Raw genomic sequence first — 55,897 nt, forward strand, 5'->3', positions numbered from 1 at the left:
CATTCTGCATCTCGTTTCTGAGGATCAGTGATTGGCGGCCAAGCTTGATCCAGCTTGATCTGTAATTGACCCAAAGAAGACCACAGATGATGGTCATGATGGTGGTGTACGGGACAATCTGTCCCAGTTCAAGAGCAGGGGGAACATCACCATCGATATAACTCCATATCGTATACACAGCCTTGAAGATTCCAAAACAAAGCACGCCCACCATTACCAGGCATCGGAACATCACATAATCGGCCTCTTGCCCCCCGTAGCCATAGGGGTAGCTGCGGTCTCGAGGCCGACTGGCATTGCGGCTGATGCTCTTTCCGACCAGGATGGAACCAAGCATCACTGTTGAATAAAGAGAATCAAACTGCACAACAGATGAATTGGAGGCCACGCTTGCCCAGAGGCCATAGGCAGCCATGAATGCATTGGCGGCAATTCCGTATTGGAGAGCCTGTTGCTCAAGCTTTTCTTGGCCTTTGGTTGACATGACCTGATTAATCAATGCTTTTGATCGATGATGATGTAGACAATTGATTGGTTCAGATGCGATTGCCCTCTAGTTCGGGAATCAGGCTTCTCAGTGTGTCGTGGTGTTCGCGAAGAGCTTTTTCTGAATCACCGAAATAGCCATGATTCCAGTATTTGGAGGCTGTTGCTTGATAGTGCAGCGCACAAATGTGTTTGTCTTCTTTCATCACGATGTCGTTGATTTTAGTGGCAACATTTCTTGCCTGCTCCAAGCTTTCACTCTCGTTGTCGTAGCTGTAATCAGCACCATTCATGACGGACTGGGTGGTGTTGAGAGGAATCGAGCGGTAGAAGCCCGCGGATTCCGGGTAGAACACCAACACTGAGCTTGGGAACAAGCCGATGTACAACCAGGCCTGCGGCAGGGTGCTGAACGGTGAAGGGTGCTGGTCCACGAGCACGCGATAGCGCTGATTCAGTTCCTGACGCGACGGTGTCTGGTTGAACGGGCCCCGAATCCGGTGAGTGCCATCGACCCAAGGCCCTTCTTCGTATCCCCGGCCATAGAGATCAGTCAGTCCAGGGTGTGCCGAGGGGCAGTGGTAACACTCGTTGTCGACATCGACCATGGCTTTCCAGTTCACCTCCTGGATAGGACTGGTATAAAAGCCACTCGCTGGTTGCAGTGTTTCCAGGGGGTAGATCTCCAGTTCCTTTTGATGACGTCCCATCAGGGAGGCCACGGATCCTTGGGGGCCCGGTTCAAACCGAAGAAACAGGAAGCCTCTCCATTCTTCAAGATCCAGCGCCTGCAAGCTCCACTCGCTTGGATCAAGGGCTGGAAGCTTGTCGGGTTGGGAAGGGGTTTTCAGTTGTCGATCGAGCGTGTACACCCAGGCATGAAAGGGGCAGAGCAAGGCACCGCGACAATGCCCCTTGTCTCCTTCAACGAGGCGTGATCCCCGATGGCGGCAGGTGTTTTGAAAGGCACGGATGGTTCCATCCTTGCCACGAATCACCAGTGCTCTTTCCCCGAGGAGATCGAAGCCGAGCCAATCCCCTGGTTCGGGTATGTCATTGGCATGCCCGACAACATGTCAATGGGTCAGACACACACGGTCTTTTTCTAGTTCAAGGATTCGTTCGCTTCGATAAGACCAACCAGGAAGCCCTTCTCTACTCCAGGATTCGCTTGAAGGCATGGACGGGATGACGCTGCCATATCTCTAGCCAGATTGATGTGATGTGGCAGTGGCTTGGGAATCCATCACCAAATCCAAGGGATTAAGCGTGTGGAGTGTTGACGGTAAGACGCGAAATCCGGGTATTTATCAGACAATGATTTCTCTTTCTCGCCAATGCGTTGAAGGTAAAGGGCGGTAATCGCCAGAGGGACAAGAAAAGCCCAAGCTGAACCTGCGATGATTGCAAAACTTAAGTAGCGCATCAGATCTCCGCTGTAGTTCACATGACGAACATGGCTCCAGATTCCATCACTGACTAGATCACGACCCAATGTTTTGGCCGTCATTTTCTGCACGTCGGCAGACGTGTTGATCAAACTACCGAAGTAAAACAGGGGGAGTGCTGCTGCTGTGGCGGCAATTGTGAGCGGGTCGGGATTGAAGAAAGCGAGAAAAGCTGGGAGTGAATAAAACACGCCAATGATCAGGATGGCGCTAATCAGGCCAACAGGCCCAACCTTTTCCTGAAATAAAAACGTTCTTCGTTCTGGATAGATCCGTTGTTCAAGCAGCCACCACACGCAGTAGCTGATGTGCATGCATGCGTAAAGAATCTGTCGTTGATCTGCGATGCCGACTAATGCAATCAAGCCGATCACAATCGCGATCGTGATCATCTTGGCAATATTGATTGCCGTGAGCTGGCTGACCATGGCGACGTATCAATTCGTGGAACTTTCCAATGAACCCTGATCGGGAAAACGCACAACAAGAAGATCGTCTTTGGTGAGCTCGCCTTGTTCGTTGAGCAATTCAGGGTGAGTTGTGAGCAGCCCGGTGCGATCACTGCGTTGCATGGCGCGGGTCAGAACAGCCTTCCCCGGACGCATCATTCTGAACGCTTGGAGAAGCAGAAAGACCAGGCAGCCTGCGTAGACAAGAGGAAACAATGAACCAGCCATCAGATCAATCCTTTTTCTTTAATGAGGGCAGGTCTGTTGGCTGAGAGAGCACATACACGACAGCAGCAGTGATGACCACTCCAAACACCACCATGCCGATAATGAACGGGGTGTAATCGGTCATGGTTGACTCCGCAAGAAACAAACCTTAACAATGCTCAACGCTGTTCGCGTGCTTAGCGTCAGAGCGGATGCCTGAAGAACGGATGCGCTGGGGTCAGGCTCTGAATCAACGCGATCGTCAGCCCGAGGTGATGGATCAGCCAGGGCTGGATTCCGCAGAGCACGCGCATGCCCTTCGCGGTCTGCGCCGGATCAATGCGATCAGCCGCAGCTCCTTGGGTTTGCTGCGTTCGCTGCAGGCGCTTCATTCAACGGCTTCAAAACCGATCAGCGTTCTGGAGCTGGCCTGCGGCGGTGGTGACATCGCCATCGATCTTGATCGGATGGCCAGACGCTCAGGGCTGGCGCTTGAGATCCGCGCCTGTGATCTCAATCCCGAGGCAATCCGCCTGGCACGCGCCAATGCCCAATGCAGGGGAGGACAGGTGGAGTTCAGCGTGGCTGATGCTCTCGCGGAGCCAGGTCAGGATCGAGTTGATGTTGTGTATTGCACGCTGTTCGCTCACCATCTCCCTGATGACGCGGTTGTCTCACTGTTTCGGGTGATGGCTGCGCGCGCCAAACATCTGGTGATCGTCGACGATCTAATCCGCAGTCGGCTCGGCTACGCCCTGGCCTGGGCAGGTACACGCCTGCTGAGCCGTTCATGGGTGGTGCATACCGATGGCCCTCTGTCGGTTCGTGCGGCATTCACTCCCCAGGAACTTCTCAAGCTGGCCGAGCGGGCGGGGCTCTCTGGAGCAGAGCTTCAGCGCTTCTGGCCTGAGCGCCAGCGGCTGATCTGGAGTCCACCGTTGTGATGGGCCGGACCTGGGATGTGGTGGTGATCGGAGGTGGTGTCGCTGGCGGGCTCGCTGCTCTCGACTGCGCCAGAAGGGGACTCTCCGTGCTTGTGGTGGAAAAGCGCGCCTTTCCCCGTTGGAAGGTGTGCGGGTGTTGTTTCAACGCGCAGGCCCAAGGTGTGCTGGAGGCTGTGGGCCAGGGTGATCTGATGGCCCGTTGCGGAGCTCAGCCGCTGCAGCAGTTGCGCATCGGCCTCCAAGGCCAGACCGCGGTCCTCTCCCTGCCGGGTGGGTGGGTGCTCTCCCGGGAACGTTTTGATCAGGCCCTGCTGGAGGCTGCCGCTGCCGCTGGTGCCACGGTTCGCTTTCAGACGCGTGGGCAGCTCGGTCCGGCATGTTCCGAGTCGCGGAACGTGCGGCTTACATCATCTTCCGGCGGGCCACAGGAGGATGTGCAAGCCAGGGTTGTGCTCGTGGCGGCAGGTCTGGTGAACCACTGCAGCCCCGATCACACCAGCATTGAAACCGTCGTCACATCCAGGGTGGGGGCTGGCTGTGTGTTGCCGCCCATGTCCCATGGTTACGCCAGCAACGTCATCCATATGGCCCTGGGGAACGGGGGGTATGTGGGATTGGTGCAACGGGAGGATGGAGCGTTGAACCTGGCGGCGGCTTTTGATCGTTCCTGTGTTGCTGCTGCAGGAGGTGCTGCGGGAGCAGCACGATCCGTTCTTATGTCGGCGGGATTCGACCTGCCTGCCGATCTCATGGCCGGGCAGTGGCAGTTGACTCCAGCCTTGACGCGCCGTCCTCCAGCGGTTGCCGGCAGCCGCTGTCTGCTGATTGGGGATGCAGCCGGTTACGTGGAACCGTTCACCGGCGAGGGGATGGCCTGGGCGCTGACTGCGGGAGGTGCTGCTGCTCCGTTTGTGGTCGAGGGGTTGGCTGACTGGAGCCCAAGCCTGGAACGTCGCTGGCTGCAGACCTTGAAGTCCCTGGTCGTGCGGCGTCAGAGGGTTTGCCGGGCTCTGGCCACAGTGCTGCAGCGTCCGCTGCTCACCTCCGGCCTGTTCAGCATCTGCAGGGTCTGGCCGCGACTTCCGGAGCGGATCGTGTGCCGTGTGAACCGCGTGCAGGTGCCCCCAGCGGAGATCTGTTGATGGCCCTCACGCTGCACGGCATCGGCACGGCCGTTCCCCAGGGTTCTATCACCCGAGATGAGGCGGTTGCCCTAGCGGAGCATGTCAGCGGTGGCGACGGCCGGCAGACAGCGCTGCTACAGCGCATCCATCAGCGCAGCGGCGTGAGTCGTCGGGGCAGTGTGCTGATCACTGATCACGCCAACGACGGTTCATTTCTCGCACGGGTGCCCTTCTACGGCAGCACCAACCCCTCCACGGGGGAGCGGATGACTGAATTTCAGCGCCATGCCGCTGAGCTGGCGTTCGAAGCCAGCGCCACAGCCCTTTCTGAGTCTGGAGTTGCCGTTGAGGCGATCACCCACCTGATCACGGTCTGCTGCACCGGCTTCGAGGCTCCGGGGGTGGATCTGGCTCTGATCGAACGGCTTGGGTTGCGTTCCGATGTCCAGCGAACCCATGTGGGCTTCATGGGCTGCCATGCAGCGCTCAATGGCCTGCGGGTGGCCCGGGCGTTTGCAGAAGCCGATGTCGACGCCGTGGTTCTGATCTGCTCCGTGGAACTTTGCAGCCTGCATCTCCAGTACGGCGGGGATCCTGAGCAGGTGGTGGCCAATGCCTTGTTCGCTGATGGTGCCGCTGCCGTGGTGGCGTCGGCGCAACGCCCGATCTCGTTTCCGGCTCTTGTGCTGGAGGCCAATGGATCCACCGTGATCCCAGGATCCGCTGGCTTGATGCACTGGAGAATCGCTGATCACGGGTTTTCCATGGGCCTGTCGCCTCAGGTGCCGCAGACCGTGGCGCAGGCCTTGCGCCCCTGGTTGGACGATTGGTTAGGCGGTTGGGATCTCACTCCTGCATCCATCAGCAGCTGGGCAATGCATCCCGGCGGGCCCAGGATTCTTTCGGCTTGCGGTGAGGTGCTGGAACTGAGCCCTGAGCAATTGCAAACATCACGGGCTGTGCTGCACGATCACGGCAACATGTCCAGCGCCACAGTGCTGTTCATCCTTCAGCGGTTGCGCCGCTCAGCCATCCCTGGCCCCTGCCTGGCCCTGGCCTTCGGCCCCGGCCTTTGCGCAGAGGTGGCCTTGTTTCGGCTTATGGATGGCTGACGGGCGGCCCCCCGCAGTTGCCTCTCTTTTTCGACAGGATTGAGTTTTGTTGCAGAGCCCGTGATCGCACTCGTCCGTCGCCTGGCCGGGCCTGCCGCCGCCGCCACTGGTGTTCTGGGCCTTGCTGTTTCCGGCACAGTTTGGAACTTCTACGGACGCCTGCCCGGCCTGATCGGAACCATTGCTTCACTGCTTGTTCTGGCGGTGGGCCTCGTGCTTCTGCGGCCACTTCCTGCGCCGGCGCTGCCCGATCCCTCCACTTCTGAGGAGCCTGCCGTTCCGTCCGAGGAGGCCATCGCTGCAGATCCAGTGGTCTCCGGTGAGTCACTTACCACCGCTGAGGCCATCGCCCGTGAACTGGCTGCCGAAGAGAGCCGCAAGCCTGAGGTGGTTCTGGTGACCTATGCACCCAAGAATCTTCTCCCCGGAACCAGCCTTCCGGCTCGCAAACGCCGCCCCGGAGCGTCGTTCAAGCCTTTTCGGGAGATGACCGACGAACTGTTCAAGAGTTGACGACCCCTGATTGATTCATGACAGGCAATCTGCAGGCCATTGGGTTTCTCTTCACCTGGGTTCTTGGCTGGGGTGTCGGAGGATCGTTGATCGATGCCGGATTGATTGAGTTCGGCGTTTATTCACTGGAAACAGGCCAGCTCGGCACCGCGATCACTTTTATTCTTTGGTCTCTGTTGTGGGGCTGGGGTGGATTCAGGCTCTACCAGATCCTTACCGACTCCGGGGCGTCACAGGATGATCACTAAGCGGGCTCCTTTTGGTTCACCGCGACGTGTCGCGGGCCGATGCTCTCACCAGCAACCCTTCCCGAGGTGAGGGACTGGGGATCTGCTGAAGCGTCAGGTCTTGATCCGGCGTTAACTCCAGCCGCACGCGCTGCAGCAGCCCAACCGCCATCAGACGGATCTCCAGCTCCGCCAACGCCTTGCCCAGGCAAACTCGCTCCCCGCCGCCGAAGGGCAAGAGGGTTGGCGTGAATGAACCATCCAGGTGGCGTTGCGACCTGATGTCTGCCAGGTCGCAGGACCCATCGCCAAGGTCTGGTGAAAGTGCCACCTGAATCACTCGATTCGGTGGTATCTCCACACCACCGAGCTGAACGGTGTCCTTGGTTCTGCGGAAGAACCCTCCCACTGGCGGCGTCAGGCGCATCACCTCCAGCACGGTGGCGTCGAGACGAGGGCAGCTTCGGGCATCCAAGTTGGGCCAGGACTGATCCAGCAGTTCTGGCAACAACCACTGCTCAACCTCGGGGTTGAGCAATAGGGCGCGCATCAGACAGCTCAAGGACGACGCGGTGGTTTCGTAGCCGGCGAACAGCAGCAGAAGCAGTTGTTCCACCAGATCATCATCGGTGAGAGGAATCCCAGCCTCATCCAGGCCGCCGCTGAGCAGGTCCAGGCCTCCCCGCTTCGTTGATGTCTGGGCCAGAACCTGTTGCAGGCGGAGCAGCAGGCGCTTCTTGGCCTCCAGGGCCTTGGCGAAGGGAGTGCCAGGAATGGCGACGGGAATCGAGAACAGGGCCCGGGTCCAGATCTCGAAGTCGGTGAACAGGGCCTGCCGGTCACTGGCATCCAGACCCAGCACGGTGGTGGCGATCACGGCAAAGGCGAAGCGACGCATGCAGGGCACGAGCTGAACTGGGGCCCTGGCCTGGATCAGCTCCTCTGCCAGCTCCTCCACCAGAGCGGCGATCGAAGGGGTGTAGCGGCTCAGAGCCGCTGCGGAAAACAGCTGTTCGACCACCCGGCGGCGCGCCTTGTGACCTTCTCCGCTGCGATTGGCCAACGAGCGGTTGCCGAGAAGCTGGCGCACGCTCTCCGGTCACCAACCCTCGAGGGCGTCCCCCTGGGCGAACAGATCGGCAATCGGCTGTTCCCCTCGGATGAATACCAGGCGCTGGTTGAGCAGTCGCGTTTCAAACACTTCGCCATAGGCCGTGAACCGCTTCTGCGCGAACTGCGGGTCGCGGAAAAGTCGAGGGTTTCCTTCAGGCCGGTCACGGCCCCCGTGCTCGGAAGTGACCTGGCCGTCATGGCACTCGGGAGAGAGGAGGCCACACGCTATCGAGCAGCGGGAGGTGCTTTGATCGCCCTGTTGGTGTGACATTTACGATGGCTGGATCCGACATGCACGACGCGCTGGCAGCGCTGGTTGCCGATGTGGGGATGGGCAATGTGATTGATGCAGAACTGCTCGAGGGCTGCCCTGTGGCGGCCCACGAACTTGATGACATGGATGCCGATCAGGCGGCGCGAGTGGCGGCGCATTGTTTCCAGACGCTCTTTGATCACAGCGTTAAAGCACCGGTGGGGTTGGAGGCGGATGCCTCCGCGGGGGTGTGGAGCGGCACGCTTGATGGCTTCCGCTTCAGCATCAGCCGTGACGATCTCGGCGATCTGGTGTTGGATTTCAGCAGTGCCCAGGCATGACCATCGAGGAGCTCCGCGGAGACCTTGGTCAACGGATCGGCAAGAGAGTGGAGATGCTGTTCACCCGCGACGGAGAGCCTGCGCTGGAGATCAGCGATCTCTATCAGCCATCTCCCGCGGGCTTTGGCGGGCAACTGCAGCTTCGCGATGGATCCCGTCTGGCCTGGGAGCTTTGGCTTGAAGATGGGGAGCGCTGGAACTTCCAGGCTTCACCCATTCACTGATGAATGGCCTGGATTCAATCTGGTTGGTGCGTCGGTTTCAGGCAAACCCTTGTCCTCTGGCGTGCGTTGCGGTGTTCCGCTCACCAATGGTTCGGAATTCCAGATGATCGTTGGCTGGGGTGTAGATCGTGTAGCTAGCACCTTTGCCGATTCCGATCACACTGCGTTTTGGGACGGTGTGCTCCTGTTGGTGCTCACCTGAAAGATCTTGCACACGTGATGCCATCGATCCTCCCGTGAGCTCAATGCGAAATTGCTCGCCGCAGCGGGCCGTAAACAGACGGTTCACTTTCAGGCGTGTGAGACGGTCGAGGAGAATGAGGGGAGATCGCGTTGGGGTGAGTTGATCAGCCACATCGGCCGAACTCCCGTGCATCAGGGCACAATCCAGTTCGATGAAGCCGAACTGAAGGGACGCCAACCATTCGGCATGTCCTGGATCCACGGCAGTGAGCAGTGCCTGGATGGCGTCTTCCCCACGCTCGAGTCGAAGTGCCTCAGCGTTGCGCTCCCCTCGGTAGCCGCATTCGGCCAGCAACTGCTCCTCCCACCATCCGTAGATGCAATCGGGCTTGAGATCGTTGCGTTTTGGCTTACGTAATCGACTGAGCAAGGCATCACAATTGCGCTCTGAACTGATCAGATCGCCGAGAACGAAGAGGCTTTCAATCCCCCGTTGGGTGGACAGGTCGCGTTGAATCTGTTCGTAGAGATCAAGATCTCCGTACAGACCACTGATGAGTGCCCAGCGTTCCATCAGCGCTCACACACGTGGCTGGCATCATCGGCCCGCTCGGCGTATTCAAATCCGTGGCTTAATCGCCAGGCAAACACTTCGGGTAGGCCAGCATTCACAATGGCCTGGCAGGTTGCAGCAACGTCATACTCAACTTCGTGAATCGTGATCTCCTGGGTGTTGTCGTCATGAATCACATACGTCGCTTTGGTTCCCCCATGGCGGGGTTCTCCAACCGAACCTGCATTCACAATGCGTCGCACGGGCAGCTTCAGTTCGTGCTCAACAGGAGCTTCTTTGTTGCCCTGAACTTTCACTTGGATCGAACCCTCGCTCAGTTCTCGGACATAAGGCTGATGGGTATGACCGCAGAACAGAATCTCGGCCCCAGCTGAATCAACCCTCTCCAGGGCTGCGAATGCACTCATATCAGGCAAGAGATATTCATGTTGGCTGTTGGGACTGCCATGCACAAACAGATGAGAGTTTCGTCGCAAGGTCATCGGCAATGTGGCCAGAAAAGCTTTGTTGTCTTCTGTGAGCTGTTGCTCTGTCCAATGGTGCGCTCTGTGACCGCGCCGTTCCGCCAGTTGCGAGGGGTAGCTGCATTCGCAGGCATTGAGGCCGTCAATGATGTCCTCATCCCAACAGCCCTGGCAGGTTGGAATGTTGCGCTGGCGGATGAGATTCACCACTTCATTGGGCTGCGGGCCGTAACCGACAAGATCACCGAGGCAGGTGATGGTGTTGATGCCCTGTTGATCAATATCCGCAAGGACAGCCTCAACCGCAGCGAGGTTGGCGTGGAGGCAGGAAATAACGGCCTGTTTCATGGTGATCACACAAGCGAAGGGATGGTTTGTTGTTGGTTGAATTGCTCCCTCAAAGGTGCCTGATGCAGTTCCAGTGCTTCATCACTGAGAAGGCAATCGTGAATGGTTGATTCAATTCCAGGGTTGTTGAGGGCTTTGCCTTGCACCACCAGCTCCGATGTGCGCTGTGGTCGACCCAGGGGTGGTAAAACATTCCTCAGCGGAAGAAACTGGGATGACGGCTGACTCACCATCCAGTTGCAGAGAAAAGCCCGGCCATCGGGAAGATTCATCAATGCTTTTGCCCGGTAGACGTCCCCATAGGCGCCATTGACCAGCTCAAACCAGAAACTGCTGAGGCTGTTGGGATCCCAAACCTGGCCATGAAGTTTGAGAGACCATGATTCAAGTCGGGTAAATCTGAGGGTGTTCTGATCGGGAAGTTCGGCATCACACCCGAAGTTCAGCACGCGTTGTGGGCTGAGATTCATCCCCCTCAAAGCGTTCAGCAGTGAGGGATCAGCTCCCTCGATCCCAAAGGTCTTGGGTGGATGGAACTGCGGCCATTCGATCAGGGTGAGTTGATCTTTCTGTGGCTCTTGAACAAGCTCAGCGTTGACTTCCGCATGTTGCAAATCAGGAATTTGATCTGTCAACCAAGCCCTGTCGATGCCAACGTTACTGGCCTGTTCCAGCTCGTTTGATGAGTGGCCGGGCAGCTGCAGATAGGCCTTGGGCCCAGAATGGTTTTGAAGAGTGTTGAGGATCCAGTTGGTTTTCCCGCAGCCGGGAGGCCCTGTGATCAGCCAAATGTTCCCCATGGCAGTCAGTCGGTTGGCCAGCCACCGCCGATGGCTGGAAATGGGAATCATTCTTACTTTGGCAGCGTTGGCCTCGCCTGTCCACGCTTGATACCAGAAAACACGTTGAAGCTGCTCCTGCGCGGCTGCTGGCAACTTTCTGTTTTTCGGAGCGCTTCACGGGTTGCCTCTATGCCTTTGATCAGGCGCTGCTGCAATCAGCGCGAGTTTTTGGCAGCGGCACTGGGATTCGCAGTAATGGCGGTGGTGGCTGTTTGGACTTGAGTTCAGAGAAGGTTCTGTGCCTGTGATTGCGACACAGATTTTTAGAATGAATTAATCATGTTCAATCCAAATGCTTACCAAACAGGAAACGTCTCTGATAGTGGGTCTGTAAAGACCAAATCTGCCTGAATATCAAACACTGCGCTCGTAGTGGCAATTAGATCTCCACCCAGTAAAATAATTTTATTGCTTACAAATGTATACTCCTCAACAGAGCCATTGAGTTGAATTTTGTCAGCTCCAGACTCGAAATCTAAGATCGTTGCAAACCCATCACCCTGATAGAATTTTTCTTCAGCTGTTCCCAGAATGAATATGTCAGCATTAGAGCCTCCAAAGAGTTGATCAAAATCACTTGTACCTAATTTAGAACCCGTTCCATTAATGATATCTTGACCCTGCCCACCCTGAAGAACATCATCACCGTTACCTCCAACCAGACTGTCGGATCCGCGATTCCCCCAAAGGGTGTCTTTTCCATTCCCCCAAACAGGCGATCGCTTCCCATGCCTCCGGTCAAAGTGTCACGTCCCTTGCCTCCTTGAAGGAAATCATCTCCTCTTTCACCACTCAAATCGTTGGCAAAGGCATTGCCTTGAATGACATCATCTAAGTTGGTTCCGATTGCATTGTTGAAATTAACAACCTGGATGTCAAACGGGCCAATGTTAGATGAGGCGATATTGACGGTCAATCTTTCAGCACTGAGATCAATATTAAATGATGCATTGTTGTCATTGTCGAAGAATGCTCCATCGGAGACCCCATCAATGCTATTGGATTGACTTGCATCTCCGATCACGGTTTCGATCGACAGAAGAATGTCGGTTCCGAAATCGAGCTTGAAGATTTGCCCCATCTCCAAAAGTGTAATAGGTGCGCCCAGACTGCTGTAGTCCGCTACATCAGCAGATCCACTCCCTCCATCAATAATGTCATCTCCTCTGTCTCCAATAATGGTGTCATTACCCTTCCCTGCTTTGGCTATATCGTTTCCCGGCCCCCCGTTGATGACATCATCCCCGGCGCCTCCTTCAACACGATCGTCGCCTGCCTCTCCCAGTAAAAGATCATCACCTCGCAAACCATTAATTGTGTCGTTTAAGTCTCGACCAAAAATTTGATCGCTACCACGCGACCCATTGATGATATTGCTTTGTGCAAGAGGGTCGATAATTAGCAAAACGGTAACCCAGAGCAATAATATTTATTTTACCCAGACCCGACTCACCGTACTGGGGTACCACGCACTGAAAGTGCTGCTGCCTCAGGAGTGTGACCGCCTGTTGGCACCTTTCTGTTGTTCGCAACCCTTCACGCGGGGGGGGGGTGCTCTCCACGCCTTTGATCTGGCGCTGCTGCAACCACTGGAGTTTCTGGCAGGGGCACTGGGATTCGCGGTGATGGCGGTGGTGGTTGTCTGAACTTGAGTTCAGAGCAGGCTCTATTCCTGTGCCGTTGATATGAAGTTGTGTTTTGATGATTATCCCAAGGTCAATATGGCTTGATACACATTAATCACTGTCTTGGATCGGATGCCAGTCTGATGTTCTGATTCCGAACTGATCCTGTAGTTCTTGATCCGTGCTTGGCCGCATTGGTTATGGTTTGATGATGAGTATCGATTTGCAATTAGTTGTCTCCCGAGGCACTGCACGTGGCCTTATTAATGGCTCTTCCGCTGCTGATTATGGAGAGGTGATTTTACTTTGCAAAGCGCTTTATCTTGAGGGGGATTACCAGCTGGCAGCTGATCTTCTTGAGTTGGCCAAGTCTTTGCAGCCAACTTCATTAGAACTTGCGGAATTCGGCTCCATTGATGAGTCTTCTCTAAGGATGAAGGGTGCTTGGGAGGGCATAACCAGTCATTCCCCCCCGGTTGTCAATCCTAGGTTTAAGGGTTGAGTCGCTTGCCCTGCTGACCGTTGCGGTCACTTGGTTCCTTGTTGCATGCACAGGTCTGAGGGGCCCGTCCTTCAGTTGTTCCTGGATTTTGGTAGTAGTGAGCAATGGTGGGCAACGGAGGCTGTTTGTTAAGGCCCCTTCGCCGGCTCTCAAGGTTGAATTTGCTTCTTTGTTTAAGCAGTTCGTGTGACTCTGAAATTTTCACGACAATGGGTGTGACATTGCCCTAACAACGTGCGCGCACTGTTTCTCTGCTGTGCTGTTTTTTGCGTGAGTGCTCAGGGGCTTGTCACCCCAGCTGCTTTGGCCCACTCCGGTCATGGCGATGAGTTTGTCCAGAACGGTGAGGTTGATCAGGTGAAGGCATCGCCTGATCAGGATCACCTCCTTGGGATCATCACGGATGCTCCCCAGAGCGGGCCTGATGGGCAATTGACGGTGCCGAGCGTTGCTGTTGTTGATGCTGCTGGCAAACCTCTGGTGTTTGTACGCAGCGGAAGCACGTACGACCCGGTGTTCGTACGTCTCGGGGCGGCAACGAATGACCGCACGGTTGTTCTGGAGGGTGTGACTTCCGATGAACAGGTGGTTGTTTCAGGAGCTCTTTCGCTTTACGCCGAGTCTCAGAAGCAGGATCGTGTTCCGGTTGAAAAGAGTTCAACAAGCACCGCAGTGGCCGAATCGGGCCAGGCTGCAGTTGAGCCTGTACAAAACAGTGCCCCTGCATGGATTCTCCCCGGAGGCATCGTTGTTGCTGTGTTGTTCATTCTCGGAGTGGTGGTCGGAGTTCGCAGTCGTGGTTCTGGATCCAAGCAAGGTTGATCGGATGCATCAATGTTGAACAAGCTTCTCAATGCCATCCTGCGTGGTTCGATTGCACGCCGTTGTCTCGTTGTTGTTTGCTCGATTCTGATCAGTGTTTGGGGCGTTCTGAATGTTGTTCAGATGCCTCTGGATGTGTTTCCCCCCTTTGCGCCTCCGCAGGTGGAGATTCAAACGGCTGCTCCCGGTCTTGCACCGGAGCAGATTGAGCTCCAGATCAGTGCGCCCATCGAAGCTGCTGTGAATGGTTTGCCTGGGGTGGATGTGGTGCGTTCCGCATCCAAACCTGGTCTTTCGATGGTGCAGGTGGTGTTTCGTGACGCATCGCAGTTGCAGAACGTCCGGCAGTTGGTGTCGGAACGTTTGCAGCAGCTCCGCGCCCAGTTGCCGGCGTCGGCCGGTTCGCCTGACATTTCCCCACCCCTTTCGCCCCTCGGCACGGTTCTCCAATACGCCTTCACGCTGCCTGATTCGGCGACGGCAGATGAGCAATTGCGATTGCGCTCGTTGGTTCAAACCACGTATGAGAATTCGTTGCTCGCCATCTCTGGCGTTGCCCAGGTGACCATCTACGGCGGTGACCTGCCGCAGACACAAGTGCAGCTGAATCTGGAGGCTCTGCAGCAGCGCAATCTTGCTCTCACTGATGTCGTTGAGGCAGCTCGCGCATCGCAGTTCAACGGCCGCGGTGGTGTTCAGATTGCTGGCGGGCAAGAACGTTTAATCCTTCCTCCCCCCATTAGCACGGCCAGTGCTGATCTGGAAAAGGCACCGTTGCGTTCAGCCACAGATCAGATCATCGCTTTGGGCGATGTCGCTGAGATCCGCCCCGGTGCTGCCTTGCGGCGTGGCGAAGCCACCTTCAATGCCAAGCCCGCTGTGGTGTTGATGATCAACAAGCAGCCCGATGTGGACACCCCGCAGCTGACGAAAGCTGTGGAACAACGGGTTGAACAGCTGAATGACTCCCTGCCGAAGGATGTGGTGGTGAGCCAGACGTTTCGTCAGGCCCAGTTCATCGATAGTGCGATCCGCAATGTGAGCGAATCACTGGTGCTGGGCGTTGTGATTGTGGCGGCTGTGCTTGTGCTTTTTCTCATGAACTGGCGCACCGCTGTGATCACCCTCAGTGCCATCCCGTTGTCGTTGTTGGTTGGCCTGTTGTTGATGCGGGGGCTTGGGCTTCAGCTCAACACCATGACCCTTGGTGGTTTGGTGGTGGCCATTGGATCGGTGGTCGACGATGATCGTCCATCGTTGACATGGAGAACTGCTACCGGGGGCTGCGCCGTAATCGGCAGATGCCGTTGCCCCAAGACCCTTTGGAGGTGGTGTTTTGTACCTCGGTGGAAGTCCGTCAGCCGGTGTTGTTTTCCACCTTGATCATCGTTGTGGTGTTTGCTCCAATCTTCACGCTCACGGGCGTGGAAGGACGCATTTTTATGCCGATGGGCATCGCCTACGTGATGTCGATCCTGGCATCGACGCTCGTCGCATTCACCCTTTCACCGGCCCTCTGTGCTCTGTTGCTGAGTCGGGCGCCACTGCCGGCTGAAAGCTCCTGGGTTGAGCGGACTGCGGTACGGCTCTACAGCCCCATTCTGAATCTTGCTTTGATCACCCCACGCCGCGTCTTGGCGCTTGCCCTGGCAACGGTTGTGGCGGCTGTGTTGATTCTTCCAGGGCTTGGACGGGTGTTCTTGCCGGAGTTTCGCGAGCAATCGCTGGTGAATTCGATGGTTCTTTACCCCGGTGTGTCTCTCGAGATGACGAGCCGCGCAGGCACGGTTCTCTCCGAACGTCTCCAGTCCAGCGACGACGTCGACTGGATTCAGGTGCGCGCCGGGCGTGCCCCAGGGGATGCCGATGGCGCGGGAGCGAATATCGCTCACGTCGATCTGGAATTAAGTGATCAGGCCATGGCTGATCGCTCCGCTGCCATCGCTCGTCTCCGTGAGGCCTTTCGCGCCCTTCCTGGTGTGGCCCCCAACATCGGCGGTTTCATCTCCCATCGGATGGATGAAGTGCTCTCTGGCGTACGCAGTGCCATCGCCATCAAGATTTCTGGCCCTGATCTGAATGAACTGAGCCGTCTTGGTGAGCAGGTTCGTGATGCGGTGGGTGAGGTGCCAGGTGTGGTGGATCTTCAGCTTGAGCCTCTGCTGCCAGTGCCCCAGATCCAACTGACGATTGATCGTGACCGGGCGCTTCAGGACGGGGTGATGGTTGGAGCGCTGGCAGAAGCTATCGACGTCGCTCTCCATGGTGCACTCATTACCCCGGCTGAGCCCGCCAGTGGCCGTGATCCCTTGATCGTGACTCTGAGACCGGAACTACGTAGTGACCTCGATGCGTTGCGTCGCGTGCCGATTCGAACCGCTTCGGGACTGCTCAAACCCTTAGGGGACTTTGTGTTGCTCACCTCGACCCGTGGCCCGAACGAGATCAACCGTGAGGATGTGGCTCGCCGGATTGTGGTGTCAGCCAATGTTTCCGGTCGCCCTTTGGGGCCGGTGGTGAATGACATTCGCAGCCAGGTGGCGACGTTGGTCCGGCTGCCTGATGGCTACAACATCCGCGCACCCGTGGCCAGCCACAGTGGCGATCCTGATCAACCTGCCCCTGGCCCTGGTTGGTGGTCTGGTGGCTGTTCTGATCAGTGGTGGGGTGCTGTCGGTGGCGTCATTGATCGGTTTCATCACCTTGTTTGGAGTCGCCATTCGCAATGGCCTGTTGCTGGTGGACAACTTCAATCGGCGCCATCAAGGCGGTGAGCCACTGATGGAGTTGATCCGAAACGGCAGCCTGGAGAGGCTCAACGCGATTTTGATGACGGCACTGACATCGTCCCTTGGGATGTTGCCGTTGGCCCTTGCTTTTGGCGCTGGCAATGAAATCCTTCAGCCCCTCGCCATCGTCGTGCTCGGCGGGCTCATCACCTCCACCCTGCTCACCTTGGTGGTGATTCCTGCGTTGTATGCCTGCTATGGGCGCTGGCTTCTTCCGTCCGCGTCTCGCTTGACTTGAAAGGCTCGTCTCTTGATTGGATTTGAAAGTTTGTTCAATTCGGTTTGATTGCCACCAACCAGCGTCCCGCCAGGGTGAGACCAAGGGCGAATCCTGAGGCTCCAAGCCAGGCCATCCGATCGGTCGCCAGCTGTCGTCGCAGCAGAACCACACTCGCCCCCCAACCAACTAGCACCACCGTGCTTTGACAGAATGCGATCACGTGGACGTCCGCTCGCCATGCGGGTAATGACTGCGTCCAGGTCCAGTTCATGGCTTCCAGGCTGACGGGCAGCAGCTGCCCTGCTTCGCTCAGTCCCGTGGGTAGATGTCGAGCAAGCAGGAGTGCCCAGATGAGGGGCAACAGGCCATAAAGGGTGCGTCGGATTCGCTTGTTGCTGAAGCGCAACCCAGCCAAGCCGTACAACAACCCTGGGATCGAGAGGGCCAGGATTGCAAGGCCCAGGCGGGGTAGGAGTGGGCCGTCCACCAGGTTGCTTGGAGTTCCGGGGATCCATCCCAGCAACCGATCGGCCTTGTGGAGACAGACGTCGCCCGCAAGGATGAGCAGCAACGCTGGTTCTCCTCGAGGGAACTCCATCTCCCGCTGGATATCAGCGGCAGGCGGCCTCAGTGCTAGCTGAACAGAACGGTGGGGCCAGGCCTGGGCGCAGGTCAGACACAACACGCAATTGCGGTTGTCCTTTAAGTGGGCGGATCAGTTCCCAGCGGACACCCGTCAGTGGCCAGTCCCTCGCCATCAGCCGGTCCTCCTTTGAAGCAGGCATAGCTGTTGCAGCTGCCGCTGCAGGTGCCGACCTCAGCGCGAAGCTCCAGTACTGACAACTTCGCGAACAGACCGTTCATGCCTCCGACTGGACAGAGATAGCGACACCAAAAGCGCTTTTCAAAGCACAGCGAGCCAATTACTGCTCCTGCGGTGATCACCAGCAGCAGACAACTGCTCAGCCAGGCGGTGTCCTGAAGGTTCCAGACCTCTTCCCAGAGCAGGATCAGGGCAAATCCTGCCGCCAGCAGGATTGAACTCCATTGATCATTCGCTCCGCGGGGCCAGCGCGCGGGTTGCCAGCCCAGGGATCGTGCCAGTCGTTGGCTGATCTCCCCCCAGACCATGAAGGGGCAAAAGGAACACCACAGCCGACCAACCAGTGGGAAGCCCAGAAGGATCAAGGGCCACCACCAGGCCCAGAAGAGGTTCAAGGCACCGCTATGCGCTCGATCCTGTGGCCCAAGCCAGAGTCAGATGTTCACCAGCACGAACAGCCAGCTGACCAGTCCGAACAGCAGGGTGTTCCAGAACACTGGAGTCCGCATCCACTCCCTCAGTTGAGGTTTCCAGCGCCAGACGTCGAAGCGATAGCGCTGTTGGCGAGGCGGCGTCCAAAACACGTCTTCAGGAATCAGTGTCGGCATCGCACTGCTGTCCTGCTGACGAATTTGTCGCAGCGCTCGATCGATCAACTTGTCGAGTTCACGGATGTTGCTGGGGAAGTCGTAAGCCTGTAGGCGCTTGATCACCGCCTCAGAGACAGCTGGAGCTTTCAGCCATCCGAGTGTTCGGCTGCGCAGACGGACTCCATACCGAAGCCACTCCCCGAGATCCTGCCGACGTACACGAAGCGGGGGCACCCGGATCAGGTTGCAGCGCCGCTCAATGTCAGGGCAGACGGTCTCGGAGGTGAAAAACAGGCGGCCCTTGAAGCCGTGCTGTCCTTCGAGAAGCTCCAGTAGGAAGGGTTTGAGTGCCTTGGGAGCAAGGTCGAGCTGATCGATCAGCAGTGACCCATCACCCACCAGTTCGAGCAGGGACTGACCATCCGAGGACGACAACGGCTCGATCAGATCACTGCCATCAGCCTTGATGAAGGCCGCATCCACACGGACCATCAGTTCCTTGCGCTGGGTGGATCCGAAGTGGATCAACGCCGCCAGATTGTCCTTCTCAAGGCCAGGTTCGCCAAGAATGAAAACCGGCTGCCTTCTCGGATCTGTTGCTGCCTTTCGCACTTTCTCACGAAGTGTTCTGGCGTAGCGGCTGCTGCCGACCACACCCCGACGGGCACGGCCCACCAGGAAAGGTGCCAGGCTCAGAAGTTCAGGGGGGGCAGCCATGGCCATGCCAGCGCCATTCACTTCAGTCTGAAACCCTTTGGCGACACTGCCCGCGTTTCAGACATTCAACCCAATGCCTTTTGGGCGATGTGCTGGTTCTTGATCTGTGAACAAGAACTCAATGTTGTCGGTACTGTCACATTGTTTTTCACCTCAGCGCGTTGGACTTTGACGTGCAGTGAACGGTTCCGCCTGTTACTGCCAATCGAAACTGTTGCCTTCATCTGGCTGTGAACAAGTGATTCGCATGCAACCGCGTCATCCAGTCCAGCAGGATCAACCGAGACGTATCAGGAGTGGGCAGAGCGCCAACGTCTTGTGACCATTGTTGTTTGTTAGTTGATCAAAGGAGATGAAGTCTGAAAGTTGCCCTATCGACTTGCCTGATGTTGGCTTTAATTGTGTCAAGACCTAGCCGTTTGTGTGCGGTAAACCGGTGACAGCCATTAAAGCCATAGAGTTTCCCTTCCATTTCCAGCAAATCGATTGGCTCTTGTAGGCCAATCTCGCGAATGCTTTCCATGAGCCGAGTGACTTTCGCTTCGTCGATTGGCGTTTGATGTGGCCGGTTGATTTCAGAGAGTCTGACTAGCTTTTGTCTCATTCTGGATGACAGTAAGTGTAGGCATCAAGTGTGGCTTGTAGATGGCTGATGATGTTGTTCATTCCGATAAGGCGTTCAACCGGCTGTTCTTCTTGATCGCAATATTCTTCGCCATCAGAACCGATTTCGCAGAAGAGAGATTCGTGGGTGACGACTAGAGTTGGAACACCAAACACGCTCAGGTCCATTGCTAGGTCGATGTGATTCGTCGCATCACCGTGAGCATTCATGATCGGGACGACTTCAAGTTCAGCTCGCTCCGCTTCTGTCAGTGTTTTGAAATGTTCCAAGAGCTGCAGGCAGGAGCCATTGTTTACTTGTGTAAAGACACGCAGGTGATAGTTCTTCATGATTAGTTCTCTCTTTTGATAGTTTCAGTATGCATCGCCTGGTGGGTTAGCGCATCACATAAAAGAGCTAAACCACTTGCTTTTAAGAGGTTCTCAATAATCCTTGTCGTCTGACTTGTCATTTATTGCCTTTGTTTGATGCCTCGGGGGGGCTGTGACTCAGTTCACGCGGATTGGCGGTGGTGGCAGGGGAGAAGACATCGCCGGCGTGTCTTTAGGAACAGTTCGTTTCTCGGCCTCTTGAGCCAGCTGATGCGCAGCGCTGTGCGTCTGAGCAAAATTCACTCTCAGCAGCGTGAGGCCTACAAAATGCATGCCAATCTCCCCGGGACTACCCCATATCAGCGTGGCACCGGCTGCGGCCAGAACGAGGCGGGATAGAACTCCGATGTTGGTCATTTGTTTGAGGTATGTTTTGAAGATCGTTCTCCCGTTTGATTCACCATTGCCGTTCTCGCTAGAAAACAACTCCCTCAACTGAGGGATTTTTCAAGCCTCCTTGCTTTCCCAACTGCGTAGCGCCCTAAAAAGACCGCCATTGCTGACGGCACAGAGTATTTGATGTTGCAATCGCTCAAATTATTTTTGCTACAGCTGAAATCCTTCTCGGTTGACCAGTGAGTTCGAACGAAATGGCAGTTGAAACGTTTGTAATCAGCCATGGTTTGATATGGATTCTGCAAGTGGGACTCAGTCACCAACAAGCTTTGCGATGATGAAAGCGGATTTGAGTAAGGCCAATAGGGGGGTCTGATCTTCAGACCTTTGGGGTGCCGATTTGGATTCAGAGTGTTTCAGGGCGCAATCGACTTGGGCGATAAGCAATCAGGAAAGCTTGTTGGCCAGCACTCTCTGACTTCACTGCTGTAATCAGATCTTCACCGGTGTTCCAGACCCACACCTGATCGTTTTGTTGTTCATGCACAAGATTCGTACTTAGAGGTTTGCCGTGGCGAGAGCTCAGGCCTGCTAACACCTCAGTCATGTCGTCGATGGCGAACTCGTAGGCCAGATTTGTCAGACCTTTGTCGGGGTCGATCTCAAAGGTGGCCTGAGATACGGGGAGTCGATCCAGCATGATGTCGTGCATGACATAACGACCGGCCTTCTGTTCCCTTACGGCGTGGCTTTCACCGAGATGGCTCCTCACCTGCTCAAATGGCATTCCCCAGGAAAGACCTTGCACGCACGCGTCGACGGGACCAGCGCTGCAGAAAAAAAGCAGCAGCCCTACGCCTGTTGAGATCAGAAAAGTCTGAAGCTGACGCGGCATAACCATGAGCTCAAGACATCATTCTTTGAATTTTGTTGGGTCAAGCCTCATATGCCAATCGATGTTTTATAAACCAATATTTTTAATTTCCATACAGCTAGCGAAGGATGCAGTCGCTACCATGCACTTCGCTGATTTCATCCGAATTGTGGGTGCATTCCGAACCATTCGCAGCAGTAGCCTAACCTCAAGATCAGGAGGACAAAAACAGCTGAGCTGCAAATATAAAGGTTATCCCTAGCGATAGCTGGGAGTTTTTTTTCTCCTTTCGCGGAGCGAACCATCCACATCCAGCATTGACTTCCAACAATCCTACAGGTTAAGGTTTATTGCTTCTGCAAGATCCGTCTTGGTTTCTCCACCCTTGTTCTACGAATGGGTTTATTCGTCTGAGGATTGATGAGGAGTGTTGGCTTGATGCTCCACTGCGGTCTGATTTGCAGTTTCTATAAGAATATTCTCTTTTCTGCGTATCGGTAGGGTTTCTCTCGCAGGATTGATGGGTTTAATGCCTATCTATGCGTTATCTGTTTTCTCTGGCCCTTGCGGCTCTGCTTGCAGCCTTCTCGCCGTCTGCTGCCTTCGCTGCTGATGCAGCACATGGTGCACAGATTTTCTCAGCTAACTGCGCCGCCTGTCATATCGGTGGTGGCAACGTCGTGAACGGTCAGCGCACTCTGCAGCAAGATGATCTAAAGGCCTACCTGGCGAACTATAACGACGGCCATGAAGACGCCATTGCTAACCAAGTAACCAATGGAAAAAACGCTATGCCTGCTTTCGGCGGCAAACTCAATTCTGACGACATTGCTGACGTTGCATCATACGTTGAATCTCAATCGGTCAACGGTTGGTCCTAACTTTTAAGTAGCCAAGTTTCATTTTTTAATCAAACTCCTGATTGATGAAATAATCAGTTTTTTTGTATCTCCAATTGTTCTAGCTTTTAGATGGCCGATGATCTTGTTTTGTTTTTTTGATCCGGTTGATGTGTTGTTCTTGTGTGTAGGCCTTAGGACAAAACTCTTCAAAAACTGAGTGATTGGCTCAATCTCACACAATGCAGAGTCTTCTTTAAGCCGTTGCAGTTTTGTTTCCACTTGGAGCTTTGATTCAATCAAAGCGAATGGCAGTGTTGGCATTGGAGCAAGCACTGCATCTCTGGTTTTGGGCTCAGTGCTCATGATGGTTCCTTGGCCTTGGTGTGTGACACCGCGTTGCGACTGACTCTGGAACGAAGCGTGATCGACGGCTGGCTTCTTCTTTAGATCGATTGTTCACGGCCTAAAACGCACCTGTTCACTATGGCTAGACCATTTAGACGAGGGGCGTGGCGTTTGACACTGGCTGAAGTCCCGTGGGTGCGTCGATCTCCACTCTTCACTTGCTCTCTCCAGTTGCTCCCGTGGCCGCGAGAGACATGAGCTTTCAACGCCCATCGCTTGAGGGCCCTTGCACTCGTTATCGACCGCGACGGGAGGTTCGAAAAAGCCGCCGTCGGATGGATCGCTTTTGGCTTGCTTTGGTGGGCAGTTGGAGCTTGTGATCTGCCCAGTCCATTGTCAGGGCTTCGATCAGGGATTCACGGTCGCCAAAGAGCCGCATCATGGTATTCACGTTTGAGATTGAGTCTCAATAGAGCATGCTTCCCGAAGGATTGCAAGTGATTCTCAATAGCTTTAAGAATTTCGAAAGCGCTGTTGAATCAGCGGCGCCCTGATGGGGCTGCTCTTCACCCGTAGCAACGGGTTGTCGACGTCTTCAGTGACTGAAAACGTCGCTCTCATTCGAACCATGCAAGCCCGGTTGCCACTGCGCCTCTATGCGATCTTTTTTGCTCTCTGAATCAACCGCGTGCTTTCTGAACTCCTGCAGTGATGGGTGTGTTTGATGTGCTTGGAACCTAATCCAGGCGAATCAATTCATTTATAGGTTTCAGTTGTGACTATTTAATGCGACAATGTGCCATTTACTTCTTCCTTCTGGAGATGCCCGACGTTTTGACCGCGTGCACTCTCTGCTGCTCAGAAAACAGCCACAGAATCCGGCCAGTTCGACTTTCTTGCCGTTTCGCAAGGGTCATTCGCTCTATGGAATAAAGCCAGCTCAGCTTATTCGATGGCATCTGTTGTTTCGAAATGGAGTGATTAAGTCCTCCCGTGCTTCTTGCTGTATCTATGTGTCATCCAGTGGATGGAATTGGTCTGAGTGGCGTGCAACGTCTTCTTTGAGCAACATGCGGCAAGTCAGACCAAGTCGTTGATGCGCTCAGGATTTCTCAAAGCCCTCGGACCGGGAATTGTTCTGGCGGCGGCATCGATCGGAGGTTCCCATTTGGTCGCCTCAACCCAGGCGGGAGCTCTCTACGGATTGGGCCTGTTGGGATTGTTGCTTCTCGCCAACCTTTTTAAATACCCCTTTCTGTTGATCGGCAGCCGGTTTACTGCAGTCACCGGTCGCAGTCTTCTGGAGGGCTATCAGCACCAGAGCCCATGGTTTCTGCCTCTCTACCTGATGATCACCCTCAGTACGGGTGTCGCCAATATCGCAGCCGTCAGCTCCTTGGCAGGCAGCTTGGCGACAGCAGTGGTTCCAGGATCACCGCAAACTCTCGGATTGCTTACATTGGCCATCTGCCTGGTGGTGTTGCTCATGGGGCAATACCGCAGCCTTGATCGGCTGAGTAAGTTTGTCGTCGCGGCACTGGTTTTGTGCACGCTCGTAGCAGCGGTGGCGACATTGGTTCGCGGCCCAGCAGCTGGTTTTGCTGTGATGTTTTCCCCCAGTCCTTGGACCTGGACCTCGCTGCCTTTTCTGGTTGCTCTGTTGGGGTGGATGCCATGCCCGCTGGACCTTTCCGCTTGGACTTCGCTTTGGATCTATGCCCGCGAACAGGATTCAGGCCATACATGCACCCGCACGGAAGTGGAGGCTGATTTCAACATCGGATATGCCGCGACGGTGCTCATGGCGGTGTTGTTTTTGCTGCTGGGAGCGTGGGTGATGCATGGCACCGGGACTGAGTTTTCCCAGGGTGGAGCAGCTTTCTCTCAGCAGCTCATCGAGCTTTACACCGTCAGCTTGGGTGCTTGGGCCTACCCCTTGATTGCCTTGGCCGCGTTGATGACGATGTTCAGCACGGTGCTCACTTGCCTCGATGGCTACCCGCGCTCAGCGTCGGCATCAGTTCGATTGTTGCAAGGTCATAGCGGGATGGCTGTGCTGAACAACAACCACCAACGGTTTTGGATGCTGCTCCATTTCATCTTTGCCTTTGCTGTGCTGCTGTGGTGGTCCGGTTCGATGGGTGCGCTGGTCACCTTGGCAATGTGGGTGTCGTTCGTGACCACACCGGTTCTGGCATGGATGAATTGGCGCGTCATGCAGAGCCGCCAAGTTGCCCCACAAGACCGATTTGGCCCGATTATGAACTGTGTTGCTTTCGGTAGTCTCGGTGTATTGAGCCTGTTTGTTGTTCTTTTTGGAATCAGCCTTGTTTGAGGTTCATGAGCGAGATGGTTTCTTTCAAGCTGTTTTCTTTGTCCTGGGATGGCTCGCTTGATGAGCAAGAGATGATGGATTTGTTGGATTGACTCCTTAGTTATCGATCTCAAATTGTTCACAACGTGTCTTGAGCTGTTGGCGGCTCCGTGACGTTCGGCTGTGTTGGTTTAGCCATCGTGCAGCCCTTCGGCTGACTTTGGCCCATCCACATGTCGCTGCCTGATTGCAGCGATAAGAGTCTGTCAATCGAATGCCTCAAAGGGCTACTGACCATGATGGGACACCCTACTGAGACTGATTCCAATACTGATACCAACGATCTATTCTTTGTTAATCACTTGGTGATGGCAAGGAATCACGCCAACTTGAGCGTCATCCCACCAGTGTTGATGTTGATCTATGGCCTGAAGCCTCCACCCACCTGTACCGGTATGTCCTGCCCGGAGATGTTCTTCCCACGTCAAGGGCTCTGCCACCGGTGGCACCGTTTCCCTCCTGCTGATCCAGTGGTCCTGCCACCAGGCTGCATTCTGCTTCTACCGGGTGGATCCTGTTGTTCTTGGCTACTGCTGCTACTTGGTCTCAACTTTGGCTTTTTGGGTTGTGATTCGCCTGGCTCTAGCCAATCCACTGTTTGTGATTATTAGTGTTATTCAGTGATTCATGAAGGGCCTCAATACCTTTAATGTAGAAAATTTTGCGTTAATTTCTGTTGAGTTATTGTTAAGCTGTCTTTCATCGCTCCGTTTTTTTGCTGAGAAATGTGTTTTGAGTTTTTGTTTCCTGAAGGAATGTCGAGTCAGTCGAGTGTTGCCTTGATAGTGACAAGCTCTTCATAGGAAATCTGATGGCAACGGAGTCGCAGAGTGGTGCTCAGGGTGCTTTGCCGTTCAAGGATCCTCTTGAGACTGTTCCTGGTCAGGCGGAACCGATCCAGGTTGCACTGGATCCCGCTGAACTCAGCCTTCGGACTCCTGCAGCTGATCCGGAAGAGTCGTCCCAGCCGAGCCTTGATGAGCTTCTGGGATTTCTTGGCAAGGGCATTGCTCTTCTGAAGGGGCTCAACCTCCAGGGATTTCAGCAGATTTATCCGGTTTTTCTTGCGATCCTTGCTGCTGTTCTAACGGGACTTGCCATTATCATTGTTTCAAACATTTTGACGTCGATTAATCATTTCCCGCTGATTGGTGGTTTGCTTGATCGCCTTTTTGAGTTGTGTGGGTTGGTTGTGGTTTGTAGATTTGCGGCCTCCAATTTATTACTTCAGAAAAAAAGAGCAGATTTGTTTCTGAGAATTGCTGAACTTAAAAAAAAGCTGATTGGTCGGTGACGGGGGCGATTTTGGTGATTATGGGCGGTCAATCACATTGTCACGAGTCTTCTTAACTTGATTTTCAGTGTTGAATGGTTATGTAACCATTCGCCTGGTTCTGAGAAAAGTCTGAGGTGATCGCTCTTCGGTTTTCTTGGGATTGTGAGTACTTGTTTTAAGTTATTTGCAATTGATCGACTTTTGAATTGGTATAAAAGGACTGGTCTGGTTGCTTTGACGGGACTCTGCTGAGATCTGTTGTTTTGCTCATTGTTTATGGTTTAAGGGAATCAAGCGTGTACGACTTGATGAATGTCCCGAGTGAATTGAATCTAAGGCACCGCTACGCGGTCAAGAATAAAAGCAGCAAGAGCCTTTCATCTCGCTGATGGTCTGCAACAGTACTTGGCATTCAGTCAGACTCACTCGGCTCAAAGGCTTGTTTTAGATGCTTTTCAAAAGCGGAACCTACACCATTGGTGATGCGATTTGAGATGATTTGTGATGCAGCTCATCAAATGTCAATTGATGGGTGTTATCTTTTTGTTTTACTTATGGAGGTAATGGCCAATTTCAAACGCATTAATTTTTTGAGAATATTTACTTGTTAAAAGATATCGAGTGTCTCCTGCTGGATTTGTGTAGAATCTTAATATTGTTGATCGCTATTTTCTCTGTATTGCTTTGGTTGCTGATTTGATTTTGTTTGCATGCTTGTCTCAGCGTTGAGTCTTCATGCCTTCTTTTTAATCCTAAGCCTTGATAAGTATTTTTGACTTTTTTGTTTTCGATGCATGAGGAATGATGTAGAGCTCTCTAGCGTTGAGATGTCATTGGAAGGCTCTAGCCATGGATGTCTCCCGTAGTCAGCTGCCACGCGACGGTTTCAAACGTGGTGGTGGTTGGTCCGTGATTACTGGTTGGATGCGGGCGACATTCAGCCGAAAGGGCAAGAGGCTTTGGCAAACTTTGAATCACAAGAGCGCTTGTTTGTCTTGTGCTTGGGGTACGGGGGGACAGAACGGTGGCTTTCGAGATGAGCTTGGAGAGCCCTTTCAGCGTTGTATCAAGAGCGTGGAAGCGATCCGTTCTGAACTTCAGCCAGCTGTTCCTCGTTCTGTCTTTAATCGCCATAGCTTGGTAGAACTTCAGCAGTTGGATTCATCATCTTGTGACCGATTAGGTCGTCTTGATCGTCCCTTGATCAAGCGCGAGGGTTGCGATTTTTATGAACCGATTCAATGGAATGAGGCTTACAACATTCTGACCGCTGTTTTCAAGTCTTCCACACCGGAACGGCTCGCTTCTTACAGCTCGGGGCGTTCGTCCAACGAAGCCGCTTACCTGCTCCAGTTGCTGATGCGAGCTCGAGGTTCGAACAATCTGGCTGATTGTTCAGATCTTTGTCATGCCCCATCCAGTGTGGGCCTCACTCGTGTGTTCGGAAGCGGCACATCCAATGTCAGCTTGCAAAGTTTGCGTCAAGCGGATGGTGTCGTTCTCGTGGGTTCCAATGCCCCTGCAAATCATCCTCGCTTAATGAACGAGTTGATTCGTCTCCGTGACCGAGGTGGCACGGTGGTTGTGATCAATCCTGTTCTCGAAGGTGGTCTCCTTAAATTTGGCTCCCCTGCCTTTCCGATCCGTTCTTTGTTGATGGGAAGTGAGATCGCCTCTCTCTTCCTCCAACCGATTCCCGGATCCGACACGGCCGTATTTCTCGGGTTTCAAAAGGCCTGGTTAGAGAGTGGTGCTATCGCATGTGAGTTTGTTAAATCGCACAGCGACGGCTGGGAGGGGTTGCGACAACAACTGATTTCAACGAGCTGGGTGTCGATCACACAGTGTTGTGGACTCAGTCGCGAAGAGTTGGAGTACACCGCTGCCCGTTTGGCGAATTGCCGCTCTGTTGTCTTTGCCTGGGCGATGGGGATCACGCACCATTCCAATGGAACGACCAATGTTCAGGCCATCGCCAATTCTGCTGTACTAAGTGGAAATGTGGGACGACCTGGTGCGGGAACGATGCCGATCCGTGGTCATTCCAACGTGCAGGGTTTTGGCTCGATGGGTGTTTCTGTTCGTTTGCGCGAACCGATGCGACTGGCTCTGGAATCCTTGCTCCAGCGTCCGCTAAGCCGCACTCCTGGTTTTCATGCCAGAGATTTGATTGAAGCCGCCGATCGTGGTGAAGTCGATGCACTGCTTTGCCTTGGTGGAAATCTCTTTGGGGCCAACCCTGATAGCACCCAGGCGCAACGTGCACTTGGGCGTGTTGACACGATTGCTTATCTCGCGACCAAACCCAATTTGGGTCATTTTCATGGATTGGCTGCTCGCCAGACATTGCTTCTCCCTGTTCTGAACCGTTTTGAGACGCCTCACCGCACAACTGTTGAGTCAGGTAATAACTGGGTCCGTTTTAATGAGCCAGGTTCTACTCACTTAAAACGAGCTGATCTGATGAGTGAAGTTGGTTTTTTGGCGGAGCTTGCATACCGTATTTTCGGCGATGACCCTATTCACTGGAGGCGTCTACAAGATGCCTCATACGTGCGTGAATTAATTGCCAAGACGGTGCCTGGATATGAAAAAATGACCGACATTGATTCGACCAAAACTGAGTTTCAAGTGAGTGGACGGGTTTTCTCAGTTCCCCATTTTTCAACCACCAATGGGCGAGCTCAGCTGAGTCAAACACCCTTGCCCAAATTAAGTCTTCCTGATGTTTCTCACTTTGGTGGATTAGCCAAAGGCGAACGTGGTTTTGTTCTTAACCTTATTACTGCTCGCAGTCATGGTCAGCATAATACTGTTGTTTATAAATCTGCCGATTGGTATCGCGGTATGCCTCATCGGCAAACACTTCTGATTAGTCCGGATGATTTGGAGTGTTTCGATTTTGACCCTCATGAGCTCGTAACGGTTCAAGGTGAAGCTGGTTCCCTTCATCGTATTGAATTAATTCCGGGACCCATCAGGCAAGGTTGTGGATTGATGTTTTTCCCAGAAGCTAATGTGTTAATGCGTGGAGTCTCTGATCAGAGCTGCGGAACTCCAGCCTTTAAGCGCGTTCCCGTGCTCGTTCGATCGCGCCGCTCCGCTGGCAAGCTTGATTAATTCTTATGCATCTTTGCAATCCATGTGATGCAATTGCGTTGAATGAAGGTCACTCAACGCAAACCATTCAATGTCCGGTTGAATTGTAAGTCATCTTTCCACCAAACTGTTTCATGTAATGAATTATTGGGTTAAATTGGTTAGAGATGGTATTGATTTGCCGTGTCAGATAGTGGGTGTTTTATTCTCAATGTTGTGATTGATAGTGGAATATTCTCTCTGAACTGTCAGCATGTTGATCACTGCATTTTATCCCAGTCTAACGAGCGGATGATGCCAACAACGAAACCCTCCACCTTGCCAGGTCAGTGCATCAATCGGTGTGGTGATGACCTCAAGACCTTCGTTCTCAAGATCTTTTTTTAGCGAGGGCATGTTGTCGCCGATCAGAATGGTGTCCTTGCTTAGCACAAGACCATTGCATCCCATCTTCTTTTCAGCATCATCCGCTGAAACATTAATGAGCTTCCAGCCATTGAGGAATTTGGGAAGACCCTGAGTAAATGCTTCTTGGCACACAATGGCTACACCTGGTCGCGGTAGAGCCAGTACACAATCAAGATGAAGGAATCGACGACTGAGCGGCACTTGATGAACTTGGTAATCTTGACCCAAGTAATCGCTTAGCCAACGTATACCAGCAAGGTTTGAAGCGTTGCCTGTTTGGCCTACATAAATATCTTTTCCGATTAACATTACGTCGCCTCCTTCAAGGTATGGTCCTGGCCCGTAGTCGTCAGCTGACTTTCCGCGATAAGGATCAGCTTGTGGCATCGATACGGGATAAGATCCGCTGTTTAGTAATCGATCCTCAATAGTTCTCCGGATCGCAAATCGCTCCTTACGGCGATAAGGCTCGAGCATTGATGTTTCAATGACTTTGTTGCCAATGACAAGAATCGGATCGCGTGGGAAAGTCTGCATCACAGCATCACTATCCATCTCTAAGTATTCAACCTCGGCGGGAGAAAGCTGTTCAACCTGATGAACAATAACTCCGCGATCATTTAGTATGTAAATGATTGTGTTCATTTGATCAATCGATTGCTGGTTCAATTCGGGATCGCAATCGATTAACCATTGACCTTTATTTTTCTCGATAAAGTCGATGGAGGATTGTGGCAAATAGTTTTTACTTGAGGGCGGTATTTCGCTTGGTACGCGAATGTTTGTAAATCCAACGACAACTTCCTTCAGTGTTCCCCACTCATGATCAACCGATATCTGTTTGCGATTAGAATCTCCTGCGCTCTGTGCTGCAAGTGAAGAAGATTTAAAAAAACTCGATCCAATGGCCAATGCCGAGGCACTCGTTGCAGCTCCCTTAAGAAAGTTGCGCCTGCTGGAATTGAGTGCTGCCACTAGAATTTATTTCGTATGACTTTTTCTAGCGTAGGGGACCGATCATGCGCAGGCAAATTATTGAAATGATACATATAAAAATTGCTTAATGCAATGCTCAGCTTGGCCTGAGATATCACCCTAATCTCAGTACTGATTAATAGATCCTGATTCAATTGCGTCACGCTGTTTGTTGTTAAGCCTCGGCATTGATTACTCTGCCTTTCCTTGGCCAGCTGTCTTCCTCCCTCCCTTGACATCAACTTGGGAATAAGAGGGTGATTCCATTTGTAATGGTCAGTATGCCCCGATTGCCATTGTTTCAACTCGAATTTCGGTTGTCCTTGCTCTATGTAGTTTTGTTTGTAGTGAGTTTCTTGGTTGAACTATTTATAGAAGAAATACTTCTTGGCGGGTGGTGATGGAAGGTGCTGGAGTGAATTATGTCGATCAGCGATGTGGTTTTTGTCACTGCTTCCAATATGCATTCTGTTGTTGACGTGGGACTGAGGGCCTGGATCGCTTTCTTTGGATTGTTCAACAACTAGGGAGATGCATTTTCATCCAGCGCCTTGAGCTCTTCTTGATGGTATTTGAAACTGAGTTCTTATCCGCTTTCGCTTTTGTTGTTAGTGCTGATGGGTTTAGATTCTGCTTCTAAGACCCCAGGATTGCCGTGCATTCCAAGCGTTCCTGGCAGGCATCACGGCGTTGCAAACGCAGGTTGATGACTTGTGCGAGATACCTTGCATCTTCGCTGACGCCGCAAAACCTCCCTGAGCCCCAGGTGTGCAGCCAAGGCAATCCGATGAAATACAGGCCAGCACTTTGTGTGACGCCACGATCATGGGAAGGTAACCCACTCCCATCAAAGACGGGCGCCTCAATCCATGTGAAGTCACTGCGGTAACCCGTGCACCAGATCACTGCGGCGAGCGGCTGTGAGCTCAGATCAATTCCTGGATCTTCCATGGGAGACGGCTGCCAGCAGGGGCAATACGCCGGTTCGGCCGGGGCATCAATCCCTTCCTGTTCGATCCAGCTGTCAATGCTGGTGCGGATGCGGCAATACACCGCATCGGCTTGATCAAGATTGCTCGCCAGGTCATCTGCGAAACCGATGTGTTCGCGGGAGATGGTCGAGAGTCGGCCATGCAGATGCATGCCTTCCATCGCCCGTTGTCGTAGATCAATCTCACGCCCGCCGTCTCGGCCTGTGAGGTAGTGATTGGTCTTGGCTCGGACCGAGCGTGGATCCGTGTGATCGCTGATCGGCATGGCGTAGTAGCCCATGCGATCCAACCAATCCACAACGTCTTTGCCTCGATAACGACGCGGAGATCGCGGGGCTCGGCCCACGCTCAGGTGCACAGAGCGACCTGCCAGGTGGAGGTCTTCAGCGATCTGGCTGCCAGATTGGCCATTGCCGACGACCAGCACCGGACCATCCGGGAGTGCCTCGGGGTTGCGGTAGGACCGAGCATCTAGTTGCTGCACAGATGCTGGTATGCGTTCGGCGAATGGATGACGTCGGGGGATGTGGTAACCCCCAGTGGCAACGATGACGTGTTCGGCTTCGATGACTCCCTCACTGGTGTCGAGCCGATACCCGTTCACGATGGGTTGCAACCGCGAGACGGCCACGCCCTCGCGAAGGTCGGCGTTGACGTGCTGAGCGAAGCGCTGGAGATAATCCACAATCGTGGACTTGCCCATAAAGCCGTCGGGCTGATCACCGTTGTAAGGAAAGTCGGGAAGACGGCACTGCCAGTTCGGCGTGACCAGGCAAAAGGAATCCCAGCGCTGTTGGTCCCAGGCGTACGCCACACGGTGCTTCTCGAGAACCAGCGGTCGTATCCCTTGTTGCTGCAACGCATAGGCAGCAGAGAGGCCAGCTTGGCCCGCACCGATGACGACTGCTGAACGGCGCTGAAGTGAAGAATTGGATTCAGAAATCACTTGCAACGTCGATGTACTGAAAACTCTCACAACTTTATTTCTGGAAAAACGAAGAATGCTGTATTGAAAAGCACTAAATAGGCAATCGAGTTGTCTCTCAGTCGTTGGTTTTGTTGCAATCAGCACATCGCTGAAGGCGGTGATGGAGTCACGATTGGACTGGTTATGGAAACTTTACATGCCTGCTGTTGATCGTTCCGCCAATCAACCCGGTGACTTCCTTGTTGACTACGAGGAAAAAGTATTTCCTGACGTCAAAGCCGAGCCTGGTGAAAAGGCTCTTGTCACATTCCATACCGTTGCCTTTGAAGGTTCCATCGGACTGGTCAACCTCCTCCAAGCCAGTCGTCTGATCAATAAAGGTTTCGAGACCTCAGTTCTCCTCTACGGTCCTGGGGTCACGCTGGGTGTGATGCGAGGCTTCCCAAAGCTTGGTGATGCGGCGTTTGATGGACATTTGAACTTCAATGCTCGACTTCAGAAATTTATGGATCAAGGCGGAAAAGTGTATGCCTGTCGTTTTGCTTTACAGGCGCTTTATGGCCATGGCGAAAAAGCTCTGATGCCTGGAATTACACCTGTGAACCCTCTTGATGTTCTCGACATCGTCTTGATGCACCGCAAAGAGGGCGCCTTCATTCTTGACACCTGGACGCTTTGATTCTGCCTGGAGGCTCTCCACTGTGACAACTGTCAAAGTTGCTGCCGCTCAGATCCGTCCTGTGCTGTTCAGTCTGGATGGATCCCTCCAGAGAGTTCTGGATGCGATGGCCGAAGCAGCTGCCGAAAGGGTTCAACTGATCGTTTTCCCCGAAACATTTCTCCCCTACTACCCCTACTTTTCCTTCGTTGAACCTCCGGTTCTGATGGGACGATCCCATCTGGCTCTCTATGAGCAAGCCGTGGTCGTTCCAGGCCCTGTCACTGATGCTGTTGGCGCCGCTGCTCGTCAGCACGGCATGCAGGTTTTGTTAGGCGTTAACGAGCGTGATCGGGGAACGCTTTACAACACGCAGTTGTTGTTCAACAGCTGCGGTGAGCTGGTTCTGAAACGGCGGAAAATCACGCCTACTTATCACGAGCGAATGGTTTGGGGCCAAGGAGATGGCTCAGGCCTGAAGGTGGTGCCAACGCCGCTGGCTCGCGTCGGCGCTCTGGCCTGCTGGGAGCACTACAACCCCCTTGCCCGCTACGCCCTGATGGCTCAGGGGGAGGAGATTCACTGCGCTCAGTTCCCTGGCTCGCTGGTGGGACCGATCTTCAGTGAACAGACCGCCGTCACCATGCGTCATCACGCTCTTGAGGCCGGTTGTTTCGTGATCTGTTCCACCGGCTGGCTGGACCCCGAGGACTTTGCGTTGATCACCCCCGAGACGTCTCTGCACAAGGCCTTTCAAGGTGGATGTCACACCGCTGTGATCAGCCCTGAAGGCCGTTATCTGGTCGGACCTCTCCCCGATGGTGAAGGGTTGGCGATTGCTGATCTGGATCTCGCACTGATCACCAAGCGCAAACGAATGATGGACAGCGTCGGCCATTACAGCCGTCCTGAGCTGTTGTCCCTGCAGATCAACAGTTCGCCAGCGCTTCCTGTTCAAGACATCTCCACGTCGTCGGTTTCCTTGGAGCCGGCCGCGGTGTCCGACTCCCTGTCATCGATGGAGGCTTTGAACCATGTCTGAGCTTGGTCGCTTGGTTACAGAACTCCAGGTGCATGGCGTTCGGGTTGACCCGGTCAAGGGCAACCCCGGCCGGCGAGGAGGTGCGGGTCCTTCTGACCACCGTGCCTTGGATCTTGATGGCACCACCGTGATGGTGCCCGTTTACAACAATGCCTCTGCAGCCTCGCCTTACAAGCTGGCATCCACTGGCACGTCACTTTCGATCGATGGTCCAGAGCAGTCTTGCGCTCCAGTGATCACAACACCACGGGAGCCAACGTTTTACGGCTTGAGCACAGCCGACGGTATTTCCTATCGATCGATTGCCTTGCTGCACAGCAAGGACGTTTTGGCCACCACGTTGCTGCAGACCTGCATCCGCTTCCGGGACCGATCCCAGTCTTGTCAGTTCTGTGCCATTGAACAGTCGATCGACGACGGGGCTTTGATTCGGAAAACACCCGAGCAGGTGGCGGAGGTGGCGGAGGCTGCCGTCCGGCTGGACGGGGTCAAGCAACTGGTGATGACCACCGGTACGCCGAACAGTGACGACCGCGGCGCTCGTCTGATGGCTGAAACCGCTGAAGCGGTGAAACGTCGAGTGGATCTGCCGATCCAGGGGCAATGTGAACCGCCGGAGGATCCACGCTGGTATCAGCGCATGAAGGACTCTGGAATCGACAGCCTTGGCATGCACCTTGAGGTGGTGGAGCCGGATGTGCGCCGTCGGATCCTTCCCGGGAAATCGGAGCTCACCCTTGAACGGTATTACGAGGCCTTCGCCGACGCCGTTGAAGTGTTCGGTCGAGGTGAAGTGTCGACGTATCTGTTGGCTGGCCTCGGTGACAGCAAAGACGCTTTGCTGGCCTGCAGTCGCCGTCTGATCGAACTCGGGGTCTACCCCTTCGTGGTGCCCTTTGTTCCGATCTCTGGAACTCCGCTTGAGAGTCATTCTTCTCCGGATAGTTCCTTCATGGTCGACGTGTATCAGGGTGTTGCCGAGATGCTGAACGCGGGGGATCTGCGCTCAGAGCAGATGTCCGCCGGCTGTGCCAAATGCGGAGCTTGTTCCGCGCTCTCTTTTTTTGAATCGGTGTCGTAGTCATGGTTTCTTGTCTTGATCCCAGCAGCCGCGGCATTGGTCGCAGCAAAAGTTCCGCGCCTCATCTGTTCACGCCATCTGTGCGCTGCGGCATTGGTATTGATGCTGATGATTTTCGCCTGTCTCCGACAGCGAGTTCCGATCGTTTCACCTTTCATCTTCTTCGCGCTGATTCCTTCCTGATCCAGGGGTATTGGTCGTTGCGGCGCAGCATCTTTTGTAGCGAGCAGCATGTGTTTGAAGACTCAGATCGAGATGAACTTGATGCGATTGCCTATCCGATTGCGGCGTTGCATCACAGCTCAGACTCAGAGCATGACGATGCCGATGAAACCAATGTGGTGGGAGTGGTTCGGATTGTGGAAACGGAGCCGCGACATTGGTATGGCGGTCGCCTCGGAGTGCATTCCGACTTCCGCCGTCATAACCAGATTGGGAAGGGGTTGATCTGGAAAGCTGTCACCACCGCCAATGGTTGGGGATGTGATCGTTTCTGCGCCACAGTGCAGATTCAGAACGTGCGTTTTTTTCGCCGCTTGCACTGGACCTCGATCGATGAGCTTGAGATCCGTGGCATCCGTCACCACCTGATGGAAGCTGATCTCGATTACTACATGCCCTCACGTGAACAACGGCCGATCGTCTCGCATCACCTTTCAGTTGCGGCGTGAATGACGTGGGGCTTGTGAACGTCTTGCGCACGACCAGTGGCCTGTTGGCTAAGAGCGATATTCGCTCGGCCGCTGCCACCTTTGGCCATCAGCCCTTTCCTCAGTTGGGATTGGCAGGAATGCTCGGTGATGATGCTGCTGTGCTTCCCACTCAGGCCGGTCAACTCTTATTGGCCTGTGAGGGGATGCATCCCGGTCTTGTTGAAGAGGACCCATGGTTTGCCGGCTGGAGTGGGGTCTTGGTCAACCTCAGTGATATCGCCGCAATGGGAGGACGTCCTCTGGCTCTGGTGAACAGTGTCTGGAGCACCGATGCAGAGGGAATCAGCGCCTTAATGGAGGGCATGCGATTCGCGTGTGATCGCTTCGGTGTCCCCATGGTGGGTGGCCACTCCAACCAGCAGAGCTCTTATCAGGCGCTCTCTGTTTCCGTTCTGGGCGTGGCGGATGGTCCTGTTTTGTCCGCTCGTTCAGCACGTCCCGGCGATGAGCTTTGGATGCTGGTCAACAAAGCTGGAGGCTTCTATCGCCACTACCCCTTCTGGGATGCCGCGACCCTTGCTTCTCCAGAACACCTTCGTGCACAACTTGCTTTGCTGCCATTGCTGGCTGCGGAGCAGCTAGTGCATGCCGCCAAGGACATCAGCATGGGAGGAATCACCGGTACTGCCGTGATGTTTGCCGAGGCTTGTGGTCATCAATTGCTCCTTGACCTCGACGCCGTGGAACGTCCAGAAGACATCCACGAGGAGGCCTGGCTGACCTGCTTCCCGAGTTTTGGCTACCTGCTGGCTGTGGATCCCTCCCGCACTGCAGCTTTGGCGCAGCTGGTATCACGCGATCCGACGCTGATTTGCTGCCGTATCGGACACTTTGCCTTGGGTGATTGCAGCGTGGTTTTGAAACATTCAGGTGCGATCCATCACTTCTGGGATGGGACTGATGCACTCACTGGTTTTGGCTGTGTTCGATGAGACAGTCATGGGCGATGTTGCCGTGCAAAATCTTTGAATTGAGCATCGATCAATGCCTGAAGTTCGACTTCAACTGGAGTGGCCTGATGGGCAAGCCAGTACGTTATATTCACCATCAACGGTGATTCTCGATTACTTCAAATCTGACGAATCGTTGTTGGTTTCTGAGCTCGAATTGCGTGGTATCGAAGCCCTTCGCGCGGCATCAGAGCGCGTTCGCGAACGTTATGGATTTGCCTGCACGCGTACGGATGAAGAGGCATCCCGGCTGCGCCAGTGGATCTCCCGTTACAACTCTGATGACACTGTTCGTGTTACTGGACCCCTGTCTTAATGATCACTCTTTTGCTAAGCCGCCTTCAATGTCTGGAAAACCTCCTTTCCCCCCATTCACCCTCGAGACCGCTCGCCAGAAAGCACGCATGGCGGAAAATGCATGGAACAGCAAGGATCCCGAGAAGGTCTCCCTTGCTTACACCGAAGACAGCGTGTGGAGAAACCGCAGTGAGTTCATTCATGGTCGTGCTGAAATCCTGGCCTTCTTACAGCGCAAATGGGCCAAGGAGCTGGATTACAAACTGATCAAAGAGGTTTGGGCTTGCAGCGACAATCGCATTGCTGTTCGTTTTCAGTACGAATGGCATGACGCGGAGGGGCAGTGGTTTCGCGCCCATGGCAATGAGAACTGGGAATTTGCTGAGAATGGTTTGATGCGCCGTCGTGAGGCGAGCATCAACGATGTGCCGATTGGAGACGGCGATCGCCTGTTCACCTGGGGCGGTGGACCGAGGCCCGATGACTTCCCAGGCTTGACAGAGTTGGGGCTTTGACGTGATGGAGCTGCAGCGTCACCCGCTGCCGCAGGCGATTGACTCAATGGCTGGCCTGCGGCTCTTCATGGAACATCACGTCTTTGCCGTGTGGGATTTCATGCAATTGCTCAAAGCCCTGCAGCAGCACATGGCCCCTTCTGGGGTGCCGTGGACGCCCCCATCCCACCCGCAGTTGGCCGGTCTGATCAACAGTTTGGTGGCGGAGGAGGAATGCGATCTGCTTCCCAACAGCCTTGGGGGGCCGCTGTATCTGTCCCATTTCGCGATTTACCGCAAAGCGATGGAGGAGATCGGTGCGGACACCACGGTGATTGATGCATTGCTGCAAAAGGCGTCCTGCGGCGATTGGCCCCGCGCCCTTCGCCAGGTTGGGATCCCTGAGCCCGCTGCGCGATTTCTTTGCACGACCCAAGCGTTGATCGCCTCCGGTGAAGTCCATGCACTGGCAGCGGCGTTTGCTTACGGCCGGGAGCTTTTAGTTCCCGATCTGTTTCGTGCGTTGCTCGATCGCTTGTCCGGGCTGGCCCTGCCCTGCCCGACCTTGCGCTGGTACCTCGAACGTCATATCGCGCTCGACGGTAATAGCCATGGGCCTTTAGCGGAAACAATGGTGCTCACCCTCGCTGGAACCGACCCGGCTGTTCATCAACGGGTCCAGGCCGTGCGGGAGCAGGTGCTTGCCGACCGGACTGCGTTTTGGGATGCGATCGAGACCAGGCTTCGGCAGATGTCTCAGTTCAATCGATCTGGCGGCGAACATTCACAGATGTTCAGTTTTGGATTGATGGAATTCCAGACACCTTGAGGGCTCAAGCAGAAGCGGATGCTCAGCATTCACCCATAGAAAAAATACTAACCTGCGGAAAAAAGTTCTTGTCACACCGCTGTTGTGGAGGGATCTGTGATTGAAGGGCATGTGCCCGCTTCTGCGATCCAGCGGATGTTGATGGGGCGGCCCAATATCCGTGTTCGCACGCTACTGACTAGTTAGGAGAGACTTACGAGCAACCATCTCTCATTGCGTTGGTCTCAAGAGCATCACCGCACCTGACACTGTGACGATGACGGTCAGCGCACCCAAGAGCATTGGATAGACAGGCTGAAGGTTCAGAACGCCAAAGTTCCCGGTGTGGATCTTGAGCAGCCAGAAGGCATCAATTTCTTGCTCCAAGAGCAAGCTGTAAAGAGATCCCGTGCCGGCGGTGATGAGCAACGGGAGAGCAGCAATCGGGACCAGCCAACGGTGAATCTTGCGTGCTCGCTTTGTCAGCTGTCGTTGGCTCATTGCTTACGAAGTTGACGGTGGAGTTCCTGCTCATCCGCGCACGGCATCCACTTACCGTTGTTCTGATGCACCGACATGCAACCAATCTCGCCAGCACGTTGTTGCGCGTCAGCTTTGGATTGGTAGATGCCTTTGCTGTGTCCCAGACTTGCCATGGGGTATAGAGCGAACGCAGCGGCGACTGCGAATGGGATTGAGACCCAGCCCATCACCCTTGTTGTGAAAGGAATGAACATGGTGGCTCTCATAACGTAAAGAGGCCATCAAATTTGTAGTAGTCAGACTTATTCATGCCTTCGCTTTGCAACATTTTGCGGAGATCAATGATTTCTTTGCGCTGGGCGACGATGATCTCGCGCGCAAGACGAAGAATGGTGGGGTTGGTTGAATTTTTGCGTGCTTCATGGGCCATCTGAAGGGCCCCGCCATGGTGTTCAATCATTCCCTCTAGGAACCACTGCACCCTGTTGTCGCGTGTCGGCTTCGTTCCCGACATTCGCATTCCGGCAATCACCTCAGGACTCATGCGCACGAGGTCAGCCATGGAGTTGGGGTCGCCATCGGGGCGCAATGCCACGGGGTACACCGGAGCATCGGGATACCAGGCTTTGCGCCATTGGCGCATCGCTTTGATCTCACGGGCCTGCTCGTCCCAAATGCTGTTCGCCAGGGCCCCCACCCCAGGGGCGCCGATGTTGAAGACGTATTCACTCATCCGCAACGCCCCGGTGTGGTGCTCGACCATGCCGTCGATGAAACGCAGGTCATAGGTGCTGCCTGCGGGCCCCATTCCATGAGCATGGTGATGATGGGTGCCGGAATGCGTGGGTGCTGGGTCTTTTGTGCGTTCAGGCTGTGCGTGATGCATCCCGTGCCCATGATGATGGTCCATCTGGGCGAATACGACTTGAGGGGGAAGAGCCGAGATAGCAATCAGGGCAAGGGCAAGATGCCGCACCGGTTGAAGACGTAGATGTTGTTTGACTTTAGAAAATTCGAGCCTGGATTGCTCCTTGATTCTTGGACCTGGTGCTGTGGAATCCAGGGCGCGCTGCAGGTTTGCCAATGAATAGACGTGCCGATTAGTCCTGGGGTTTCTGGCCGCTGCTGCCACCGAGTTCTCAGTTGTTTGAACTGTCTGATGAACGTGTCCATGAGTTGTCCCTGGAATTTGGTGCAACTGGGCCGGATGGTGTGCAACTACAACCTTCGCCTTCGCTGGCTGATGCTGTGCTCTTCCGTTGTGACGTTGTTCGGGTTGAGGTGTCCAAGGTTGTTGTTCCAGGGTTTTTTGATCTCACTGTGCAGTTCTGAATGTGATGTGTGTGGGCCGCAGGTCAATGTTCTTCAACAACTGAGTGAAGGGTTGAACGTCTCAGGCTGCATCAGTCAACCCGGATGGCAGCGGTGAGCTTGCTCACGGCGTTCCACACGGGATTGACATTGGCTGTGGTCATAGCGGTGTGTTGACGACCAAGCTCAACTCGTGCATCGCCCTGGTTCTGAAGCAATGACAAGCATCTGAGAGATCAGCAGATCGCTTGAGTGCTCCGCCGGTCATTAACGAACGCGACGGCTGGTTCGAAAACGACGGCGTCGGGCGGATCGGTCTTGGCTTGCTCTTCTAGGGAGTTGGAGCTGGTGGTCAGCCCAGTCCATCGTGAGGGCTTCGATCAGGGTGTCACGGTCACCAAATAGCCGAAGCATGGCGTTCGCACTTGAGATTAGATCTCAATAGAGCATGATTGACGTGACTTTGCAAGTGATTCTCAATAGCGTTAAGTCTCCTGAAGAGTCCGGCGGATCAGTCATGCGCCCAGGTGCTAACCAGCGCGCAACGATACTTTTGACCAACATGCGGCAAGTCTGACCAGTCCGATGATGCGCTCGGGAATGCTCAAAGCCCTCGGACCGGGAATTTTGCTGGCGGCGGCATCGATCGGTGGTTCCCATCTGGTCGCCTCAACCCAGGCGGGAGCTCTTTACGGGTTGGGTCTGCTCGGGTTGCTGCTTCTCGCCAACCTTTTCAAATACCCTTTTTTGTTGATCGGAAGCCGTTTCACCGCAGTAACCGGTCGCAGTCTTCTGGAGGGCTATCAGCACCAGAGCCCATGGTTTCTGCCCCTCTACCTGTTGATCACCCTCAGTACGGGTGTGGCCAACATTGCAGCTGTTAGCTCCTTGGCTGGCAGCTTGGCGACTGCGGTGGCTCCCGGATCACCGCAGGCTCTTGGATTGCTGGTACTGGCTATCAGCCTGGTGGTGTTGCTGTTGGGGCAATACCGCAGCCTGGATCGGCTCAGTAAGGCAGTCGTCGCGCTACTGGTTTTGTGCACCCTCATGGCAGCTGTCGCGACATTGATCCGTGGCCCAGCCGCTGGTTTTGCCGTGATGTTCACCCCCAGTCCCTGGACCTGGGGGTCGTTGCCTTTTCTGGTTGCTTTGTTGGGGTGGATGCCATGCCCGCTGGATCTCTCCGCCTGGACATCGCTTTGGATTTATGCCCGAGAACAGGATTCAGGCCACAAGAGCAGCCGCACTGAAGTGGAGGCTGATTTCAACATCGGCTATGCCGCGACGGTATTGATGGCAGTGTTGTTTCTGGTGCTGGGAGCTTGGGTGATGCATGGCACCGGGACGGAGTTTTCTCAGGCTGGAGCAGCTTTCTCCCAGCAGCTCATCGAGCTTTACACCGCCAGCTTGGGATCTTGGGCTTATCTCTTGATTGCACTGGCTGCACTGATGACGATGTTCAGCACAGTGCTTACCTGCCTTGATGGCTACCCGCGCTCGGCGTCTGCCTCGGTTCGTTTGCTGCGAGGTCATCGCGGTATGGCGGTGCTGAACACCAACAACCAGCGTCTTTGGATGCTGCTGCATTTCGCCTTGGCCTGCGCTGTGCTGCTGTGGTGGTCCGGTTCGATGGGGGCTCTGGTCTTCTTGGCGATGTGGGTGTCGTTTGTGACCACACCGGTTTTGGCATGGATGAATTGGCGGGTGATGCAGAGCCGTCAAGTTGCCCCTCAAGATCGCTTTGGCCCGGCCATGAGCCGGTTGGCTGCGATCAGCCTCGGTGTGTTGAGCCTGTTTGTTGTCCTTTTCGGAATCAGCCTTGTTTGAGGTGCAGAAGCGCGCTGTTTTTCTTCCATGCGCTTGTTTTCTGTGAACTGGGTGAGTCTGCTTCGGTTCGCGAAACGGTGACAGGGGCCACCACCTTTGCGGGGGGGGGGGGCGGCTTCGTTGCGGCGTTGCCCCCCCGCCTCTTTGGTGAAAAGTGGCTGGCTCCTGTCAGTTCTCTATCAACCGCGTCAGGAGCTAAGGCATGAGAACAGGTTTGATCAGCACAGTTATTTCTTTAAGCCTTGGGTTGCGAGGGAGAGCGCTTGGTGGCGGCTCCCAACAAATTGGGCCATTTCTTAAACGAGGCGCAGAACAGACCGGAGTCGAATTCAAATCTTCAACACCCCAAGGTTTTAAGTATCAATGCCTTTGTGGTCATCGAATGGACCATTCGCGCAATGCGATCGAGGCATGTCACCGATGCAGCAACCGGCGTGGCGTGTGGTTCTGTTTTGCGCCGGGTTCGCTGATTGACCCTGGCCTGATCGATTCCTCTGCAGAATCACTGCATTGATGGAGAGCGTGGTGGCTGGAGCTGGTGTGAGTCCTGCTGATCAGCGCTGGGCTTTCTGGCCGCTGCTGCCACTTAGCCACCCAATTACAGCAATAGGTCTGAGGGGATTGTCTCTGAGTTGTCCCTCGTTTTTTGTGCAACTGGGGAGAGTTATGTGCAACTGAACGCCCTTCAAATAGGAATGACGAGGCTGGGTACCTTGAAGTTTCAGGGCTGGGATCCGTCGTTGTGAATCTTGCTTCTGGCTTATGGGATTCAAGCGTGAATGGCTTGAGGAGTGGTTCCTGAGGGTCTTGAGCCCTGGGTATGGCTACGTGGTCGAAAACAGTGGAGGAAAGGCCACGCGATCTGGCTGGTTAACAGCCTCTCTTCTGGCTCAACACCTCGGTCTGACTGGTGGTCAGCCTCAGTACTTGGCAATCCGACCGAACAAGACGACCAACTGGCTTGTCTTGGATGTTGATCAACATCGATCTCCTCACCATCCAGATCGTGCTGAGGGGTCCCTCGAGCCGCTGCTTCAGAGATGCCGCTTGATGGGACTGAATCGCCCGCTGCAAATTCGCTCCAGCTTCAGAGGCGGTATCCATCTCTAGTTTCCGCTGTTTCAGCCGGTCAAGACTTTTGATGCTGCGTTAACAATGAAAAGGGCACTGTTAATGCCCGGTATTGAATCTGGCTTGGAGGCTGAGTCTTACGCCTTCCCAGAACCCGAACGTCTGCAGCTATCGGGAGGTGTTCTTGAGGTCTTCCCCAACGACAAGGCTCGTGACAGTGATTACAGGGCGATCCGTATGCCCTGCACAGGTCAAGGGAATGGCCTTTTGTTGAAGGATTCGGGATCGTCGAGGAGCCAGCAGCATTTCGTCCTCACTGGGAGGAGGCTGTTCAGTACAACCAGCTTGTTGAATCCAGGTGGATCAGCTATGGGGAGCCAGATTGTGGTCCTTACAACTTGGTTGAGGAGGGTGCCGATGGTGCTTTCAAGTTTGTTCCGCTGAACTGGGTCGTTCCTTTCTCGCGGCGCTGCGCGTCGCCAGTAGTTTCCGCGGTTAAGGGTGAGGGGCTGTTGGGGGAGCCTCGTAACAAGTCTGATTTCTCAGCGAACAGCGTGGAAGATGCCAAGTATCTGCTCAAGGTTGGCTGGACTGGTCTTGGCCAAACTCAGCAACTGCAGCTGGCCGCCTTGATGGTTGCGCGTACTCAACACGCAGAGGCCGATCAAATCGCGGATGAGGTCTGTGAGCTTTTGGTGGCTTGTCCTGGTTTTTATGAGTACCGCGGCCTGAGCTGGTCTTGTTTTTCTGGACAGGTCCCATCGTTTACTGCTGAGGCGGGGTACCGCCCATGAAACGGGGGCTCCGACTCAAGAGCACGCGCCGCATCCACTGTTCCGAGTTCAAGACCCGAGTCGCCATCGAGGCGATCAGTGTCCGCATGACGATCCAGGAGATCGCCGTCGATCACGTCATTCACCCGATTCAGGTGTGTCAGTGGAAGAAGCCGCTGCTGGATGGTGGCAGTGAGCTGTTTACGCCAGGGAAGAAGAGCAAGGACAAAGAGGCGAGCCATCCGAGAGATTCCCCTGTCTGGTGGACCTCAAGAAGTTCAGGGCAGCGGAGAAGATCTGGGCGACCGCTGTCACCTACAACCCGCTTCAGAAAGGATTCCTTTACTTGGTAGCGATTGAGTATGTGTTCTCAAGACACGTGCTCAGCTGAAAGCTCACGGGCAGCCTTGACACGGAGTTCTGCCTCTATGCATTGGAGATGGCGTTGGCAGGTGGTTGCAAGCCAGAAATCTTCCACTCGATCATGGCTGCCATTCACCTCTTCTGGCATTGTGGCGAGCCTGAAAGCAGAGAAGACCAAGATCAGCTGGTCAGAAAGGAAGCGCTGCTACGACAACATCATGGTTGAACGGCTGTGGTCCACAGTCAAGTACGTAGCCGAAGGCTTCTCGGCTAAGCCGAGTAGAGGTGTATCTGCATGCCTACAGCGATGGCTGGGAGGCAGAACCCCCCCCCATGAGGTCTACATTGAAAGCGAACCTTGTTTCTCCCGTTCAGAGTTAAAGATGCCAAGGTCTAGAACTGTGCAATAAATACCACGCACCTCAAAGAGTACTTACCTTATTGATTATTTTTTGATTAACTTGTAAGCAAAACCATTCTGGCAATAATTAAAAGAAGATAATTTTGTTATTGTGTTTTTTTGTTGCTGAACGATGTGCGTGTGCGCTTATGTGCTTTTGATGGCATTGGGCCTCATCTCCACTCGGCTCTTATCTCTCATTGAACCCTCTACTGCCGCGGTGATTTCTGAGCCATGGATGCCATCACTTCAACAACTGGCAATCCCAAGTTGCGTATTTTGCTCCATAGTCAGCACGGAAGGGTCTGGGCTTGCCAGAGCCTGCTTAGTTACACATTACAGAAGTTATCAAAACAAAAAGCCCCATGGACTAACGATACAATGAGATTATTGATTCTAAATTCATGAAAACTCTAAGAGTTGGATTCTGGATTGCATTGATATCAATGTGCCAGTTAAGAGCGAATGCGGCCCCGAAAGACGATATCTTAGCTGCGATTAATACACGATATAATGCCATGGTGACGCAGAATATGTCTGTCTATGCCAGTACTCTGGCAGACAACATCACGCTCTATAGCCCCATAGGAACAACATCAAGTAAAAGCGAGTTGATTGTACAGATGGGGCCAGGTGGTACCGATCGGATCTTGTCATACGAGCTCATCAATCCAGTCATCCATATCTATGGCAATACTGCAACGGCCAATGGGTTGGTTAATGTCAACGCAATCAGCCAGGGCAAAAAAATCAGCACTCAAGCGCGCTATCTCGATGTCTGGACGTACCAAGACGGACGCTGGCAACTGCTTGCTCGCCAAGCAGGAACTGCCAAACAATAAACCGATTATTTGAGACCATCTCCTTCATCACCACAAACCAATGAAAAATGCCTCAAAATTTATGATTGGCACGGGCGCCGCATTGCTACTGGGCTCGCCATGCGTTGCAGGTCCCATAGAAGATGTGAACAAGGCAGAGGACTATAGATATACTGTAGAGATCGCCAAGAACAGGCCCGAAATCGAAAAGATCCTGGGAGCCGAATTTTTTTACAACCAGCCAGATGGAACATACAAAACCAGATCCGCATACATTGAGTCAACACTCAAAGACAGCATGACTCAAGCGGAGAGATACAACGTCAAGACAGAAGTGATTGGCAATACTGCCATCGTTCAAGGCAATGCCAAAGTGCTGGTCGATCTAGAAGGCAAACTAACACCTTTTGATCTCAGGTATTTGAATGTTTGGGTATACCGGGATGGCCGCTGGCAGCTCGTCGCCAGGCAATCTGCACCTAAATCCGATTAGATTGAAACGTAGGGAATCTATAGAATTTGGCCAGCCTCATTAATGACAACAAAGCTTCATTGGCTTCGGTAGTTCTAACTTATTGATCCATTGACTTGATGAGATGATGCAGCGCTTCTCTAGGTCATTGTTCTGGCTTGGTGGTGTTGGTATTTCGATCGGCATCACTGTTGTCAACAGCGCACCGCTATTTATTTTCAGCTCCATTAGAGGTTCTCGTTTCTGCTTACGAGCGCAGGTATCAGGCCATGACCGAACAGGACGGTTCAGGATATGGTTACTGGATGCCGGATGAACTCTTAATTTTTCCCGGCCCAAATTTCAACCAGTAACCAAGCGCAATAAGTATCCAGCATTGCAAACAATCCAAATCGCAAGGTTATTCGTATCAAACAGCCTGAAACACCTCGGTTTCATGTGTATAGTGATATGGGTACAGTTACATGCAAAACACAATACACTGTCCAATCAGACAACAAACTAATTTTGAAAAAAGAGCGCTTCCTTGATGCTTGGCGAAAAATTAATGGGCGATGGCAACTCGTCATACGCCACAGCATCGCCGTCCAGCAAGAATGCATAGTCGTCCACAACCATGATTAAACATAGGCTTTGACACCATGATCAGATCAATTCTATGCGTTCTGGTAGGTCTGATTGGTGTAGTTGAATCGCCCGTGCTTGCCGATCAGATCAGCAACGTATATCAAATTGAATTGTCTTGCTACAACACTGGAATTAACAAGGATGCATCGGGACTAGATCCCTGCTTACCTCAGTAATTCACCTTTAACGCACCCGATGGCTCCACCAAGAACAAAGAGCAATATATGTCGTCAAACATGCAAAAGCAATCCACGAGGTCTGAACGACATTCAGTTTCGATAAATGCTTCAGCCAAGACAGCCTACTTACACGTGTCCTCGAGTTTATCTAAGCGAGTCGTTGGGATGGAAGATACAAAGAAAATTCATTATCTCAATTTATGGGTGCTGCGAAATGGAAGATGGTAATTGGTTGCACAGAAAGAAGTGGAAACAGAAGAATAGACAATGGCTGAAAATCGAACAGAATATATTTTGCAATGGTTAACTAGGGCTCAATGACTACATTTTGCATCATACCTTGATCCTCATGATCCAATGTGTGGCAGTGCAAGACAAATTGACCAGTATATTTATTGTACCGAGTGCGAATCGTAACTCTATAAGAGAAGTCGCTAGAATTAGGACCTGGTTTTTTGGCGATATTCTTAACAAATACAGTATCCATCCATTGTCCCTTCGTGCCACGATACTGCGGATCAATAGGACCTCCACGAGCAAGCTTTCCATCCACGACCTGAAAGTCATCGATAGAGTCGGGTGCTGAAACATCAATCCAATTGCCGTCGTAGTTCACTTCAACGGCAACGATCTGAAAGGGATTAACATGAATATGAAATGGGTGACTAACGAAATCTGAAGAGAGCTCCCACTCTTCTGTTGTTCCTAACTTAAGACGACGATCGATTCGATTGGGATCATAAGGATGCCCATCAACCATGAATAACGGTGCTTCAGATGCACGTGGTTTCAGTTGAAATTGCAGTGGTTTGGCAACACTAGTAACTTCAGAGGCTTCGATAGAACGATGAGGAACAAAAGCCGACAAAGTCATATTGCTTTCAAGATCATTTATAACCGAAGCTTTCATGGATTGATTAATATTGGATTGTGCGGCCCTAATGAGTTCATTCTTGATCCACAACTTAGGATGGACATTCCCCATACGAGAGTCACCCGTGACTTTGACAAATCCCAGGAGTTGATGATCTGAACGACTCCCCTGGATTGCACCTCCAGATGGCGATGCAGTATCCACAACGCACCATGTTCCGGCTTCCGGCAAGGTCACTAAAAAGTCAGTGCGATTGCCAGGGTGCAGTACGCTCACCTGTTTTTCTGATATAGAGCCAGTTGTAAGACCATCAATAGCCATCTGGTAATGAGCTACTCGTGGACCATTACAATCACTGTGAATTCGATTGCTGAGTGAATTTGCATTTTCCTGGAACTGAGATTCATTTGAATTATCACGCAACTTCCTGAATTCAATAGATACTGTGTCGTCATTTCCTGCATGAATTACCCGCCAACGCTCAATTTCACCAACTTTGGTCGTGGAGATTACTGGATGTATGTTGCCATTAATCGATGTATACCGACCTGATTGGCTCCATGTTGGATTGACAGCGCCGTCTTCGTGACGATAGAGAAGAGGTGTTTTAGGCTTGGGAGGATCGATTTGCTGATACGACTCCACAAAGCCGAGGTCTCCAGGGTCACACTTCCACGAGAAAAGAACGTTATTATCATTCTCAGAGCAGGCATAAGGAATTTGCTGCAAGTGGAGAATTTTTTCTTTGAATCCTTGATTTGCTATTGGTTTGAGAAGAACATCAATATCACCAGTCTTTGTGCCAGTAGGTTGGCGATCGCCTCGCACGATTAAAGGGCCAGACATTCCACTCGCCACTTGTAGAGCTGTGGCACCATGGCGGTGTGGATGATACCAGAATGTGCCTGAAGGATGATCTTGCGAAATTTCATAGCGATAATTGAATGAAGTGCCTGGCTTGATATCAATAAGCACATTATCGCTGTTATCAGAGGGGCTGATCCAAAGGCCATGCGTGTGCAGATTTGTTCCGTTAAAGCAGTGTGGCTTATTAATATCCTCAGGGTGAGAAACGCAATCTGCCGTTTGCGGTAAATTATTGGTAACTTTCAAAGAGAGATTGCTACCCGGGGATATCTGAATAATGGGCGCCATGGGTGGTGAAATACTAGTTTTAGATTGTTTTTCATCCCTCAAGCCTCTAAGCCTGACAAAGTCATAGTGGCCAGTGCCTGGATTCCAGATCTTGGAACTATAGAAATCTGCAACCAAATGAATCTGTTGATCAGTTGATGCACTCTCACTACCAGAGCTATTGATTTTGCTGTGTTGAGCAGTGCCATGCTCAGTAAAGCTATGCACAACAGAAGAAAGTATTACTTCAGATAAAAATATGAAACAGGCAGGAATTGTATTTTTAAATATAAGATTGCGCATGATTCAGTGATATATCTATAAAATATCACAACCATCAGGAAAGTGGCAATGCTTCCAAAAGAGTTAATATTTGGGTCCGCAATTTGTCTCACTTGACACCCAGTACTCTGCTATTTAGCCTTTAATAAAGAACGGCACAAATGGATCGTCGTAACTTTCTTGGGACTTCTGCTTCAAGCGCTGTAGCCGCTGCGGCGATAGGTTTGGGTTTACCAGCTGTTGCTCGAACAGTTGCAGAAAAAAAACAATCGTCAAAAAGTAAACAACACATTTTGATTCTAGGTGCTGGTGCCTCAGCCCTAACGGCTGCCTTGGCGCTAGAAAAAGTAGGTCATAAGACTACGCTAATTGAATATCAGGATAGGGTTGGAGGTCGTGTTTGGTCAAAAGAACTTAAGGGTGGGCAATACACCGAATTAGGAGCTGGTCACTTTCGTGGCAATATGCCATATGTCGGTAGCTATATAAAGCATTTTAAATTGCCAATTGTTACTTTAAACGATGGGCTGCCGCGCTATTTGTTAAACAACAAAGCTGCTACAGCCGCCGACCTCAGTAATTGGCCCTGGAAACTGCATGAAAGTGAAAGGGGAGTAGGGCTTCCGACACAGTTTCAGGCTTATCTGAGCCAATACGATCTTGATGCCGATTTAGTAATCGATCCGAATTTTTTGGAGAATCCAAAAACTCTGGCTCGCTTCGATAATGAGACAGTTGGCAGTTTACTTAAGAAAGCTGGTGCATCCGACGAATTTATCGCATTAATCGGTGTTCACTGCGGCGGGGGAAGTCCCTTTGATGAACCAGCTTTGGTGGGCCTTCCCGACATTGCCTATCATTTTGGAGATCAGTTCTGTTACAAAATCAGGGGTGGAAATGATCTACTCACAACCGCGATGGCTAATGCCTTAGAGGGTAATATCGAGCTCAATAGTCCAGTCAATGGTGTAATTCAAAATGGAAGTAAGATTATAGTTACTTGTGAAAATGGTAAGACATTCACTGGCGATCAGTTGATTTCTACGATTCCACCTTCAGTGCTTAATAAAGTTACGTTTAAGCCTGGTCTTACAGCACTCAAGAAAAAAGCATTTTCAGGCTTGCAATGGGTCCAAACAATCAAAGTAGTTTGTCAGTCAAATCAACCAACCTGGTTGACCGCGCAAGTTCACGGATGGCCGATGGCGGCATCCGATCAATCTTGGGAGAGAATTATCGACATCACTGGTAATGATCGAGGGGCATACGGGTATGGTAATACTTTTATATATTTAAATAATCAAGATAATCAAGATTCCCTTCGCAAATATCCAATTGAGCAACGAGCCTCTCGCATCATCAGTTTGTTCCAAAAAGACAATCCGGATTTACTTGATAAAGTTGTTTTTTCAGAATACTGGGATTGGGAATCTCAACCATGGATCAAAGCATCACTTGGTTTCGTTAAACTAGGCCGAGGATCTGTGATCACCGAACTTCAAAAGTCGGACGGTAGAATCCACTGGGCTGGTGACTGGACAACTTTAAAAACAGGCTGGGTGGAAGGAGCGATTGAATCTGGATTGCGAGCAGCAAGAGCTATTGATCCAAGTGCACCATTCGTAACCACGATGATTCGCGCTGAACAAGCTTGTTAAATACTTATCACATGATGTTACCTTCACTCGTGAACAGTGTAAGTAGCTATACATTGGTTTAGTATTTACCTGGGAATTAGGTTAGAGGGAAATCGAATATTCTTTATCTTGTTATTTCTTGCCCCAGCATGGGCTGTATAGTAACTCTTTGCTTTATCTAACGTTGAAGTTTAACTTTTATAGTGTTCCATAAAGTTTTTTAGCTGCTGGATATACTTCAGGATGAATCTTCTTGATTCTTTCCACTTGTATGGAAGTGTTTCGTCTTGTAGTAAGCCATTACTACAGCTTGTTGTTGGTGATCAGTACAGCTACCTTGATCCAGCATCTGCAATCAGGGGGTTATCCACACAATGGCGACAAAAAATATGCTTGAATATGTACTGATTGATCACGAGGTCTGCACCGATGCAGGTAAAAATTCTGTTTTGCTTTTGGGTACAAAAAGATAACTCTTATAACTTAATGTCAGATTATCCTTTTCTCTTGCCCAACATCATCTCAGCTAGATCAATGGGCTTGACGGAATACTAAAACGTCAATCTAATATAAATGCCTAACCAGCGATATTTAGTCAAAGCCGGACAGTCAATTTGGTCTACTATGACTAGATGCATAGTAGTACTCGCAGCATTTTCTTCGAAAACGATTCAGAATCTATCAAAGAAAAAGTAGGCTTTAATTGTTGTCAGATACAAGGAGAGAGTGTTTTCGCTATAAGCCATCTTCCATATTAATGCCTTGAATATAGTTTAGTTTTGATGAGATTTGGCTTGCAACCCCAGGCGGCCACTTCGATGAATAGCGATACAACTGTGCGATTGCCTCATTGTATTTTTGTAGTGTTGCAAACCAGCGACTTGCTGCACTTTGGTACTGATCCAAGGCCAGAATAAGGTTTGTGACACTTGATGCTGAGTATCTATTGGCCTGCTCAGATCTAACTTGAAGAGACAGAAGAGTTTGATCGATTTCTCTGTTTACAACGGGCAATTGGATTAACTGACTCGTATAGGCGGAATATGCTGTTTTAATCTGTGCTTCAACCTCTAAACGATTAAGGGCAGCTTGCTCTTGACTGGCCTGTGCTTTTTTGCGGAATGATGATGATTGCGCCGCAAGAACCCCGCTATCAAAGATAGCCCATTTGACTCGTACGCCTACGGATTTATCAAGAGTGTACGAATTTACCGTGGAGGTATTGTTTGAGGCGTTTGTTTTCAAGCGAAAATTGTCATTCTCCAGCTTGCCGATTGCCTCTGCTGTTATTTCAGGGTAGTATTTTCTAACAAGCGAATTAGCGCGATTGTTCGCGGCTTTTGACTGAGAATTGGAAATCTTTATTTCTTCACGCCGGTCCAAGGCTCTTGATATGGTGTCATTCAACTCTTCCTCCCATTTCCCATTGAGACCTAGCTTCTCTGAAGGCAGAATAAATGAATCAGGTGGTAATGCCAGTCGAGAAGCTAAAGAAGCGGATAGACGAACAACATTTTGCTGGGCAGAAACGCGCAAGGACAACGCCTGGAGCAAGCGGGCTTTTAGGGCTGCCAGAATTTCATCGCTCTCCTGCGAGAGTTGCTCAGAATCACTTAATTGCAATAAATTCTTTATATAAATATAGATTCCGTTGAAGACATCTTCTTCTTGTCTTGCACGTTGCAAATCGAAGTAGTCTGACTGAACATTCAGAACAAGGTCGCGAACATCTTGCCTAAAACGCAGCACTTGAGAGAATATATTTTCTCGTTGCGTTTGCAACAGGCTGTTTCGGGACAAATTGAGTAGACTCCAGCTTATCTTTAGCTCTGGCTTGAGATTTGAGCCATCCTGAAGTCGAAAATCACGTAATGACGATGGGTCGTTTTTGGATAATGAGTATTTTTCTATTGTCTTGTTACGGTAACCTATTGGTGAATCGAGGTTTAGTGCTGGAAGCCATTTGCGTTGAGTAGAGATGGAATCCCAAACTAATCCTTCATATAGCTTGTATTGCCTAACAATGTTCGGGTTTCTCTCCAGGGCCAGACTAATGCTCTCATTAAGAGTCATTTTCTTGGCAACCGCTGAAAGACTGATTTCATAATCGCGGATCATTTCTGTCATGACTTCAGTAGGGTCATTGGGGGCAACCTGCTGATCAATAAGAGGCTTTGGTGACCGAACTAAATCAACTAGATTTTGATACTCCTGTTGATATTCTCTTGTCTTTGCTGGTGAGGATAGAGATAGAAAGAAGATTAATAATCCTATAGGTAATGGCGACAAGCATTCCAGCAGTCTGGCCATCTTGAGATGGGGATAGATAATCTTGTTTGTATAATAGTCGTATTTTGTCTGAATGCAGTCATAGGGACTGATCCCGCAACAGCATGGACATTCATAATGTATTCGGTATTCTAGTGTTCTTACTTATTTCTGAGCGAGGTGCTCAGTGCTTAACAACCAATATTCAAAATACACCAAAATCATCCTTAATATGTGCTCACGACTCAGCTTTAGCAGCCAGTCGTGCAGGTAGACGGTGCTTACACACTCTTTACGGTTGTAGTCCTCAATCGCCTGCATCTACGGGCTTGACTTCGTCGCATCACTTAGGGTGGCGGGTCGTCGGCGGTCTGCCATTGCAGATAGGCCACTACCCAATTACCAGCACTGGTTACCCCTACCTGGCGTGAATCCCCATAAAGGTGCTCCACCTTATTTATCGAGTAGCTGGGTTCGCCCAGCACGGTCGAGCTGGTCATGATCGGCAGCAGGAATACCAGTAGTTCGCCGCGCAGCCACCTGTCGATTTTGGCTTCTCGCGTGGCGTGCCGATGCTGAGAAGCCGGCAACCGGCGAGACGGGTGGTGCTGTTCTGCGCCGGAGTGGGTGGTTTGACCCTGGCCTGATCCATTCCTCTGCAGAATCACTGCATTGATGGGGATAGTGGCTGGAGCTGGTGTGAATCCTGCGGATCAGCGCTGGAGTTTCTGGCCGCTGCTGCCTCTTTAGCTCAAGTGGGGTTAATGGATTTGAAGGTCAAGTCCCTGACTTGTCCCTGGAATTTTGTGCAACTGGGACCAATGGTGTGCAACTCCCAGGGAGCTGACCTCGCTTCAATCTTGCTTTACAGGACATGGTCCAAGACCACCTGCCTGTAGTCATCCAATTCGGGCACTTCAACGCCGTGAACCTTGGTCCGGTCGGCCCAACGGCGCAGCGCCATGACATCTGCCATCCCCTCAAAGGTCAACAGACGCATTGCTCAAGAACGACTGAGTTCTGCGCCTTGCAAGGTAAAGCTCCGTTTGTGCGCATCCGACAGTCCCGCGTAATACGTCTCATCCAGAGAGCGCAGCAACCGTTTTGCTGAGACATTCCGCTGTATCGGGGCCACACCTGCTTGTGGAAGAACAAGAGAGTGCTCGGGCAGCGACGACCTCATGGGCACAGCCAGTCCTCCATCGTTCACAGCTGTCATCGGTCGCCCATCCCGAAGGCGGCAGGTCGCTGGTAATTCTTTTTGACGCCATTGTGTTTAATCGCGACTCACATTTCAGGGCTCCAATCAGGGATCAGAAGTCAGCGGTATGGGTTCACCTTGAGTATTGGTTTGGATGACTGTGCGTGTCGGGAACGGCATGCTTGCTCCCAAGCTTTCCACCACATCTCCCACCAGTAGCAGCAAGGTATGTTGCAGTTCGAGGGCGTCTAGATAGTCGTTGCCGGTGCTGCAACACACCAGCTGGCAATCCAAGCTGGATTCGCCATAGCTCTGAAGAACCACAAAACGTTCGTGTTGCTGATCTACATTCTCATTCCGCTCCAGCTGCCGTAATAGCTCTTCGCGGATGGCTGGAATTTTGTTTCTATCATTGTAGGTGACGGAGAAATTAACGACCAGGCGCCGATTGTCGATTTCACTAACGTTAATTACGGAGTTTCTGCCAAAAATAGAATTTGGGATGAAAACTGGCTCTCTGTCGTAGGTGCGAAGTTGGGTGTAATACCAGCTAATTCTCTCGACAAATCCTGAGAGTTTCTCCGATGGGATCTCAATGAAATCCCCTACAACAAATGGGCGATTGATGTAAAGCGAAAATCCCGTGAGGGAGTTTGAGACCACGTTTTGCGCGCCGAATGCGACGGCTGCAGCTCCCAGCCCACCGGCCGTGGCCAGCACAGAGACAGGGACTCCGAGAATTTCCAAAGCAGCTAGTAACAGCAGCACAAACGAAGTGGTGCTCAGGAGTTTTTCCAGTACATCCACAAGGAACAGCTTTTCCCGGTTTGCGAGGCTTGCGGGCAGCCGCTCTGTGATTTCGGTTCGTTGTCCTCGGAAGCAGCCTCTCCATCGCCGAATTGTCCATGCCGCTCCACAGGCCAGCAGGAAGCCGCGCAAGCTCTCCAGCTCCAGGATCGATAACTTTGCTCGTGCTGGTATCAACTGAAGCAGCCACGTGGTGAGCGCGATAGCCAGCACCGTGCTGCATACGCTCAAGCAGGAGGAGAGCAAGAGGCTTCTCCAGGGCTGGCGCCGAAAAACCGTTTTAGACAGGATCTGCAAGGCGGTCCAAGCCAAGGCGGCGATCAGCACGCCAAGCAGGAGTCGTTCCAGACGCCAGGGCAGTTCCGGGATCAGCATGGTGCCCGCACACGGGAGCATCTCTCTTGATGCTCTCAGCCGGCGTAAGCCAAGGTTTGCCGCCATCCCGGAGTGTCATGGAAAGACGGGAACCTCAGCGTTGAACCACAGGCAAAAAGACCCCCCCGTCAAGAGCAGGGGGAGATATGAGCGCAAATGGCTTTTGCGTTTAGCTGTCGTTTTTGTAGAGCTTGCAAGCCTCGCTATCAGCCAAGGCCGGATCGGTAGAGCACAGATGCCTCATTAAGCCGTCTTGGTCGTGTGGAGACAGGGTTCCGTCTGCGCCCCACTTCATGCAGGTATTCAGGGTGCAATCGACAGGCTTTTTGAAACCTTCGTACATGTGACCCTCCTTGTTGGGTCAACTGACCTTGGGATCCTTTCTCTGTCGCGGGATCAATAACACACAAATCTTGTCAGGACCTCAACACAAGTCTTGGTTCAGTCCTGGCCGTCCGAGCACAACTTGCGCATCGCATTGATCCCAGCGCAAGGCACGTCGGTTCCACAATCGACTTATTTGCCCCAGAAGGCAATGAGCAGGACAGCTGATTGCCGGGTTCT

The 55,897-nt window shown here is 52.7% G+C and carries 56 protein-coding genes and 6 pseudogenes (1 of these 62 running past the window's edge); 32 read left to right on the top strand and 30 right to left on the bottom strand.

Annotated features, from left to right (window positions below):
- From ACLM45_RS01405 to ACLM45_RS01425, 5 genes and pseudogenes are all read right to left on the bottom strand, one after another.
- Positions 1-499: the 5' portion of a cation transporter gene (locus ACLM45_RS01405; RefSeq protein ID WP_415410224.1), read on the bottom strand. The gene continues 461 nt to the left of window position 1, outside the view; 499 of the gene's 960 nt are visible here — the first part of the coding sequence; the start codon lies at positions 497-499; its stop codon lies beyond the left edge, outside the window.
- A 37-nt stretch (positions 500-536) separates the two neighbouring features.
- Complete coding sequence (locus tag ACLM45_RS01410; protein ID WP_415411316.1) at positions 537-1,196, bottom strand: RHO alpha subunit C-terminal catalytic domain-containing protein; 660 nt, start codon at positions 1,194-1,196, stop codon at positions 537-539.
- 129 nt (positions 1,197-1,325) lie between these two features.
- Positions 1,326-1,547, bottom strand: a pseudogene (locus ACLM45_RS01415) (Rieske 2Fe-2S domain-containing protein); the annotation flags it as partial.
- A gap of 185 nt (positions 1,548-1,732) precedes the next feature.
- Positions 1,733-2,362, bottom strand: coding sequence for a methyltransferase family protein (locus ACLM45_RS01420; protein ID WP_415410226.1), 630 nt, complete (start codon positions 2,360-2,362; stop codon positions 1,733-1,735).
- A 9-nt stretch (positions 2,363-2,371) separates the two neighbouring features.
- On the bottom strand, positions 2,372-2,611 hold the full coding sequence (locus tag ACLM45_RS01425) for a DUF2973 domain-containing protein (protein WP_006041121.1): 240 nt from the start codon (positions 2,609-2,611) through the stop codon (positions 2,372-2,374).
- A 206-nt stretch (positions 2,612-2,817) separates the two neighbouring features.
- Here ACLM45_RS01425 and ACLM45_RS01430 point away from each other — a divergent pair, with 206 nt between their 5' ends.
- The 5 genes from ACLM45_RS01430 to ACLM45_RS01450 are packed head-to-tail and all read left to right on the top strand — an operon-like array spanning position 2,818 to position 6,531.
- A complete protein-coding gene (locus ACLM45_RS01430) occupies positions 2,818-3,534 on the top strand; it encodes a class I SAM-dependent methyltransferase (protein ID WP_415411317.1) in 717 nt (238 codons plus the stop codon).
- The gene (locus ACLM45_RS01435) at positions 3,534-4,676 is read left to right on the top strand and encodes an NAD(P)/FAD-dependent oxidoreductase (RefSeq protein ID WP_415410227.1); all 1,143 of its coding nucleotides are present in this window, start codon (positions 3,534-3,536) and stop codon (positions 4,674-4,676) included. Before ACLM45_RS01430 ends, ACLM45_RS01435 begins: the two co-directional genes overlap by 1 nt.
- Positions 4,676-5,770, top strand: coding sequence for a type III polyketide synthase (locus ACLM45_RS01440; protein WP_415410228.1), 1,095 nt, complete (start codon positions 4,676-4,678; stop codon positions 5,768-5,770). The genes ACLM45_RS01435 and ACLM45_RS01440 overlap by 1 nt, the downstream gene beginning before the upstream one ends.
- Positions 5,771-5,830: 60 nt before the next feature.
- On the top strand, positions 5,831-6,283 hold the full coding sequence (locus ACLM45_RS01445; protein WP_415410230.1) for a hypothetical protein: 453 nt from the start codon (positions 5,831-5,833) through the stop codon (positions 6,281-6,283).
- A 17-nt stretch (positions 6,284-6,300) separates the two neighbouring features.
- The gene (locus ACLM45_RS01450) at positions 6,301-6,531 is read left to right on the top strand and encodes a hypothetical protein (protein ID WP_415410232.1); all 231 of its coding nucleotides are present in this window, start codon (positions 6,301-6,303) and stop codon (positions 6,529-6,531) included.
- Between the two features lie 16 nt (positions 6,532-6,547).
- On the opposite strand, the pseudogene ACLM45_RS01455 reads toward ACLM45_RS01450, so the two are convergent.
- Positions 6,548-7,821 (bottom strand): annotated as a pseudogene (locus ACLM45_RS01455) (cytochrome P450).
- Between the two features lie 78 nt (positions 7,822-7,899).
- On the opposite strand from ACLM45_RS01455, the gene ACLM45_RS01460 reads away from it, so the two are divergent.
- Positions 7,900-8,217, top strand: a complete 318-nt coding sequence (locus ACLM45_RS01460; protein WP_415410233.1) for a hypothetical protein — start codon at positions 7,900-7,902, stop codon at positions 8,215-8,217.
- On the top strand, positions 8,214-8,441 hold the full coding sequence (locus tag ACLM45_RS01465) for a hypothetical protein (protein ID WP_006041130.1): 228 nt from the start codon (positions 8,214-8,216) through the stop codon (positions 8,439-8,441). The genes ACLM45_RS01460 and ACLM45_RS01465 overlap by 4 nt, the downstream gene beginning before the upstream one ends.
- A 37-nt stretch (positions 8,442-8,478) precedes the next feature.
- Here the strand turns inward: ACLM45_RS01465 and ACLM45_RS01470 are convergent, their stop codons facing one another.
- From ACLM45_RS01470 to ACLM45_RS01490, 5 genes are all read right to left on the bottom strand, one after another.
- The gene (locus ACLM45_RS01470) at positions 8,479-9,198 is read right to left on the bottom strand and encodes a phosphoesterase (RefSeq protein WP_415410234.1); all 720 of its coding nucleotides are present in this window, start codon (positions 9,196-9,198) and stop codon (positions 8,479-8,481) included.
- Complete coding sequence (locus ACLM45_RS01475) at positions 9,198-10,010, bottom strand: metallophosphoesterase family protein (protein ID WP_415410236.1); 813 nt, start codon at positions 10,008-10,010, stop codon at positions 9,198-9,200. Before ACLM45_RS01475 ends, ACLM45_RS01470 begins: the two co-directional genes overlap by 1 nt.
- Before the next feature lie 5 nt (positions 10,011-10,015).
- A complete protein-coding gene (locus ACLM45_RS01480) occupies positions 10,016-10,810 on the bottom strand; it encodes an ATPase (RefSeq protein WP_415410237.1) in 795 nt (264 codons plus the stop codon).
- Positions 10,811-11,148: 338 nt separating this feature from the next.
- Positions 11,149-11,514 (bottom strand): M10 family metallopeptidase C-terminal domain-containing protein, encoded by a 366-nt coding sequence (locus tag ACLM45_RS01485; protein WP_415411318.1) that lies wholly within the window; start codon positions 11,512-11,514, stop codon positions 11,149-11,151.
- The gene (locus ACLM45_RS01490; RefSeq protein WP_415410238.1) at positions 11,436-12,275 is read right to left on the bottom strand and encodes a calcium-binding protein; all 840 of its coding nucleotides are present in this window, start codon (positions 12,273-12,275) and stop codon (positions 11,436-11,438) included. Before ACLM45_RS01490 ends, ACLM45_RS01485 begins: the two co-directional genes overlap by 79 nt.
- A gap of 85 nt (positions 12,276-12,360) precedes the next feature.
- Here ACLM45_RS01490 and ACLM45_RS01495 point away from each other — a divergent pair, with 85 nt between their 5' ends.
- The 4 genes and pseudogenes from ACLM45_RS01495 (at position 12,361) to ACLM45_RS01510 (ending at position 16,828) form a co-directional block, all read left to right on the top strand.
- Positions 12,361-12,498, top strand: coding sequence for a hypothetical protein (locus ACLM45_RS01495; RefSeq protein WP_415410240.1), 138 nt, complete (start codon positions 12,361-12,363; stop codon positions 12,496-12,498).
- Positions 12,499-12,658: 160 nt separating this feature from the next.
- A complete protein-coding gene (locus ACLM45_RS01500) occupies positions 12,659-12,979 on the top strand; it encodes a hypothetical protein (protein WP_415410241.1) in 321 nt (106 codons plus the stop codon).
- Positions 12,980-13,213: 234 nt separating this feature from the next.
- Positions 13,214-13,801, top strand: coding sequence for an efflux RND transporter periplasmic adaptor subunit (locus ACLM45_RS01505; RefSeq protein ID WP_415410242.1), 588 nt, complete (start codon positions 13,214-13,216; stop codon positions 13,799-13,801).
- Positions 13,802-13,813: 12 nt separating this feature from the next.
- Positions 13,814-16,828 (top strand): annotated as a pseudogene (locus ACLM45_RS01510) (efflux RND transporter permease subunit).
- A 34-nt stretch (positions 16,829-16,862) separates the two neighbouring features.
- Here the strand turns inward: ACLM45_RS01510 and ACLM45_RS01515 are convergent.
- From ACLM45_RS01515 to ACLM45_RS01535, 5 genes and pseudogenes are all read right to left on the bottom strand, one after another.
- Positions 16,863-18,946 (bottom strand): annotated as a pseudogene (locus ACLM45_RS01515) (4Fe-4S binding protein).
- A gap of 337 nt (positions 18,947-19,283) precedes the next feature.
- Positions 19,284-19,544, bottom strand: a complete 261-nt coding sequence (locus tag ACLM45_RS01520) for a sulfiredoxin (protein WP_415410244.1) — start codon at positions 19,542-19,544, stop codon at positions 19,284-19,286.
- On the bottom strand, positions 19,541-19,894 hold the full coding sequence (locus ACLM45_RS01525) for a hypothetical protein (RefSeq protein WP_415410245.1): 354 nt from the start codon (positions 19,892-19,894) through the stop codon (positions 19,541-19,543). The genes ACLM45_RS01520 and ACLM45_RS01525 overlap by 4 nt, the downstream gene beginning before the upstream one ends.
- Before the next feature lie 159 nt (positions 19,895-20,053).
- Positions 20,054-20,293, bottom strand: a complete 240-nt coding sequence (locus tag ACLM45_RS01530; RefSeq protein WP_415410247.1) for a hypothetical protein — start codon at positions 20,291-20,293, stop codon at positions 20,054-20,056.
- Between the two features lie 385 nt (positions 20,294-20,678).
- A complete protein-coding gene (locus ACLM45_RS01535; RefSeq protein ID WP_415410249.1) occupies positions 20,679-21,167 on the bottom strand; it encodes a hypothetical protein in 489 nt (162 codons plus the stop codon).
- Between the two features lie 518 nt (positions 21,168-21,685).
- On the opposite strand from ACLM45_RS01535, the gene ACLM45_RS01540 reads away from it, so the two are divergent.
- Positions 21,686-22,027 carry a c-type cytochrome gene (locus ACLM45_RS01540; protein ID WP_415410251.1) on the top strand — a complete coding sequence of 114 codons (342 nt, stop codon included), beginning with the start codon at positions 21,686-21,688 and terminating at the stop codon, positions 22,025-22,027.
- Between the two features lie 18 nt (positions 22,028-22,045).
- Here the strand turns inward: ACLM45_RS01540 and ACLM45_RS01545 are convergent, their stop codons facing one another.
- Positions 22,046-22,351: a hypothetical protein gene (locus ACLM45_RS01545; RefSeq protein WP_415410252.1), complete on the bottom strand. Its 306-nt coding sequence runs from the start codon at positions 22,349-22,351 to the stop codon at positions 22,046-22,048.
- 1,078 nt (positions 22,352-23,429) lie between these two features.
- Here ACLM45_RS01545 and ACLM45_RS01550 point away from each other — a divergent pair.
- The 3 genes from ACLM45_RS01550 (at position 23,430) to ACLM45_RS01560 (ending at position 29,103) form a co-directional block, all read left to right on the top strand.
- Complete coding sequence (locus ACLM45_RS01550) at positions 23,430-24,668, top strand: NRAMP family divalent metal transporter (protein WP_415410253.1); 1,239 nt, start codon at positions 23,430-23,432, stop codon at positions 24,666-24,668.
- Between the two features lie 850 nt (positions 24,669-25,518).
- Entirely contained in the window at positions 25,519-26,001 is a 483-nt protein-coding gene (locus ACLM45_RS01555) for a CAAD domain-containing protein (protein WP_415410254.1), read from the top strand.
- An 831-nt stretch (positions 26,002-26,832) separates the two neighbouring features.
- Entirely contained in the window at positions 26,833-29,103 is a 2,271-nt protein-coding gene (locus ACLM45_RS01560) for an FdhF/YdeP family oxidoreductase (protein ID WP_415410256.1), read from the top strand.
- A 249-nt stretch (positions 29,104-29,352) separates the two neighbouring features.
- Here ACLM45_RS01560 and ACLM45_RS01565 read toward each other — a convergent pair whose 3' ends face one another.
- Both ACLM45_RS01565 and ACLM45_RS01570 read right to left on the bottom strand, forming a co-directional pair.
- Entirely contained in the window at positions 29,353-30,465 is a 1,113-nt protein-coding gene (locus ACLM45_RS01565; protein WP_415410258.1) for a twin-arginine translocation signal domain-containing protein, read from the bottom strand.
- Positions 30,466-31,101: 636 nt separating this feature from the next.
- On the bottom strand, positions 31,102-32,403 hold the full coding sequence (locus tag ACLM45_RS01570) for an MSMEG_0569 family flavin-dependent oxidoreductase (RefSeq protein WP_415410259.1): 1,302 nt from the start codon (positions 32,401-32,403) through the stop codon (positions 31,102-31,104).
- 178 nt (positions 32,404-32,581) lie between these two features.
- On the opposite strand from ACLM45_RS01570, the gene ACLM45_RS01575 reads away from it, so the two are divergent.
- The 9 genes and pseudogenes from ACLM45_RS01575 to ACLM45_RS01615 all read left to right on the top strand — a co-directional run.
- Positions 32,582-33,064, top strand: coding sequence for an MSMEG_0572/Sll0783 family nitrogen starvation response protein (locus ACLM45_RS01575; RefSeq protein ID WP_415411319.1), 483 nt, complete (start codon positions 32,582-32,584; stop codon positions 33,062-33,064).
- A gap of 22 nt (positions 33,065-33,086) precedes the next feature.
- Positions 33,087-34,085, top strand: a complete 999-nt coding sequence (locus ACLM45_RS01580) for a Nit6803 family nitrilase (RefSeq protein WP_415410260.1) — start codon at positions 33,087-33,089, stop codon at positions 34,083-34,085.
- Positions 34,078-35,166, top strand: coding sequence for an MSMEG_0568 family radical SAM protein (locus ACLM45_RS01585; RefSeq protein WP_415410262.1), 1,089 nt, complete (start codon positions 34,078-34,080; stop codon positions 35,164-35,166). Before ACLM45_RS01580 ends, ACLM45_RS01585 begins: the two co-directional genes overlap by 8 nt.
- 2 nt (positions 35,167-35,168) lie before the next feature.
- Positions 35,169-35,837, top strand: a complete 669-nt coding sequence (locus tag ACLM45_RS01590; RefSeq protein ID WP_006041145.1) for an MSMEG_0567/Sll0786 family nitrogen starvation N-acetyltransferase — start codon at positions 35,169-35,171, stop codon at positions 35,835-35,837.
- Positions 35,834-36,811, top strand: coding sequence for a sll0787 family AIR synthase-like protein (locus ACLM45_RS01595; RefSeq protein ID WP_415410263.1), 978 nt, complete (start codon positions 35,834-35,836; stop codon positions 36,809-36,811). Before ACLM45_RS01590 ends, ACLM45_RS01595 begins: the two co-directional genes overlap by 4 nt.
- A gap of 52 nt (positions 36,812-36,863) precedes the next feature.
- A complete protein-coding gene (locus tag ACLM45_RS01600) occupies positions 36,864-37,145 on the top strand; it encodes an MSMEG_0570 family nitrogen starvation response protein (protein WP_038004189.1) in 282 nt (93 codons plus the stop codon).
- Positions 37,146-37,173: 28 nt separating this feature from the next.
- Positions 37,174-37,641 (top strand): DUF1348 family protein, encoded by a 468-nt coding sequence (locus ACLM45_RS01605; RefSeq protein WP_006041149.1) that lies wholly within the window; start codon positions 37,174-37,176, stop codon positions 37,639-37,641.
- A gap of 4 nt (positions 37,642-37,645) precedes the next feature.
- Positions 37,646-38,449 (top strand): DUF3050 domain-containing protein, encoded by an 804-nt coding sequence (locus tag ACLM45_RS01610; RefSeq protein WP_415410264.1) that lies wholly within the window; start codon positions 37,646-37,648, stop codon positions 38,447-38,449.
- A 54-nt stretch (positions 38,450-38,503) separates the two neighbouring features.
- Positions 38,504-38,611: pseudogene (locus tag ACLM45_RS01615) on the top strand (DUF411 domain-containing protein); the annotation flags it as partial.
- Between the two features lie 48 nt (positions 38,612-38,659).
- Here ACLM45_RS01615 and ACLM45_RS01620 read toward each other — a convergent pair.
- From ACLM45_RS01620 to ACLM45_RS01635, 4 genes are all read right to left on the bottom strand, one after another.
- Positions 38,660-38,929 carry a hypothetical protein gene (locus ACLM45_RS01620; RefSeq protein ID WP_415410266.1) on the bottom strand — a complete coding sequence of 90 codons (270 nt, stop codon included), beginning with the start codon at positions 38,927-38,929 and terminating at the stop codon, positions 38,660-38,662.
- The gene (locus ACLM45_RS01625; protein WP_415410267.1) at positions 38,926-39,177 is read right to left on the bottom strand and encodes a DUF3721 domain-containing protein; all 252 of its coding nucleotides are present in this window, start codon (positions 39,175-39,177) and stop codon (positions 38,926-38,928) included. Before ACLM45_RS01625 ends, ACLM45_RS01620 begins: the two co-directional genes overlap by 4 nt.
- The gene (locus ACLM45_RS01630) at positions 39,174-39,887 is read right to left on the bottom strand and encodes a DUF305 domain-containing protein (RefSeq protein ID WP_415410268.1); all 714 of its coding nucleotides are present in this window, start codon (positions 39,885-39,887) and stop codon (positions 39,174-39,176) included. Before ACLM45_RS01630 ends, ACLM45_RS01625 begins: the two co-directional genes overlap by 4 nt.
- Positions 39,888-40,489: 602 nt before the next feature.
- Complete coding sequence (locus tag ACLM45_RS01635) at positions 40,490-40,636, bottom strand: hypothetical protein (RefSeq protein WP_156783576.1); 147 nt, start codon at positions 40,634-40,636, stop codon at positions 40,490-40,492.
- A gap of 171 nt (positions 40,637-40,807) precedes the next feature.
- Here ACLM45_RS01635 and ACLM45_RS01640 point away from each other — a divergent pair, with 171 nt between their 5' ends.
- From ACLM45_RS01640 to ACLM45_RS01650, 3 genes are all read left to right on the top strand, one after another.
- Complete coding sequence (locus ACLM45_RS01640; RefSeq protein WP_415410269.1) at positions 40,808-42,049, top strand: NRAMP family divalent metal transporter; 1,242 nt, start codon at positions 40,808-40,810, stop codon at positions 42,047-42,049.
- A gap of 266 nt (positions 42,050-42,315) precedes the next feature.
- The gene (locus ACLM45_RS01645) at positions 42,316-42,519 is read left to right on the top strand and encodes a hypothetical protein (protein ID WP_415410270.1); all 204 of its coding nucleotides are present in this window, start codon (positions 42,316-42,318) and stop codon (positions 42,517-42,519) included.
- Positions 42,520-42,811: 292 nt separating this feature from the next.
- Positions 42,812-43,159 (top strand): hypothetical protein, encoded by a 348-nt coding sequence (locus ACLM45_RS01650; RefSeq protein WP_415410271.1) that lies wholly within the window; start codon positions 42,812-42,814, stop codon positions 43,157-43,159.
- A 673-nt stretch (positions 43,160-43,832) separates the two neighbouring features.
- Here ACLM45_RS01650 and ACLM45_RS01655 read toward each other — a convergent pair.
- Complete coding sequence (locus tag ACLM45_RS01655; protein WP_415410273.1) at positions 43,833-44,135, bottom strand: hypothetical protein; 303 nt, start codon at positions 44,133-44,135, stop codon at positions 43,833-43,835.
- A gap of 925 nt (positions 44,136-45,060) precedes the next feature.
- Here ACLM45_RS01655 and ACLM45_RS01660 point away from each other — a divergent pair.
- The 4 genes and pseudogenes from ACLM45_RS01660 to ACLM45_RS01675 form a co-directional block, all read left to right on the top strand.
- A complete protein-coding gene (locus tag ACLM45_RS01660; RefSeq protein ID WP_415410274.1) occupies positions 45,061-45,498 on the top strand; it encodes a nuclear transport factor 2 family protein in 438 nt (145 codons plus the stop codon).
- Between the two features lie 40 nt (positions 45,499-45,538).
- Entirely contained in the window at positions 45,539-45,970 is a 432-nt protein-coding gene (locus tag ACLM45_RS01665; RefSeq protein ID WP_415410275.1) for a nuclear transport factor 2 family protein, read from the top strand.
- 387 nt (positions 45,971-46,357) lie between these two features.
- Positions 46,358-46,573, top strand: a complete 216-nt coding sequence (locus ACLM45_RS01670; protein WP_415411320.1) for a nuclear transport factor 2 family protein — start codon at positions 46,358-46,360, stop codon at positions 46,571-46,573.
- Positions 46,574-46,764: 191 nt separating this feature from the next.
- Positions 46,765-46,983 (top strand): annotated as a pseudogene (locus tag ACLM45_RS01675) (hypothetical protein); the annotation flags it as partial.
- A 79-nt stretch (positions 46,984-47,062) separates the two neighbouring features.
- On the opposite strand, the gene ACLM45_RS01680 reads toward ACLM45_RS01675, so the two are convergent.
- Positions 47,063-49,066 (bottom strand): multicopper oxidase family protein, encoded by a 2,004-nt coding sequence (locus tag ACLM45_RS01680; RefSeq protein ID WP_415410276.1) that lies wholly within the window; start codon positions 49,064-49,066, stop codon positions 47,063-47,065.
- A gap of 140 nt (positions 49,067-49,206) precedes the next feature.
- Between ACLM45_RS01680 and ACLM45_RS01685 the strand changes: the two genes are divergently transcribed.
- On the top strand, positions 49,207-50,703 hold the full coding sequence (locus ACLM45_RS01685; protein ID WP_415410277.1) for a flavin monoamine oxidase family protein: 1,497 nt from the start codon (positions 49,207-49,209) through the stop codon (positions 50,701-50,703).
- A gap of 714 nt (positions 50,704-51,417) precedes the next feature.
- Here the strand turns inward: ACLM45_RS01685 and ACLM45_RS01690 are convergent.
- The 5 genes from ACLM45_RS01690 to ACLM45_RS01710 form a co-directional block, all read right to left on the bottom strand.
- On the bottom strand, positions 51,418-52,992 hold the full coding sequence (locus tag ACLM45_RS01690) for a TolC family protein (protein WP_415410278.1): 1,575 nt from the start codon (positions 52,990-52,992) through the stop codon (positions 51,418-51,420).
- A 305-nt stretch (positions 52,993-53,297) separates the two neighbouring features.
- Positions 53,298-53,540: a hypothetical protein gene (locus tag ACLM45_RS01695; protein WP_415410279.1), complete on the bottom strand. Its 243-nt coding sequence runs from the start codon at positions 53,538-53,540 to the stop codon at positions 53,298-53,300.
- A 275-nt stretch (positions 53,541-53,815) separates the two neighbouring features.
- Positions 53,816-53,950 carry a hypothetical protein gene (locus ACLM45_RS01700; RefSeq protein WP_415410280.1) on the bottom strand — a complete coding sequence of 45 codons (135 nt, stop codon included), beginning with the start codon at positions 53,948-53,950 and terminating at the stop codon, positions 53,816-53,818.
- A 3-nt stretch (positions 53,951-53,953) separates the two neighbouring features.
- Entirely contained in the window at positions 53,954-54,169 is a 216-nt protein-coding gene (locus ACLM45_RS01705; protein WP_415410281.1) for a hypothetical protein, read from the bottom strand.
- Positions 54,170-54,256: 87 nt separating this feature from the next.
- The gene (locus tag ACLM45_RS01710) at positions 54,257-55,399 is read right to left on the bottom strand and encodes a mechanosensitive ion channel family protein (protein WP_415410282.1); all 1,143 of its coding nucleotides are present in this window, start codon (positions 55,397-55,399) and stop codon (positions 54,257-54,259) included.
- Positions 55,400-55,897 lie beyond the last annotated feature (498 nt).

The organism is Synechococcus sp. A10-1-5-9, from assembly GCF_047716785.1.
Lineage (GTDB): Bacteria > Cyanobacteriota > Cyanobacteriia > PCC-6307 > Cyanobiaceae > Synechococcus_C.

Bases quoted from the DNA above. Each gene is read 5' to 3' on its own strand.
- ACLM45_RS01410 (WP_415411316.1), bottom strand. From the start codon at position 1,196: ATGGGACGTCATCAAAAGGAACTGGAGATCTACCCCCTGGAAACACTG.
- ACLM45_RS01420 (WP_415410226.1), bottom strand. From the start codon at position 2,362: ATGGTCAGCCAGCTCACGGCAATCAATATTGCCAAGATGATCACGATC.
- ACLM45_RS01425 (WP_006041121.1), bottom strand. From the start codon at position 2,611: ATGGCTGGTTCATTGTTTCCTCTTGTCTACGCAGGCTGCCTGGTCTTT.
- ACLM45_RS01430 (WP_415411317.1), top strand. From the start codon at position 2,818: ATGCGCTGGGGTCAGGCTCTGAATCAACGCGATCGTCAGCCCGAGGTG.
- ACLM45_RS01435 (WP_415410227.1), top strand. From the start codon at position 3,534: ATGGGCCGGACCTGGGATGTGGTGGTGATCGGAGGTGGTGTCGCTGGC.
- ACLM45_RS01440 (WP_415410228.1), top strand. From the start codon at position 4,676: ATGGCCCTCACGCTGCACGGCATCGGCACGGCCGTTCCCCAGGGTTCT.
- ACLM45_RS01450 (WP_415410232.1), top strand. From the start codon at position 6,301: ATGACAGGCAATCTGCAGGCCATTGGGTTTCTCTTCACCTGGGTTCTT.
- ACLM45_RS01460 (WP_415410233.1), top strand. From the start codon at position 7,900: ATGGCTGGATCCGACATGCACGACGCGCTGGCAGCGCTGGTTGCCGAT.
- ACLM45_RS01465 (WP_006041130.1), top strand. From the start codon at position 8,214: ATGACCATCGAGGAGCTCCGCGGAGACCTTGGTCAACGGATCGGCAAG.
- ACLM45_RS01470 (WP_415410234.1), bottom strand. From the start codon at position 9,198: ATGGAACGCTGGGCACTCATCAGTGGTCTGTACGGAGATCTTGATCTC.
- ACLM45_RS01475 (WP_415410236.1), bottom strand. From the start codon at position 10,010: ATGAAACAGGCCGTTATTTCCTGCCTCCACGCCAACCTCGCTGCGGTT.
- ACLM45_RS01480 (WP_415410237.1), bottom strand. From the start codon at position 10,810: ATGGGGAACATTTGGCTGATCACAGGGCCTCCCGGCTGCGGGAAAACC.
- ACLM45_RS01520 (WP_415410244.1), bottom strand. From the start codon at position 19,544: ATGAGACAAAAGCTAGTCAGACTCTCTGAAATCAACCGGCCACATCAA.
- ACLM45_RS01525 (WP_415410245.1), bottom strand. From the start codon at position 19,894: ATGAAGAACTATCACCTGCGTGTCTTTACACAAGTAAACAATGGCTCC.
- ACLM45_RS01530 (WP_415410247.1), bottom strand. From the start codon at position 20,293: ATGACCAACATCGGAGTTCTATCCCGCCTCGTTCTGGCCGCAGCCGGT.
- ACLM45_RS01535 (WP_415410249.1), bottom strand. From the start codon at position 21,167: ATGCCGCGTCAGCTTCAGACTTTTCTGATCTCAACAGGCGTAGGGCTG.
- ACLM45_RS01540 (WP_415410251.1), top strand. From the start codon at position 21,686: ATGCGTTATCTGTTTTCTCTGGCCCTTGCGGCTCTGCTTGCAGCCTTC.
- ACLM45_RS01545 (WP_415410252.1), bottom strand. From the start codon at position 22,351: ATGAGCACTGAGCCCAAAACCAGAGATGCAGTGCTTGCTCCAATGCCA.
- ACLM45_RS01550 (WP_415410253.1), top strand. From the start codon at position 23,430: ATGCGCTCAGGATTTCTCAAAGCCCTCGGACCGGGAATTGTTCTGGCG.
- ACLM45_RS01555 (WP_415410254.1), top strand. From the start codon at position 25,519: ATGGCAACGGAGTCGCAGAGTGGTGCTCAGGGTGCTTTGCCGTTCAAG.
- ACLM45_RS01560 (WP_415410256.1), top strand. From the start codon at position 26,833: ATGGATGTCTCCCGTAGTCAGCTGCCACGCGACGGTTTCAAACGTGGT.
- ACLM45_RS01575 (WP_415411319.1), top strand. From the start codon at position 32,582: ATGCCTGCTGTTGATCGTTCCGCCAATCAACCCGGTGACTTCCTTGTT.
- ACLM45_RS01585 (WP_415410262.1), top strand. From the start codon at position 34,078: ATGTCTGAGCTTGGTCGCTTGGTTACAGAACTCCAGGTGCATGGCGTT.
- ACLM45_RS01590 (WP_006041145.1), top strand. From the start codon at position 35,169: ATGGTTTCTTGTCTTGATCCCAGCAGCCGCGGCATTGGTCGCAGCAAA.
- ACLM45_RS01600 (WP_038004189.1), top strand. From the start codon at position 36,864: ATGCCTGAAGTTCGACTTCAACTGGAGTGGCCTGATGGGCAAGCCAGT.
- ACLM45_RS01605 (WP_006041149.1), top strand. From the start codon at position 37,174: ATGTCTGGAAAACCTCCTTTCCCCCCATTCACCCTCGAGACCGCTCGC.
- ACLM45_RS01610 (WP_415410264.1), top strand. From the start codon at position 37,646: ATGGAGCTGCAGCGTCACCCGCTGCCGCAGGCGATTGACTCAATGGCT.
- ACLM45_RS01620 (WP_415410266.1), bottom strand. From the start codon at position 38,929: ATGAGCCAACGACAGCTGACAAAGCGAGCACGCAAGATTCACCGTTGG.
- ACLM45_RS01625 (WP_415410267.1), bottom strand. From the start codon at position 39,177: ATGAGAGCCACCATGTTCATTCCTTTCACAACAAGGGTGATGGGCTGG.
- ACLM45_RS01635 (WP_156783576.1), bottom strand. From the start codon at position 40,636: ATGCTTCGGCTATTTGGTGACCGTGACACCCTGATCGAAGCCCTCACG.
- ACLM45_RS01640 (WP_415410269.1), top strand. From the start codon at position 40,808: ATGATGCGCTCGGGAATGCTCAAAGCCCTCGGACCGGGAATTTTGCTG.
- ACLM45_RS01650 (WP_415410271.1), top strand. From the start codon at position 42,812: ATGGGATTCAAGCGTGAATGGCTTGAGGAGTGGTTCCTGAGGGTCTTG.
- ACLM45_RS01655 (WP_415410273.1), bottom strand. From the start codon at position 44,135: ATGGCTCGCCTCTTTGTCCTTGCTCTTCTTCCCTGGCGTAAACAGCTC.
- ACLM45_RS01660 (WP_415410274.1), top strand. From the start codon at position 45,061: ATGAAAACTCTAAGAGTTGGATTCTGGATTGCATTGATATCAATGTGC.
- ACLM45_RS01665 (WP_415410275.1), top strand. From the start codon at position 45,539: ATGAAAAATGCCTCAAAATTTATGATTGGCACGGGCGCCGCATTGCTA.
- ACLM45_RS01680 (WP_415410276.1), bottom strand. From the start codon at position 49,066: ATGCGCAATCTTATATTTAAAAATACAATTCCTGCCTGTTTCATATTT.
- ACLM45_RS01685 (WP_415410277.1), top strand. From the start codon at position 49,207: ATGGATCGTCGTAACTTTCTTGGGACTTCTGCTTCAAGCGCTGTAGCC.
- ACLM45_RS01690 (WP_415410278.1), bottom strand. From the start codon at position 52,992: ATGGCCAGACTGCTGGAATGCTTGTCGCCATTACCTATAGGATTATTA.
- ACLM45_RS01700 (WP_415410280.1), bottom strand. From the start codon at position 53,950: ATGCGTCTGTTGACCTTTGAGGGGATGGCAGATGTCATGGCGCTGCGC.
- ACLM45_RS01705 (WP_415410281.1), bottom strand. From the start codon at position 54,169: ATGACAGCTGTGAACGATGGAGGACTGGCTGTGCCCATGAGGTCGTCG.
- ACLM45_RS01710 (WP_415410282.1), bottom strand. From the start codon at position 55,399: ATGGCGGCAAACCTTGGCTTACGCCGGCTGAGAGCATCAAGAGAGATG.